A 57,671-nucleotide genomic window follows, 5' to 3' on the forward strand; every position below is an offset into this window, starting at 1 on the left:
CATCCATACACACAAGCACTACTCTCATCCATGCCAGAACCAGATCCAACAAACACTGGTAAAGAACGGATTATCCTAGAGGGAGAAGTACCAAGCCCACTAAACTCACCATCCGGCTGCAAATTCAGAACGCGCTGCAAATTCGCCACTGAAAAATGCGCACAGGAAGTACCGAAGATGGTTGAGATTGCGAAAGGGCATGAAGTGGCTTGTCATTTGTTTTAGGGGGAGAGCACTAGGGGGACCTGGTGCTTTTTTCTTTTGTGTTGGGGTGTGGGATTGGTTGTAGACTAATGGTCAGTGATTGTTTATAGTTGCATTTCCTGTTATATAATTTTCCTTATTTTTCAACTATAATTGTAATGATATGTTAGATTGTATATTTTAACCTTAATATATTTAAAGGAAGGGGACTCTCTATGAAATTGCTTCGTTCATTTCTCATTTTCACTCTTGTTGTATTGTTAAGCGCATGTAATACAGCAACAAAAGTCACAAAGGTTCAAAAAAATGGCGAAACGACTTTAACAATTGGTTCTTTGCAGGGGTATTACGATGTACAAACGCTTAAAGCTGAAAAAGGAAATGTGGAAATTCCTTATGAGGCAACAGTTGAAGAAGGTACGATTTTATTGCAAGTCACAAAAGATGATAAGGTCATTTATGAAGAAGAAGTCACTTCTCAAAAAGAAGGTTTGCTTTCTTTTGAAGCGCCAAAACCCGGGGCATATGATTTAATTGTACGCGTGAAGGGTGATGAAGAGAAAGCGAAAGGGATTCAAATACATACGAAGCTATGAAAAAACGGCAAGCGGAGTATAATCGCTTGCCGTTTCCATTTCCAGTTGGTTCTGGCATAACAAATGCTCATCAATTTTAAGAAGTACATATAAAGTAATTCCAAAATATACAATACTTCACTTTCGGCGATGTAATCTCTAATAAAAGATCCAATAAATTTCATAATGTAAATATTTAATTCTAATCATTAAAAATCCTACTTTTTCTTACTTTAATTGTTTCTAAAATATAAAGAAGAATACCTAAACCAAATATTTTTTCAGTATTAGAAATATTATTACCTAATTTAATAATAGGTACATTTAAGCCAAATCTTTCACTCCATTCTAAAGGCATATATCCCCTCTTGCAGTTTATTAATATACGATCATCCATTGTATGAAAAGACGTTTCGAAAAAATCAAATTCCACTTCTATCTCAGAAATTTTTATTTCTTTTTCATTCATCAAAGAACCACGTACCATTCCAAATCCTTGTATCATATTTTCTTTAAACATACCTACACAATTATAATTCGAATCATAAATAGCCCAATCATAATTTTCAACTTCACTATGAAAGTATGCAAGAATTTCTCCATCACTTGCTTCCAATCCAACAACGTGATTATTTTTTAAAGAAGATACTGTCATCATATCAGTTGAAATTAGCTTTGTTCCTGCTACATAAGCTCCATCAGGAGTATATAATCCAAAATGTTTATTACCTTCTGGTAATTCTAATAATACAAAAGTATTAGTATCCCAAAGTGTTATACTATTTTTAACAATATTTTTTTCTAATAACTTCCCTTTTCTTAATTGCAAAAAACCAATTCCTAAAAAAACAAACGAAACTATAACAATAAAAATAACCTGTCCCCAATTAATATGTCCCCACTTTTCATATACAGCACATAGTGCCAAAATAAAAACACCAATTCCAATAAAAAATTTAAACTTCCCTTTCTTTTTATAATACTCAAATAATTCCACATAAACACCTCTATCAGTTGGTCTTAATATTTCAATTACCTTTCAAATAGGGGACACATTACCGAAAGTGAAAAATTGTATGCTAAGGGTGTAAAAACCTATTATAGCAGGTTTTATAGACGTTATATTTACCTTTATAATAAAAGAGGACGTGGAGTAACTTGATTATTCTTAATCATTCGACAAGATGCAACAATTTAAGGTGGTATTTTTTGTTATGATAAGTAAGAAATTTACATATCGTGTTATTGGGGGATAAAAAGAGATGTTGAAAAAATTTACTACATGTATTTTAGGTGGCGCTTTAGTATTCAATTTATCTGGTTGCGGCAATACATCCGACAAAACTTCTTCAGAATCTAAAGAAACCAATTCTAAACAAGAAGAAAAGAAAGTGCAAACAACTGATGAGGCGAAAACGAAAGAGAATACAAAGCAGAAAAATACAGAACAAACAAAAGAGAAATCAAAAATAAAAGAAAAAGAGTATGCTGTAAACAAGGATTTTCATACACCTAAATTTGATGTAACTGTAAAAAGAGTTGTAGAAAGAGATAAGGTTGGTAAAGAGAGTATAGGATTCCAAAAACCTGAAGATGGACATGTCTTTATTGTTGTAGAAGCAGAAGGGAAAAATATCACAAACGAACCGATGAAATTAGCCGTTTTACCATCAGTGGATTTAGTGGATGAAAATGATAATGCTTATCAAAGTGATGTGTTAGCAGCTAGTAGTTATGCGGTTGAAAAAGGTGAGACCTCTACTATTACTAAGGAATTAAAACCAGGGGAGGTAAAGAGACAAAATAAAGTTTACGTGATTAATAAAGAAAAATTTGATACAGGAAAGTGGTATGTAGTTGTTAACCATGAGTATAAGGAACAAATTAAATAGTGTTTATTTATGAAGAGGAGATGGCTCCTCTTTTTTTTTACAAGTTAACACAGAATTTCGTTATAATGTAGAAATTTAATGTTTTCGAAAAAAAGAATTGACTTCTATATTAGTTGTAACTAAAATAGTTACATAAAGATGTAATCAATTTAGTTACAACTAATATCTGCTAAAAATATGATTTATATATTTAATTAAGGATGGTGGTCCATACGTTGCCACCCGGTGTAGAAAGTTACTAACACATTCAAATCGATGCATATTCTAAGCTTTAGTATTTTCTGTTACGGGGCAATAAGGTGAAACGTTATCTTTTGTTAAAAACCTTGGTGGATCTTTCTTTGGAAATATTAGTTTTGGGGAAATATAGTAAGGTATCTAAAAAAGAATAAGGTATAAAAAGATGTACCTATATAAACCAAAAATTTAGTTGAGCTGGATAATAAAAAAAGGTAGGAGATTTAAATGGAGACGAAACAAGATAATCTTATTTACGTATGGGATGCATATTGTGGATGGTGCTATGGTTTTTCAGAAAGTATTAAAGGATTTTACAAAAACCACACTGAAGTACCATTAACGGTTTTATGTGGAGGGTTATTTTTGGATAATTTACCAATGAAACACTTCTCATATATAGAAGAAGGAAATAAAAGAATTAATCAACTTACAGGTGCTGAATTTGGTCCTTCCTATCAAAAATTGGTGGAGGAAGGGACTTTTAAAATGAATTCGAAAGATGCTGCAATTGGTTTTTCAGCTTTACGCTCATTAGCGCCAGACCGTTTATTAGAATTCACTTCGGCTATGCAAAAAGCGTTTTATTATGAGGGCCAAAGTCTGAGTGATCCAGAAACATATCGCAAAATTGCAATCGAGCATGGTTTGGACCCTGAACAAGTATTAGAACGTTTAAACGCTCAAGAAACAATAATAGATGTCCAAAATGATTTCAATAAAGTTCGACAGCTTGGTGTTAATAGCTATCCTTCATTACTTTTACAAAAGGATAATCAAATTATTCCCATTGGTGGTGGCGTAATGACGCCGGATAAAATTGAAGCGCGTTTTAAAAATTTATATTAAGAAAATTTAGGATATAGTAGCAAACATGTTATCTTAAGCCACCTGACATTTATCTCCGGAATATTCGCCAGTACTATTACACTTTCAGATAAATGGGAGTGGGAGATTTTATCCCGCTTTAACGGGCAGTAAGACCCCCACCTCAAAATTCAGTGGAAGCAAAGAAGTTAGGTGGGGGATCAACTGTCCGTAAAAGTCCGATTGGTGTGGGCTAATAATCAGTGGGGGATGAACAAAACCCCCACTGATTAAAGTTTCACTTTATCGGAACAAGATAAAAATATGATAATTAGTTTATAACTTTAACAAAAGGAGAATAACATACTATGTTTAAAACAATCGATACAAATCAAAAAGATGTGAAATTAACGGTGTTTAGTTCGGACGAAAAAAGCTTTATGGTCACAGCAACATTAGTTGAGAAAGCAGGACATGCATTTTTAATAAACTCAAAATTTACTCAATCTGATTCGAAAGAAATTGTGGAGTATCTGAAAAAAAATAACTTATCTTTAGATAAAATCTTTATTATTCATGGGGATCCAGACTACTACTTTGGATTAGAGAGCATTAAAGCCGTTTACCCAGAAGCTATAGCGTATGCAACAGAGTCTACTGTTGAACATATCGTTCATTCTGTCTTAGGGAAATTAAAAGTTTGGAAAGACGCCCTTGGAGAAAATGCACCAAGTAACGTGGTATTACCTCAAGTGTTTAAAGAAAAAGTGATTGATTTTCAGGGGTTAACATTGGAACTAGTAGGCTTAGATCATTACAGAACTAGCCTATTTAATAAAGAACTAAAAGTATTAATTGGTGGTATTGATGTCTTTAACGAAATACATGTATTCTTAGCGGATACTAGCTCAAAAGCGACTATGGAGGCGTGGATTGAGAACTTGAAAGTATTACAAGCGTTACATGCTGACATAATTGTACCTAGCCATGGATCAATTGAAAAATCCCTAAATAATCAAGCACTTACTGCGACAATGGATTATCTAAGAACTGCGGTTCAAGCTTCTGAGGAAAGTGGAACTTCAAAAGATTTTGTGGCAAAACTTGAAGCAGCATATCCAGGCTATGCAAATAAAGGTGTATTAGAATTAAGTGCAAAAGTTGTAACAAAAGAAATGCCTTGGGGTTAATGATATGAATAAATATCAAAAGCTATTACATGAAACGTATGTGTTAACTGGCGAAGGGAAATTGGATGCGTTCAAAACGTATTTAAGTGAAAATGTATCTTGGACAGAAGCTGCTGGGTTTCCATATGCAGGTACTTATATAGGTCCAGATGAAGTAGTGAAAAACGTACATGAACGTCTTGGCACAGAATGGGATGACTATAGCGCTAAAGATGAAATCTATGCTTTTAATAACAATACTGTTATCGTGTATGGAAAATATAGTGGGACATATAAAGCTACAGGGAAATCGTTCATAGCAGATTTTTGTCACCTTTATAAGTTTGATGAGAACGATAAGGTTAAGAAGTTTATTCAAATTGTGGACAGTGCAACTGTTAATGAGGTATTAAGTTAGAATGAATCGTTTCTAATATGCCTTGTATAGGGGGAGGTTAGGATAAATGAAATTCCTAACATTACCTCTGACATTACATTTTGGGGAAGGTTTCTCCTTCTTCAAGCTTTTTATAGAAGAAAACTTATTTAAGTAGAAGAGGTAGGTATATATGAAATTAGAGAAAAGTTTAATCATAACAATTATTTCTGTATTTATTTTAGGAGTAGTTTCGACTTTGGTATATCAAGCTTCCACTGGTAATAACAAAGGTAACTCAATTAAGAGCGAGAATGTCGCTTCTGTATCAAAAGAAGTAAAAGAAAATGAAAAGAATAAAAAGATGGTAGTTGATTTCTATAATGAAGTTTTTAACAAACATAATATCGATATTATCCCTAAATATGTTAGCGAAGATTATAAGCAACATAATCCTTTTGTTGCTGATGGACGAAAAGCCTTCATGGATTTCTTTAAGGAGGATTTTGTTAAAAATCCTAATTCCTCTGCAGAGATTAAACGTGTAGTAGCTGAAGGGGATACAGTTGCTCTTCATGTACATTCTCGTACTAATTCTCAAGATAAGGGAGTTGCTATAGTGGATATATTTCGTATCAAGGATGGAAAGATTGTCGAACACTGGGATGTAATTCAAGAGATTCCAAGTGAAGCAGCTAATGATAATACGATGTTTTAGATAGAAGATATATTTAATAATTGTTTAAATGATAGTGCTGTATAGAATTTAGAAATTTAGATAATAAGTTATCAAATTTGGAAAACATTTAAAAATAGCATATTAAATGATGGCATAAATTAATACGAAATAGCTCTTTAATAAAAAATCCTACCCATTAAAAAATGAGTAGGATTTTTTATTAAAGAATAGTGCTAATTTTGTGGTTCGGCACCATCTAAATTTGGAAACCATGAAAGTATAGGTACTCTATATCCACGTAAAGTAAAATTGTAATTTTTTCCTTCTTTTATGTTTGCTTGCAGATCCACTGAATGAAACTTCATCATAAGAAGGCTATCTTCATTAGAAATAATTTTTTCGGTTCCATTTTTTTGCTCAACCTAGTACAATCTCACCAGTTTAAAAAAGACCACCATTACTGGCAGTCCTTTTTTGGTAGTTTTAGAAATTAAATTATAACATATTAATATACAAATTATAAATATACTTTTACAAAAGATACTATAAGTTTTTTATAATTCTTGATTTCTCAATTTTCATTGCATAATGAATTTTTCTATGGGTATTAACAACTAACATTAAAATTATCAATTCACTAGATTATTAGAAAAAACTGGTTATCTATATAATTATTTGGTAAAATATAGATATAATTTAAGAGGGTAAAGTTAATATAGATCAACTAAGTAATGCTAAGAAAATGTTTTATTGCATAAAAAAAGGCTCCATTGCTGGAGCACTCAAAATAAACAAACGAATTAAAACAAGAAACAGACAATTTAACTATATAGATAAAACATAAATAAATCTATATATATGTAAAAATGCATATAAAAACTCTATTTATTGATGCTATAATAGTTTTACTCGATGATTGTTATATTTTTTTATGGTTTTTAAGCAATAAATACCTTCTTAACACCAATTGTACAAGTAAAAGAAGACATCTTAAGCGATGTCTTCTTTTCTTATATAATAACAACACAATAAAATTAAGATGGTTCAAGTGGGAGGAAGGCACCTTTGGGTGTTTTTTCTTTGTCGAATTTGCCTAATAGGGGCAGCACCACATTGCTATCAAGTTAAAAAATTTTTTCACCCAAAACAAAAAAACGAGCTGAATTCACATAAATAACTATGGAAGAAAACAAAAACTTGGGATTAAAGAACTTGTGATGTATGACTATATTGGCTGTTTTTATCCAGAAGAATACATTAATCCTGATTATACATTTGTAGGATTGCTTAATTGAATAGGATCTAGAAACAGATGATCTTCAAATTCCGATAAAACTAGCAGTCTCCACGCCGAACTTGGACAAATCCTAAGCAGGGAAAAAACGGACGCGAAAATGATGAAGAGATTACTATTTTCAAATCAGTTAGTTTGGCTGTAGTAGATATTATCGTTGCGAATTATTTGTATGAGAAAGTAGTGGAGCGCGGGATGGAATTGAGCTTTGAGGGACTGCCTTTTGGTGGTCTTTTTTGCATAAAATCTTGTAAATCTAGAAAAAGTAGGATATTTAATGATTAGAATTGAATATTCATATTCTAATATTCAATAGAAAGATAAAACGTTTAAAAGTTCAGAATAATAGATTATAATATGTTTAGTAAAATTAACCAATATATATTTTGCTCATTATGTATTAAAGGGGAAATGAAAATGGCTGGACAAATTCGTATGTCACCAGAGGAGCTTAAATCGAAAGCGGCTCGATATGGACAAGGTGCAAATCAAATTGAGGACATTTTAAGTCAACTACAAAACTTACAAAATGAATTAAGAGGAGAATGGGAAGGTCGTGCTTTCGAAGGTTTTGATCAACAGTTCAATCAATTAAAGCCAAAAGTACAAAACTTCGCACAGCTATTACAAGAAATTAATATGCAGCTTAATAAAACTGCAGAAGCTGTTGCTTCTCATGATGAAGAATTATCACGTAATTTCGGTTTGAAATAAAAATTGTCATACTCTATATAACAGGCATTTCAAATGAGCCATACAGCTTATAGTGTATGGCTCATTTGATTGCATGCCCAGAGCGAGTGATATTGATAGGGATATATATTTAATGAGATTTCTTTGATGCATTTGGAAAACTTATAGAAAGGGTTTGAAAGAATGGGACAATTTCAAAGTAATTTACAAACAGCAACGCAAATTGCTACGAAAATGGGATCAGCCTCTGATAGGATTCAAAGTGCAACAAGTCGTTCTATAACAAAGGCGACGCGTACAACATTATCTGTTAACTTCAAAGCACAAGAAGCGAATCAGCAAGTTTTAGACTTGACGAAACAATTTTCCGCTGCCTTTCAACAAGCGGTTGATAATATTCATTCGGTATCTAATGAATTTGAGAGAATGGATAATGAACTTCACAACACTTTTCGCTAATGTGACAACCTACGTAAAGTAAAATAGTAGGAGGAAAAAGATGAGTCAACATATTGAAAAACAAATTAATCAAGTAAATCAAAAGTTACGAAGTGTATTTGAAGAACAAGACCGAAATCAATCCGCGATTCACATTCAGGAGCAAGCGGAAGCAGATTTTTATGAATGGAGAGGTCGAAACCATCGTTTGTTTGATCGAATTTTAGGAACTTGGCATGGTGATAGAGAAATGTCTCAATTTTTTATGAATACATATCAAGAGGCACAACATATTGAACGAAAAGTCACATTTGAATTAGAAAACCAAAAAGAAACGTTGCTTAAAGAAAGACGAAACCTTAGTGATTTAGAAAACGACCTTTCCTATCAACAACAACAATTAGCGAGGGAGGTCAATGCATGAGCTTAAATATGTATTTAGGAGAAGTACAAGGCCAAACTCAAAGTATGAATGCTGTATGTAACGCTACTATTCAAGGTATGGAACAAGTGATTCAGTCAATTGATGCCTTTGCAATTGATACTGTTCTACAAGGACAAACTTATAGCAGTGCAAAATCATTTTTTGTACAAACCTTTCGTCCTTTAGCGCAAGGAATCATTTATCTGTGTGAAGAGTTAATTCGCCAGAACGATGCTTTTCCAAGTCAATTTCAATCACAAGTCGCTTCCGCAGATGTAATTGAACAAGAGATATTAGAACAAATTCGGGAAATTGACCGAATGAAAACAAGTATGGAAGCTGTCAATCAAGCTATGCCAATGCCGGGTATGGATGCCATGGTAAATCTTTTTATTGTTATGAGGCAAAAACTGCAAGAAAAGCTGGATCATTTGTATCAATTCAATCAGACCTCTAGTAATAACTATAGTACAGCACTTCAATTAGCAACTAGTATTGCTGCAGGTCTTGCGGAAGTTCAAAGTGGAAAAGGCTTTAGTCCTGCAAGTGGTACATTTAGTACGCAAGGGTTGAATATGGATTGGACGGGGCCTATTCAAAAAATTACAGCAGATAAAGCTCGTGAAGTTGATAATTTGATTAAAGAAAGAACAAAGCATGAAAGGTTGAATAAGGATTCTGAAAAAGTAGATAATAATAATAAATTTGCTACTAAATTAAATAGTATTGTCAATAAAACTAGTAGTTCGGATAATCATATTGTGTTTAAAAATTCTGGTGGATTAGGTGTAGAACCAGATAAAAAAAGTGGTGCTTTTGCTCAAGCTTTTAAATATGAAACGGATATACAGCTTCCTAAAGATATGGATACTTTTTCTAATGATTTAACATCTTTTAATAAAATTGGTGGAGAGGTTAAAGGAGCTGTTGTAGATGCTGGATTTAAAGTTGAAGATTTTACTATACATGAGCAATTGCTTAGAGCTGAAGTTAAAGCTCAGTTTGGTGGGGGAATTGGTGGAGAAGCCAAGGCTGGGGTAACTTTTAATGATCTTGGTGTAGATCATGATTTTGGAAAGGCTCATATAAAAGTAGGAAATGCTGAAGCTGGTTTTGAGGCTAAAGATGGTCATATTGGTATTGGTGCGAAAGCAGATTTAGTTAAAGGTGAAGCAGAACTTAAAGTTCCTATTCCTTTTATTGATTGGAAAGTAGTTGTTGGTGGAGAGGCAGCTTATGGTAGTATTGGTGGAGAGGCTAAATTTGGATTAATGAATGAAATTGATGTTGGTCTTGGAATAGGTCTAGGGGTAAAGTTTGGAGTAGAAAAGGATTAAATAGTTTTATTTAATTAATGTTAGGAGGATAAAGTTTGTTTTCTTTAGATGTATTTAAGAAGATTTTATTGATTTTTTGTGCTATTGCTGTTCCATCTAGTTTGTTAGCTATATGGTTTGGAGCAGATGCTACGTTTAATGAAAAAATTGTTTTATCTGTTGTATTTTGTTTAGTAATGCCATTATCTATTTTTATATTTTATAAGATTGTTTCATTTTTTTTTAAGAAATCTCATTCTTCAAAGAAATATTAATTTTTTATAATTTAGTTAGGAGGAACTTTTAATTATGGAAGATAGATATATGCCAAATTTATTTATTGGAGAAGATTTATTACCAATTGGTTCTGTGGTTCTTGTTGAAGGAATTAATCAACCTCTTATGATTTACGGTAGAAAACAGGGACAAGTGAATGAAAATAAAATGTGGGATTACGTGTCTTGTCCATATCCTCATGGGAATTTGTCTAAAGAATACAATGTATTTTTTAATCATAATCAAATTGCTAGTTTATTTTTTAAAGGTTTTGAAACAGTCGAAGAGTTAGAGTTAAGAAATAAATTAGCAAAATTTTAGTGAAAAGGTAGATTAATTATATGTTTTCAGGATTTCAATGGTTTCCTAAAAGATGGGGAAAAAGAAAAGTTTCAGAACAGTTTCATCAATCAAAGTTTGCTGATGAAGGTAAAGGTATTTTGATTACTATTTATGCTATAGATTTGTATTTTATATCTATTCCTTTAAAGGTAAAAAAATATAATTAGTTTTAATCATAAATATATTTTTTATTTGAAGGTTAGAGGATTACCCCTAAAATGTGAATTTACAATATTAATTTGTTGCTAGTCTTAAAAATGAATAACTTTAACATCAATAAAGATTTTGAGATAAGTCATACGAGATACTTGTAAACCTTAGCTGAAGTGTAAAATTAATTAAATATCTATCAATAGAATAAATCATATTGATAGATATTTAATATTGTAAATCTGCAAGTTCTTGATGTTATTTCAGTTTTTTATTAATTTCAATATATTTTAGGTTCATGAATACTTACTGGGGATATTATTAGAAATGTGTATTGAATTAAATACAAAGTGTATCTAGTATATTGTCTTTTTCTTCCTTGTTGATACCAATATATTTCAGTGTAATTTATAGGGTGCTATAATTGAGTATTTCGTGTAACATAGTGACACCTTTTATTTATAGAACCAATAGCCGAAGGTTTTGCGCATGGTGTGAGTCCCAATAGATTCGATACCAGCAAAATCTTTGGCTTTTTGAAATTTTTGATAAGCCTAGATTTTATTAATGGGTTGATCTTTTTTTCGAGAAGGGAAAAATATTTCACAGAAGGTGTAAAATGGGATGTTGATTTAGATGGTGATGATGAAGATAATAGTATTAAGGATAGGGTGAAAACGGGTTCGAAAAAAGCTTGGTCAACAGTTGCGGGGTGGTTTAATTAACATGAAAAAAAATACAGATTTTAATAAAAAAGCTTTTGAATATTATGTGGCTCTTTATGCTGTAAATGATATAAGATCGACTATAATTACTCTTGTGATTGGGATAGCAGATATATTTGTGCTTTTACCTGCTTTTGCGAATCCTGTTCAACCGATATATATGTACATAATAGTTCCACCAGTTGCTTTTTTAAATGTATGGGCAATATGGATTGTTATAAATCCTAGGAAGCGACAATTACAATACACTCTATTTCGTGGGGTATTTGGCATCGTATGTTCAGTAGGATTATTAGTTATAACCCAAAAGTTTGCATATGGAATGTTAGGATTACAAACTCCTATCTATTTTATTTTTTCGGTTGGTTTGTATATTTTTGCTTTGTATTATTATTATAAAAATCATATTAAAAAACTTCAGGAATCAATCAAAAAATCAAAATCATCGAAAAAAAACTCTAGTTTCGGAGTAGTGGCTTTTGTAGGATTGGGTCAACTCATTGCTAATATCAGTCTTGGTTTTGCAACACAAAAGATGGTAGCAATTGTATTAATGTGTGTATACTCCATGCTTTCGTTTATTTTGTTTCATTTCATTATGGAATTCCATAGGTACTATTATTTAAGGAAGCATATAGAAGATGGGGGTAGAACACATGAAACCTTTTAAAGAGGTTTGTTGAATTTAAGTATTGTGATTTATGGAAGGAAACAAAAACCTATGGTTAAAGAACCTGTGATGTATGAATATATTGGCTGTTTTTATCCAGAAGGAGGAATGCTGATATGCAAGCATTTAAAGTTGGAAAATTAGTCACATTCGTTGCAATTATAATACTTCTTGTAGTTGCTATTTTATCTCCTTACAACTTATTTAAAAAGATTTATTTTATTATTGGTGTTCTTATTATTGGCGCAATTTCACTTGGTGCAAATAAATTCTTTGAACTGATACACAGTAAATTTAATAAGAAATGATATTACTTATGTGATAGGGAAATTCCCATCTAAATCCTTAATGATTTAGATGGGAATTTCTACAATATGATTTTACTGGATTACGTGGAACTAAATTAGTCCATCACCATATTGGTGGTGGTCAAGCTGTTGGTGTTCCGCTGCCACTACATCCTGGTTTTGGAGGGATTCATAACGCAGAAAAAGCGATTGAAGCATGGGGGAAAAGATGCAGGGATTGAACCACCCCCATATTCTAATGCAGCACATCACCTAACACCTTGGAATGATAAAAGAGCTATTGAAGCACAAGAATTATTAAAAGAATTTGGAATACACCATGATTCTGCTGCTAATGGAGTATTTTTACCGTATAAAGTAAATGAATATGTGACTACTGAAGTGTTACATATAGGTAACCATGGTACGGATTATATGAAAGAGGTAACTAAGGTACTAAAAGAAGTTAAAGAATATGGTGGTACTCAAGCAGACGCTGTTGCAGCTTTACATGACATAAGAATACGTTTATTAGATGGCAGCTTAAAATTAAATAGCCCGAAATAATTTATGAATAGATTAAATATAAGGGAGAAGGAAAATGAAAATTTGGGAATTGAAGAGCTCATCTAATAACTATGAGTCTTTCCAACTATTAAATTATAAAAAGGATAAGAAATATTTTGAAGGAAAATTCAACTCCACTACAATTTTACTAGATTCATGGGGAGAAATATTTATAAAATGTATAGTTAGTTAAAAGTCTTTGACCAAGAGAAATAGTATGTTTTATTTTTATGATTTTCTCCCAAAAATATATGTTCATAAAACAAGTATAAGAGTATTTTAAAAAGTGTATATCATATAGATGTAAAGTGCAAAATAGTAACTTAAATTAAATACGGCAAGCATAACGCGTTGGTAAGTTTTACTGGCTCCAGCTGAAAATAAAACGCCTATAAGTGGTGCAAATAAACCAATTTTCCAAAAGATATTCGCTGATCCACCTATTTCTAATGTATGTTCATTTACTATAGTTAAAAGAGCATAAGGTACACATATTAAAGATAATATAGCCCATTTGTTCAAAGTGCCACCTCTTTTCGATGTTTTAATAGAAATAATATGAAAAGATTTTTATGATTTTGGAGGTGTATCCTACATATTTGGAATTAGGCTATAGTAAGTTATTATTTGTACTATTAATATATCCACCTATTGTTCCAGTTTCGAAATCATATTCCAATGTTTTCGTTTCATATTCAAATTTCATTACTATTACAACTTTAGTATTATCTTTCCATGAAATTTCATAGAGGTCTGAACTATTAATTATATTAAAATTAGCTACCCTTACTTTTGTTTTCTCTACAAGTTTGTTTTTTTCTTTAAAGTACATTTTTATGTATTTATCATCGGAGAGATGTCCATAAGAAATTCCCGTAATTTCTATTTGATTTGCTTGGTTGGATGACGTATTTTTTACAAGAGGTTTTTCGTTTTCTTGAAAAAACAGCCAATAAATAGGGTATAGAATAAGTATAAAAATGATACTCATACCTAGTAAAAATTTTAATATGCAACCACTAAAATCATGGTCTGCTATTTTATCATTACTTAGCCATTGGCTCATATTAGTTTCACCACTCAACTTTAGTATAATTAGATAGAAAACTTCTAAATGATTTAAATTATCACCTTGTTTAACTTTTTACTAAGAATAGAATGTTAACTACATTTATAAATTATTATCTTTATTTTGGAAATGATTTTTATATTTCAATTGGTTTAATTTACCACGAAGTGAAACGAACCGCTAGTATTTTCGAATGATAGCTTTACTTACTATATGTAGAAATATGTGTAAATGGTAGACAGGCTTCAAGTTTTAGTGTAAAAAAATGGCTCAAGTATTATACCGCATTTCAAGGCTTGAAATGAGAGAATACTTGAACTTGGTGTATCTTATAAAGTAGGTATATATTTTTCTTAAGTTGATAGACATGAGATGTTACCCCTATAATCTTCTTTTTTCGTTTCATAATGATTTATTACAAATAATACATGTCATAATCAAAAAAGAAGAGAAGTAGATTTGGATATCTTTTTTGTTATAAAGTTTAAAAACCTCTACATATAAGTAGAGGTTTTTAAATTGCATATTAGTGAATTATGCTTTTTCAAATAAACGAAGATACTAGAATACATAATTTTAACTAGACTTATTATTAACTAATTTATCCCCACCACCAAGCTCCGCCTCAATCTGCGAAGTTTTCGATGACTCATCCATACGCCAATACGTAATAAAGCTGATCGCGATACATCCAGCTACGTAGAAGTAGAAGAGTGATTCCATTCCGATACTCTTTAGCCATAATGCGATGAACTCAGCTGTTCCGCCGAATATCGCAACTGTCAGAGCATATGGTAAACCTACGCCGAGTGCGCGAATTTCAGTTGGGAAGAGTTCTGCTTTTACAATTGCGTTAATTGATGTGTAACCAGTAACGATAATGAGACCGACCATCATGAGTAAAAATGCTACGATTGGTTCTGTCGTTTTTTCCATGAAGAAGAAGATCGGTGCTGTTAGTAATGTTCCGAGAATACCGAATGCCATTAATAGTGGGCGGCGTCCAATTTTATCGGATAATAGCCCTGCAATTGGCTGAAGTACGACGAATATAAGTAGTGCGACAAAGTTAATCCAGCTTACAACTTCTTTCGGAAGGCCGACTGTGTTTACCATGAACTTTTGTAAATATGTTGTGTACGTATAAAATGCAACAGTGCCTCCTAATGTTAGGCCGACTACTGTTAATACTGCTTTCGGATGTTTCATAAGAGCGCGAATGGTTCCTGCGCTTTCACGTTTTTGTGATTTTATGTTTGCGAATTGCTCCGATTCATCCATCGTGCGGCGAAGCCATAATACAGCTACTGCACCCATCGCTCCAATAATGAATGGAATACGCCATCCCCAAGCTTTCATATCTGGTTCGCTTAGTAATTGCTGAAGAACAATTTGAACGCCTAACGCAACCATCTGTCCAGCAACGAGCGTTACATATTGGAAGCTTGAATAAAAACCGCGGCGTCCACTACTAGCCATTTCAGATAAATACGTTGCGGAAGTTCCGTACTCTCCGCCAAGTGATAATCCTTGAAGTAAACGAGCAAGAACTAAAATAATTGGTGCCATAATACCGATGCTTTCGTAACTAGGTGTACAGGCAATAATTAAAGAACCACCGGCCATAACCGTAATGGAAAGCGTTAATGCCGCCCGGCGTCCATGCCGATCCGCATAACGTCCCATTAATAAACTCCCAATAGGGCGCATTAAAAACCCAACTGCGAAAATAGCTGCTGTGTTCAGTAATTGACTCGTTGGATCTCCTTTAGGAAAGAACTCTGCTGAAAAATAAACAGCGAAAGCAGAGTAAACGTACCAGTCGTACCATTCAATTAAATTGCCGACAGAACCTTTGAAAATATTGCCGGCGACTCGATTAGATTTTGCTTGAGCCATAATAATTCCTCCTCGTACTTATAAATAAAAAAATAATATGAAAGCGTGTTCATTGTAGTTGAATTGTACTGTCCTTTGTCTAAAATCTCAATATTATGACAATTTTATTCTTTTTGTACTTTATGTACATGGATATTTTTAATAGTTGCTTCATTTTCAGTTTTGTCATAATAATAGAAAAAGGAGATTGATAGTTTTGAATATTTTATCAAAGGATATGAAATATGAAGAAATCACGCAAAGTGTCATTGCAAACGAAAATAGTAAGCTTAATTATCGCGTTAATTTTATTTGTCGTTCTCCTATTAGCGGGAATATTTGTTTACATTCAGTCCGTTGATACGAAGCACCAAGTGGAGCAACTAGCACTGCAAACAGCGAAGTCGCTTTCTTTTATGCCTGCTATAAAAGATGCTTTTCAAAATAACGAGCATAAAAGTACGATTCAATCTATTGCGGAACAAGTTCGTGAGCAAGCTGGTGCAGATTACGTCATTATAGAAGATCGCTTTGGGGTTATGTATTCCCATTCTAATTCGGATTTAATTGGCACAAAGAGTAACAATCCATATAACTATGAAGCACTCACTTTTGGTGGCTATTATACGCTCGAAGGAAATGGTGTAAGTGGTCCAGCCTTAATGGCAAAGGCACCTATTATTGTTCATAACGGAGATTACGATCAAGTAGTAGGCGTTGTGACAGTAGAGTTTTCAATAAAAGGAATTGAATCTAACATATTGAGTAGAACGAAAGAAATTATCCTCTTTTCATTAGCAGTATTATTAGCCGGCATTGTTGGTGGCATTCTTTTAGCGCGTAGCATTAGGAAAGATACACTCGGTTTAGAGCCGAATGAAATCGCAGCGCTATACCGGGAACGAAGCGCGATACTACTATCTATAAAAGAAGGGATCATCGCCATTGATCAAAATGGTTTTATTACGATGATGAACACGTCGGCAGAAGAGATGCTGCATGTACATGATGATTATATGCAGCAGCACATTTCAAAGGTTTTACCGGAATTTAATATGGAAAGAGTGCTAGAAAACGATCAAGAAATCGCGTTTCAAGATAAAGTGTTTATTTTAAACATGACACCGATACTCGAAAATAATAGTACAGTAGGCGTTGTATGTAGTTTTAGAGATAAAACAGAACTGCAAAACTTAGTGAATACGATATCTGAGGTAAGAAAGTATTCTGAGGACTTACGTGCTCAAACACATGAATTTACAAATAAGCTCTTCGTCTTATCAGGATTACTTCAGTTAGGGCATTATAAAGAAGCAATTGAATTCATTCAGCAAGAATCTAACATTCATCAAAGCCAAAACCATATCTTATTCCATCAAATTCATGATGCAAAAGTACAAGCTATTTTATTAGGAAAACTCGGAACAGCGTCTGAGAAGAAAATTTATTTTCATATTGAAGGAGATAGTGCACTTCATCCGTTACCAGGCCATATAAAAGTTTCGCACCTTATTACGATTCTTGGAAACATAATCGACAATGCATTTGATGCGGTGAGTGAACGAGAGGAAAAGAGTGTTTCCTTCTTCGTTACGGATATTGGGCACGATATTGTATTTGAAGTAATAGATAGTGGGATAGGAGTGCCGGCAGAAAAAATAAGTACCATTTTTCAAAAAGGATTTTCGACGAAAGGGAATAATCGTGGTTACGGACTAGCGAATGTGAAAGAAATGGTAGATGTACTAGAAGGAACCATTGAAATTCAAAACGAGAAAAATGGAGGAGCTATTTTTACAATTTACCTTCCGAAAACATTGAAAGAAAGTACATGACAAACAGGGGGATGGGCATATGTTGAAGGTTGCAATTGCAGAAGATGATTTCCGCGTCGCGCAAATTCAGGAAGAGTTTTTATCAAAAATAAAGGACGTAAAAGTGATTGGAAAAGCATTGAACGCCAAAGAAACGATAGAACTACTACAAAAGGAAGAAATCGATTTACTTCTATTAGATAATTACTTACCAGATGGAATTGGAACTGACTTATTACCACAAATTCATGCTGACTTTCCAAACGTTGACGTCATTATGGTAACGGCGGCGAATGAAAACCACATGTTAGAAAAAGCAATTCGAAACGGCGTAAGTAACTACCTTATAAAACCAGTCACGTTAGAAAAATTTGTTCGCACAATTGAAGATTATAAAAGAAAGAAGCAACTATTACATAGTAACAATGAAATAAATCAAGCACTCATCGATAACTTCTTCGGGACTTCGCAAACACAAGACATAAAAAACTTACCGACAGGTGTTGATCCGTTAACACTGCAAAAAGTGAAAGGAATTATAAAAGGATTCGAAGAGGGCATTACAATAGAAGAAATGGGAGAACAAATGGGGGCCTCCAGAACAACCGCAAGAAGATATTTAGAATACTTAGTAGCGACAAACGAATGCACAGTAGAGTACACATACGGCATTATCGGACGACCAGAACGAAAGTACCGAATAGGACGAGGAATATGAAAAAACGATTATTACTATGTATATGGATCATGACAGGAGTAATAGCAGGTTGTTCCTCGGAAAAATCCCATATGAATAAAGTGAACATCGACAAAGTAGAAATCGTTGCGCCGAACGTTCAAGGAGCCGGATGGGACTTAACAGCACGGGCGATGCAAAAAACACTAACGGAAGAAAAAATCTTCACAAAACCAATCACTGTCACAAACAAAGTAGGTGGCAGCGGTGATGTCGGATGGAAATATACGAAACAAAAAGGTGGTCACGTACTGGCGATTAACTCAAGCTTACTCATAACGAACAATCTACTAGGCCACAGTAAATTAACATATAAAGACTTCACGCCACTTGCAACACTTGCGTCAGACTGGGAGGTCGTTGTCGTCTCAAAAGACTCAAACATAGAAAACGCAAACGAACTAATGGAACAACTAAAACAAAACAAGAAAAACTTCAAAATTGGCGTTGCCCCCGGCCTAGGGAACGACGATCACCTATCCTTCGTACAAGTAAGCAAGGCCTTCGGCATAAACCCTGCCGAACTACAATTCTTCGTCTACGAAAACAAAGAAAAAATTATAAACGCCCTAACGAACAAACAAATCAGCGCCGCAACCATGACCCTATCCGAAGCCGAAAAACAATACAAAGCCGGCAAAATAAAAATACTAGCCGTATCCGCACCAAAACGACTAGACCGACTACCAGAAATCCCAACCTGGAAAGAACAAGGAATCAACGTCATATTCCAGCACTGGAAAGGAATTATGGGCCCAAAAGATATGACGGAGGAAGAGGTTGCTTATTGGGATGATGTGATTAAGAGGATGGTGGAGAGTGATAGTTGGAAGGGGATTTTGAGGGAGCGGGGTTGGGAGGGATTTTATAAGGGGAGTGGGGAGAGTAGGGTGTTTTTGGAGGAGAGTAGTGGTTGGTATGGGGGGATGGTGAAGTTTAGTGATTAATGCATGATTATTTGTAAGAAATAGGATATGTGACATAAATAATGCCACATTATAAGTTATAATTTACTTATAAAAATTTATAAAAATGATTATTCAGGAGAATTGATTTACAAATTTATAAACGGCGGTGTGTGGAGTGGATTATAATTTTGAGATTTTATCATTGTTAGATAATTCAATTGAGTTTGAGAAGCTACATAGTAAGTTTAATCGTTTTAATCCTTTTAAAATATTGAAGGTAGATAAGTTTGAGATTAGACATTCTAATATGATTGCTTGGCTACTTGATCCTATGGAAAATCATCACTTAGGTTCTATGTTTGTAAATAAGATCCTTTCTAGGACTTTTGTAAAAGCGGAGAATGAGGAGTTAATTGGACAATATAATTTTATTAAATTACATAAGCAGTCTCTTCAAGATTTGGAAGTGTTCCGCGAAGTACAAACGAAAAATAATAAACGAATTGATATTTTGGCAATATCAGAGGCGCAAAAGGTTGCTATTTTAATTGAAAATAAATATAAGTCATCTGAGTCAGATGGACAATTACAAAATTACATAAACTTTGTTAGTGAGAAATATGAAGGGTATACAATCATTCCAATTTTTTTAAGTTTAGATGGTAGCGCTCCAAGTCATAAATCGTATCTTACTTTAGATTATGGGGATATATTAAATATCCTAAAAAGCCAATTGGAGATTTATAGTGAGTATACGTCTAGTACAATAAAAGATTTTCTTTCCTATTATATTGATATATTAGAAGGAGAACTTGTTCGTGATGAGGAAGACATTGAACTAGCGTTAACAGTGTATAAGAGCCATAAGGCCGCTGTTGATTTTCTATGCTTAAATGGTAACGGAAAAATAGTTGGAAAGTTTGTTAATAAAGAGTTGTTACGCGCTGTAAAGAAATTGAATGCTGAAGAAAAAGAAGATCTTTGTAAAATTTATAAGAAGTATGCTGAAACGCTTCACTTTATACATGGAGCTGGAAATAGCGTCATGAGAGAGGCATTTTTACAGTTTGTAGAGAAAAATCAAATACAAGAAGATTGCTACCATGAACACATTCGTATTCCATCTTTCATCTTCGAAGAATGGAAACAACTTGATGAGATTGTTGGAGTTCCAAATCATGAGTGGTGGCTAAATAATGCTCTTATAACTTGGTTCGAAAGAAAAATAGATGGGCGTATGAAACTTATCGTTGAAGTCGGGCCGTTGGAATACAAGCAGAGATTAAAGTTATTATGCAAGTTAGAGGAAAATGGAATTACTATTAAAGAAAAATCAAAAGAAGCTGGATCCATGTACACAAGAATTTATGCTGGATATGAAAATATAAGTGATTGGGCAGATCAAGATGAAATTCTTCGTGTGATGAATGATATGTATAACAATGCTGATTTTAATCAAGTGGTTGCAGCTATAGGCGATACTATAAAGGGGCTTGTATACGGAGAAGAAGATTCTTCTTCTGAAATTGTTGCTGTGGAGAGTAGCCAAACAGACGTGGATACTTTAGCTAATGCATTTCAAATATTCGTCCATAAACAAAAGTTTCAAGAAGGCTTTTACAATATTCATCACCGACTACCATCATTCATTATACCGGAGTTCCGTAAACTAGAAGAACAATTTGGAACACCGAAATGGAATTGGTGGTTAAATAACTGTGTAATCATGTGGTTTGAACGTTTGAAGGATAATAGATTGAAATTGACACTAGAAATTGGACCACTAGAATCACAAAAGAGATTAGCACTATTAACAAGGCTTGAAAGTAAAGGGAGAAAAATAAGCGCAGCAGCGAAAAGACCAGAAGCGTCGTATACAAGGATTTATACAAATACAAGTAATATAAGCAACTGGTCAGATGAACACATTGTTATACAGGCTATGAACGAGCTATTTAATGATACGGATTGTCAAAATGTTATTCAAATGTTAACAGATATCGCTAAAGAGGAAGTTCATATTTAAAAAGAATTGCCAAGTGCAGAGAGATGTACTTGGCGATTGTTTTAACTATTTTAGATATAGTATGAAAAGGTGATTCTAATTTTTTATACTTAGATGAGGATGGATGAATAGAAACGAGGAATTATATGAGTAAATTAAGCAATTGTCTGTATATGATTGAACTCCTGCATGCAAGAGAGAAAATGAAGATTAGTGAGTTAGCAGAGTTGTTAGAAGTAAAAGAACGGATGGTCCGCATTTATCGTGATGATATTGAAATGGCAGGTATTAAAATTGAGACAACGAAAGGAAGGGATGGCGGTTACTCTCTTTCGAATACATCGTTATTTCCTATTAAAAATATGTCTCAACAAGAGCTAGATGCGTTAACATTCTCAATTCAAAAACTAGTTTCAAAAGGTAATGATATTTATGCAAAGGACGCACAAGTAGCATTAGATAAATTGAATGCCGTTCGGAAAGTTGAAACGAATAAAGACCGTCATATATATTTTGTTCAAAGATCGAAGCCAAATAATGCTTTTTCTAATGAAAATCAAAAATATGTACAACTACAAGAAGCTTTATTTACAAGACGCAAGGTGAGAATTCAATATGAGAAACGATTTGGTGAAAGGTCAGAACGAATTATTGATCCGTACGGTTTTGTACACTACAATGAATTCTTTTATTGCCTAGCTCTGTGTAATGATAAAAAAGAAAAACGTATGTTTAAATTATCACGAATAAAGGATATTAGAGTTTTGTATGATACATATGAAATACCCGCTGATTTCGATATTCGAGAAGAATTTCCGAAATTAGGTATCGTGAAAGAATCACTTGAAGTTGAGTTACTCATCTATCCACCATTCGCGGCATCTGTACCGGAATCCATTTGGGGAGAGAATCAAAAGATAGACCATAATGAGGATGGAAGCATTCTTTTCCGGGCGACGATGAGCGGGAAAGAGTCGATTAAGAAGTGGGTTTTGGGGATGGGTGCTTCGGTTAGGGTGGTTGAACCCGGGGGATTAAGAGAGGAGATTGTTGAGGAAGGGCGGAAGTTGTTGGAGTTATATAACTCTATTGATTTGTAAAATTTTATGGCTGTTAGTCACCAAGTCTTAATAGTTATTCATTGTTTAGGTGACTAACTGAGTATCAGATTATTAGTCTGAATTAGGTTAAATGATAAATTATGGACTAGTAGAACTATGTTAAATATGAAGGATATACATATAGGAAAGTAATTTATAAAGAATTTTCTGTAATTAATAGAAAAATAGCACATATATAGAAGAATTATGTAATATAAAAATATGTTCCTATTTTTTCCTTATGTCAAAATGGAAATTTAAAAATGTAAGAAGGAGAAATGTGCTGAAATGAAAAAGTTAAACTCTCATCTTGAACGTAGAACAGAATTAATTGCTGATCTTGAAAAATTTTTAATCGGACCTATAGAAGATTATGAAGTATTAAGTAGTAAAAAAACACCTATGGCACTGTATTTAACAGGCAAGTTAGTTCCTTTCGGATCAACAGTTGAAGTTGTAAATGAAGAAGAATATGATGTTCAAACAAATGAGTTGTTAGATACAGAGAATGTGGATGAGTTAATTGCAAACCGAAATCCGTTTCGAGCTTCATCTATGGGATTTAGTTTTCGAATGAGTCAATTAGTTCCTATTAATATTAAGATTTCATGGGGAATGTATGGTGAAAATCATGTGCGAAAACCTATTATGGTTACGCTTGATAAGCTTATTCCAGAAAATAAAGAGTGGCAATTAGAGGAACCGGGAGTTCTCCGATGTAAGGTAAAAGAAAGAGATGGAATATATCATGTTAGTTTTTATTTGTTAAATGGGTATAAACGTGATTCTTATCCACTTCAAAATGAGATTATGTTTCAAACAAAGCTTGCCGTAGAAGTTAAAGAGGAATCGATAGCGAAGTTTAGTTCACGAGCAGATCAATGGAATTTGGAAGATGAATTATTGTACCGTCATGTAAATGAATATGCTATCGGCCATGGTGTTGGTATAGGTTGTAGTTTCAGTGAAGGAAAATGTTTATTAGAAACTACATGGCTACCAACTACAGAGGTGCCAATTGTCGAGCATAAGGAAATAAAGGAGTTAAAAACTTCTATGGTTGAACTGGCTGAGATGTCGGCAGAAGAATTGCAAACTAATTTATATAAATTAGTTTGTTTGTATAGGGTGTGGGTAAAAGAGCAATCAGATAAATTCGAAGGAATTCCTAGTCATTTACATAGTGTAGTGAATAATAATTTGTCTAAAGTTAGCCGAATCATTGAAAGAATTGAGAATGGTATTTTATCGGTAGTATCAAATGAAAAAAAATTAAAGGCATTTAGATTTATGAATAGAGTAATAGCGATTCAACAAGCTCAATCTACAGTGGCACTAAAATATCGATCCAACAGTGAAAGAGTTGAGCCGGTTTATAATGGTAGGTGGAGACTTTTTCAGTTGGCGTTTATTTTAATGAATATTGATGGGGTTAGTAATCCCGAACATAAAGACCGTGATTTGGTTGACTTGCTATGGTTTCCAACAGGTGGAGGGAAAACTGAAGCCTATTTAGGAGTAGCAGCTTTCTTAATGGGGCTGAGACGATTAAATGGTGTAGCGCATCAACGTGAAACATATGCAGGAGTAACTGTTTTGATGAGATATACACTAAGATTACTAACTACCCAACAATTTCAACGTGCTACTGCAATGGTTTGCGCAGCGGAGTTTTTACGTCAAAAGGATCCTGTATTATGGGGGTTAGAGCCTTTTTCAATTGGGTTATGGATTGGCCAAGCTTCAACACCAAATAAAATTGAAGAAGCAAAGGAAAAGTTACAACAAATTATTGATGGGAATGAAGTGACTGAGGCAAATCCAGTGCAGTTAGAAAATTGTCCTTGGTGTGGTTCTAGTTTATCTGCACACGATTATCACTTTGAAGATCATAGACAGAGAATTACTTGTAGCCACTCAGAATGTTATTACGCTAGTAATGGAGGTATTCCAGCCTATACTGTAGATGAAGTTATATATAATCATGTGCCTACAATCTTAATTGGTACAGTAGACAAAATTGCGCAGATTGCTTGGAATAAACGTTTTTGTGAGTTGTTTGGCTGGAAAACACACTATAGTCCTATTGAAGGGTTTGTAAATGATATAGATTATAAGAGTTATCATTTAATTAATAAGCAACGGATTTATACAGAAGAAATAGACGGTTTAATACCACCTGAATTAATAATTCAAGATGAACTGCATTTAATTAGTGGACCATTAGGCTCCCTAACAGGACTGTATGAATTAGCAATTGATTATTTATGTCAATACAATGGAAAAGGTCCTAAAATTATTGCTTCAACAGCAACGATTCGTGGAGCACAAGAACAAGTTAAACGCCTGTATGGTAGAGAAGTGTCTCAATTTCCTTTATCGGTAACGGATGCGCGTGATAATTATTTCTCTTATCAAGTTCCGATAGAAGAAAAACCTGGTCGTTTTTATTTAGGTGTTTGTGCACCAGGTGTGAGTGGGGCAATTCATACGGTACACGTTTACGCTGCATTGCTCTCTATCGTTCGCAACTTGGAGGAAAAGGATGATTCTATTGACCCATATTGGACTGTTCTTGGTTACTTTAATACAGTAAAAGAATTATCTGGTACATCAACGAAGTTAAAAGACGAAATCCCGATTCGTTTAAAATTACTAAGTGACCGAAGTAAAATGGTCAACCCATTAATTACGGAAGAATTAACTTCGAGAAAAAAAGCGGCGGAAATCCCACAAGTGTTAGGTGCGATTGAACGTAAATATGATGAGAATGGATTAGATGTAGTATTAGCAACTAATATGATTTCTGTTGGAGTAGATGTGAATCGATTGGGGCTAATGGTCATGCACAATCAGCCAAAAACGGCCTCTGAATATATTCAGGCTACGAGCCGTGTTGGTCGTAGCTATCCAGGTTTGGTTGTTACTTTATTTAATTCGATGAGATCAAGAGATCTATCACATTTTGAACGTTTCAATGCATTTCATCAGGCGATGTATCGTTATGTTGAACCAACAAGTGTAACTTCCTTTGCAAGTGGTAGCCTTGAAAGAGGATTAACTGGTCTTGTAGTCGGAATGATTCGACAAACCGATTATACATTGCGTAAAGAAAATGGTGCGGTGGAGTTTAGGCAAAACAACATAACTGATGAAATTCTAGAATTTATTATAAAACGAGCGGTATCTACAAGTGAAGTAGAACTAAATGATATAAAAAAAGAGATAGAGAAAATCTATTCGTGGTGGGAAGGTAGGGCAATTTCTGAAGAGAAATTAAGTTACCGACAAAACATCAAACAAGGAAGAACAAGGCATATTTTAAAAAATTTCAAAGAAAGAACAAATTATCAATATGCAAAACCTACATTAAATTCATTAAGAAATGTTGAAGGTGAAATTAAAATTGTGGAGATGAGAAATTATGAGTAAGCAGGAAATAGGTAAATTGCGTCCTTCTCAGTTATTACACTATCATGGACCGGGTGCTATTGTTGATTTAATAGAGGATAGTGTAGTTATCTCTGCAGCGGATGAGTGGTCAATTCCAAGAGAAAATCGTTATCAAGAGCCCAGAATAGAAAAAATGTTAAATATTGATTATATTAAGTTGATTAGTGAGGAAGAAGATCGTATAAAAGTTGGAGCGAGATCGTTTCCGCGATGGAGAATATGTCCGTCTTGTGGGATGATGGATTCGTTTGCAAGTAAAGAATGTTTTTATTGTAAAAAAAATGAAGACAAAAGTGTTAAATTATATCCGTCCCGTTTTATTCTCGTTTGTGAACAAGGACATTTAAGTGATTTTCCTTGGATTGATTGGGTGCATAATGGTGAAAAATGTTCTAGTAATAAACCAGTCTTAAAATACAAATCGAAAGGTTCTGCCGGTTCATTATCAGATATTGTTGTTTCATGTGTAAAGTGTGGTGAACAGAATAGTCTTGCTCAAATTATGAAAACGGAAGAAATTGAAAAATATGTTCCTCAATGTACTGGTGAACGCCCTTGGTTAAATGATAAAGAAGAATGCTCGGAAAGTATGAAAACAAGTTTGCGTGGAGCTTCCAATATTTATACACCAATTATTACAAGTGTTCTTTCAATTCCTTTAACAGCTTCGTCTGGTGATGAAATCATGTTTATTGTTGATAGCAAAAGGGATGTAATTACAAACTTACTAGAAATGCAGAACTATGATGAAAATGCAAAAAAGACGTTAATTTGTTCAGTTTTAGGTAGACCAGAAAGTGATTATGAAAGGGTCATGAATTATTATCTAAATGAGGAGACAGTAAATTACGATTCAATACGTAAACAAGAATGGTTAACACTAATTTCTGGTAATATTAATGACCAAGAAGAAACCGGTTTTGTTAGTAAACAAGTTGCAATACATGAGGAAATGTCTACATATTTTAATTCGATTGTTCGTGTAGACCGATTACGTGAAGTAAGAGTGCTAAATGGATTTACACGTTTGAACTATCCAGATCCATTTTTTGAAGAAGCTCTAGATGTACTTCCTATTATGAAAGAAAGACAAAATTGGTTACCTGGTGTTTTAGTACATGGTGAAGGAGTATTTTTTGAATTTAATCCTAAAGCGATTTACAAATGGCAAGCAAATCAAAATGTACAGCAGCAACTTAACAAAATCATTAATAAATATAACGTAATGCGAGAAGAGCTTGGTTATAGTAGTCGAGATTTAGCACCAAAGGATATTCTGATTCACACATTTTCACACATGTTAATCAAGGAGTTTGCAGCACATTCGGGATATTCCTCAACATCTTTAAGAGAAAGATTATATTGTGGTCCTGATATGATGGGCGTATTAATTTATACAGCATCTTCTGATTCAGAAGGCAGTTTGGGTGGTTTGATTGAACTATCTAAGCCAGAAAAATTGTACCCGATTTTTATACGAGCATTAGAACGTTTTGAGTATTGTTCATCAGATCCTCATTGTTCTGATGGTGATTTTGAATTACAAACATCTATTAACGGTGCTGCATGTCATGCATGTTCTTATGTTTCTGAAACATCATGTGAATGGAATAATCATCTATTAGATCGTCGTACGACAGTTCCACTGTTAGGATTTGAAAATATGACACTTTTCAAATGATAATCCCATTTTTAGGAAGGGTTTCATTGCCGTTTTTCATTGTGAATATATTTAAGTTATATTACTATATTTTATATAAGTGAATTTTAAATACACGAAAAATAGGGGTTTTGAAAAAGAAAATTTAATTTTATGTATTGTAATTTTAGTTGAAGAGGATGTATGCCAGATGGATTTTCATCTTTTAAAAAATGAGATAGAAAACATGAGTTCTTGGTGGCATAAGTTGATTTTTGTATGTAATGTTGAATCTATAGTGGACGAAATAGTTAGTTTAAATTCAGATATTGAAGTATTGAATGTAAATCTAATATTAAGTGAATCACTAGTGGCTGTTTCAAAAAATAAATATCCACTTTATGTTGAAGAAGCTATGCAAAACAAGATTAATAATCCATCTAAAATATATTTACTTCAATATATTGATATTTTATTTGATCCGGTTTTACAAATTAATTCAATTCGTTTGTTAGAAAACATAAGCAAACGAAATAAAATCATTGTAATATGGCCTGGAATATATATAAATGGGCAATTGATTTATGCTGAGAATGGACATCCAGAATATTATTCAAATGGTAATTTTGAAGGGAAAGCAATTACGAATTAAATAAAGGAAGTGTTGTAAGGATGTTAAAATATGGAGATTTAATAAAGTTTGAAGCAGTTGAATCGGTTGTTCAACTAAAAGAAGCAAATGATACAGATTATGCAATTTCACTATTAAATACATATGTTATTTCAGATAACATGGCAGAAAAACTAACAAATGAGATTATTGAAAATGTTCAATTCGATCGTTGGGTTGATAATAAAGGAATGCTTATTGTTGGTAACTATGGAACGGGTAAATCTCATTTAATGAGTGTTATTTCTACAATTGCAGAATTACCAGGAGCAAGTGAGCACTTACGACATAAAGAAGTAGCTGAAAAGGCAAAAGAAATTGAAGGGAAATTTCAAGTTGTTCGTGCCGAATTTGGTGCAGTTACAATGCCGCTACGAGATATCATTTGTCTTGAATTAGAAAGTGGATTAGAAAAAATGGGGATTGATTATACTTTCCCAGCAGCGGATCAAGTTACTAATAACAAAGAAATGTTTTATGAAATGATGGAATTGTTCCATGAGCAATATCCAGATAAAGGACTACTTTTAGTAATTGATGAGTTACTTGACTATTTACGTGGTCGTAAAGAACAAGATTTGACTTTAGATTTAGGTTTTTTACGTGAAGTAGGAGAAGTATGTGGTAAATCTCGTTTCCGTTTTATTTCTGGTGTACAGGAAATGCTATTTGATAATCCTAAATTTAGTTTTGTTGCTGATTCACTTCGTCGTGTGAAAGAGCGTTTTAAAGAAGCACGCATCGTTCGTGAAGATATAGCGTTCGTTGTATCTGAGCGTTTGTTAAAGAAAAACGATGAACAAAAAGCATTGGTTCGTGAACATCTGAGTAAATTCACAAAATTGTACAATGGATTAGCGGAAGATATGGAAACGTTCGTAAATATGTATCCAATTCACCCTTCCTATCTTGAGACATTTGAAAAGGTAAATATTGCTGAAAAGCGTGTTGTACTTCAAACAATCAGTAAAGAAATTAAAAAATTATTAATGCTTGAAGTCCCTGAAGAAGCTACAGGATTAATCTCTTTTGATCGTTATTGGCAATACATTGAGGAAGACTCGTCTCTTCGAACAAATGATAATGTGAAGTTGGTTATGAATAAAGTTGAAATGTTAAAAGGATGTGTTCAGACAGGTGTGAAGCGTCAATACAAAAATATAGCTAATCAGTTAGTTAACGCATTAGCTGTATATCGTTTAACGACAGACGACCTAAAGACACCAATTGGTCTTACATCAGAATCATTACGTGATAAATTATTTATAAGCAACCCGATGCTGTTAGAATTAGATGAAGACGTATCTGAATTTTTAACAACGATGATTGAAGCGGCTATGAAAGATTTAATGACTGCAGCGAGTTTCCAATTTGTATCGTTAAATAAAGATAATGGTCAATATTACATTGATATTGCAAAAGTAACGGCAGTCGACGAATTAATTCAACAACGCGGAGAAGGTTTAACAGATAATCAGTTAGACAGTTATTACTTCCAAGTTTTAAAACAAGCGACAGAAGTAGCTGACACTTCTTATGTGAGTGGATATAAAATTTGGTTGCACGAAATTCCATGGATCGATCGCCGTGTTAAACGTGAAGGCTATATATTCTTCGGAGCACCGAATGAGCGCTCTACAGCGCAACCTGAACGTGACTTTTATATTTATATGCTCCAACCGTTTGAAGAACCGAAATTTAAAGATGAACAGAAAGAAGATGAAGTATTTTTCCGTTTGATTAAGAAAAATGATGATTTTGTTAATTTGTTACGTCTATATAGTGGTTCATGTGAAATGTACAAAGATACAACAACAAATCGCCATCTATATAAGCCGAAAATGGATGATTATTTGAAGAAGTTAGTAAAGTGGTTAAAAGAAAATTTTGTTGAAGCTTTTGAAATTGTTTATAGAGGAAAGCACGCTGATGTTTTAGAGCATGGATTCTTCCTTCCAAGTAATCCAGATACACTAATTCAAATTATTGATTCGGTTTCACAAGATTTACTTTCCCAATGGTTCGAGGTGAAATATAGTGAGTACCCGACTTTCCGTAAATTAGATAAATCGTTTGTTACGAAATCAAATATGCAAACATACGTAAAAGATGCGTTAGATTACTTAAATGGAAAGAAAACAAATCAAGGGGAAGCAATTTTAAATGGTTTAGTCCTTCTTGATAATAATGGGAATGTCACTGCAAGAAACTCTGGTTATGCGAAATGGGTATTAGAATTACTAAATCAAAAAGAACCAGGACAAGTGTTGAATCAAAATGAATTAATAGAAGTCATTAATACAGTACAGGGGACACCGGATCAAAGATTAACAAAGCAATTCGCAATGGAACCTGAATTATTAGCGGTAGTATTAGCATCTTTAATTCAAAGTGGTGAAATTGTTGTTACTGTAAATGGTACGACATATGAAGCTATGAATTTTGCTGAATTTGTTCGTTTGCCCGTAAATGATTTAACATATTTTAGCCATATTAAAAAGCCAAGTGGTTTACCAGTTTCAGCAGTGAAGGCTTTAATTGCTATGTTTGGTGGAGAACAAATTGATTTTACTGATTTAGATGCTGTAGACTTTGCTATTAAAAGAATTATTTCTAGAGCGAAAGAAGAAACAAACAGGACTGTGGAGATGGTTGCTAATATCCGAAATCGATTTGTAATTTGGGATGGACAGTTATTCTCATTAGAAGAGAAAGAAGAAAAAATTATAAAGTTAAGTAGTTTAAATGAATTTTTACAAGGACTACAAGTTTACAATACTCGTGCTAAAATGGTGAACTTGAAATATGATATAAATCGTATTGAAGAAGAAAAAGAGAACTTAGCAATTGTTCATGAGCTTGAGAAGCTACAACAGAAGATTAATGAATATACAAAAGTAGCGGATTATTTAACGAAAGCAAGATATATCGTGTCTCCTAGTCAAGAATGGATAGATGATGTCGATGTGTCACTTGATAATTTAAGCATCACTTTAAAAAATGGTGAAGATTGTTCTAGAGAAGTTGCAGAGCTTGAGCGACTAAGAAAAGAATATATTGAACATTATATGGTGCTTCATCAAAAAGCGCGGTTGAATGCAACTGAAAACAAGAAAAAATCAGAACTTTTAAAGGATCCGCGTTATGATGCTTTAAATACATTGGCTTCTAAAATATCATTCTTACCTCATCAAGCTTTTGATGATTGGCAAATGAGTTTAAAAGCGTTGAAAGATTGTTATAATCTGACAGTGGAAAAACTACAACATATGCCGGAGTGTCCAAATTGCAGATTCAATCCAAGAGAAGAACAAAATAAAGCGAAGCCTTCACTGACACAGCTAGAAGATCAATTAGGAGAACTTCTAAACTCATGGACAGAAACACTATTAACGAATTTTAATGATTCAATTGTAAAAGAAAGTATTGATTTACTCGAATCTGAACAAAAGCGTTTAATGAATGAATTAATTCAAAATAAAGCATTTACACTTCCAATTTCATTAAATTTAATTAATGCTATTAATGTTGTCCTTAAAGGGATTCATAAAGAGCAAATTGAGATGGAACAACTTATGAAAGTATTTGGGGCTGGAAATCCTATCACAGTGGATGAAGCACGTAAAAACTTCGATATGCTACTAAAAGGATTAATTGGTACAAATGAAATAAATCGAGTTCGTTTAACGGTAAAGAAATAAGTAGGAGGAAACAAATTTGGATAAAGATACGAAACAATTATCACTATTAGATGAAAATACTCAAGCAGACAACGTTCCTATTGTCTGCTTAGGTATGACATTTGAAAACGATGAAATCCGTCGGAGATATTTTCAAAATGAATTACGTAAAATACTTCCGGACCTTAAGGGGATAGAAGGATTTCCTATTGGAGAAGATGAGGATATTATTGCGTTGTCTGATCCGCCATATTATACGGTATGTCCTAATCCTTGGATAAATGATTTTATTGAGGAGTGGGAAAGAGAAAAAGTAGAGAAATATGGTAGAGATATAAGTGAAGAGTACCACCGTGAACCTTTTGCAGCCGATGTAAGTGAAGGGAAAAATAACACTATTTATAATGCACATAGCTACCATACTAAGGTTCCGTACAAAGCAATAATGAGATATATTTTACATTATACTAAACCGGGAGATATTATTTTAGATAGTTTTTCAGGTTCCGGAATGACTGGGCTAGCAAGTGAAATGTGTTCAGATGTTAAAGAAGTTCAAGAACTTAATCTTTTGATTGACGATTACGGAAATATTACTGATCCTAGTGACAACCCATTAAAAATCAATTCAGAAATAGGTTATAGAAGAGCTATATTAACAGATATTTCTCCAGCTGCTACATTTATATCTTATAATTACAATAAAAAAGCGGATAAACAAAAGAGTGAGGAATTGTTAAAAAGTATCCTTAATGAAGTTGACGAAGAATGCGGATGGTCTTACTTAACTTTTCATGAAATCCCAAATAATAACGATATTATTGAAGAAATCCAAAAAATTTCAAACGTTAATGAAGCAAAATCTTTTTGTGAGAAATACAAAGATGACCTTTATCCGGTGAATTACACTATCTGGAGTGAGGTATATACTTGTAATTCTTGTCAATCAGAGGTTGATTATTGGCAGGCTATAGTTAATCGGGATGAAAAATCTGTTAAAAAGGATATGTGCTGTCCAAATTGTGATGCCATCATGGAAAAAAAGGTTACTGAAAAATTATTTGAAAATTATTTTGATCAAATTTCTAAAGAAATTGTAAATAGACCTAAAATTACTCCTAAAAAAATTAGCTATACTATCGGAAAGAAAAGATTTGACAAGGATGTGGATATTTTTGATTTAAAGATAATAGAGATTGTAAAAGAAATATCTAATCTTAATAATATTCTAGATGTAGAGTTATTTGAAGGTGACGAAACACTACGTCCAATTCGTTTAGGTTATAATAAAGTACACAGTTTTTATAATATACGAACGCTTTATATGATTAATAGTTATTTGGAGAAAATCCAGAAGTATGAAGCAATAGACGATGCACAATTCCTGCTAGGGAGTGTTTTGCCTAAACTAACAAAAATGAATCGCTATATGCCTCAGTACGCTAGTAAAGAAAAAGGATTTAGGGCTCTTGTAGGTCCTATGGCAAATACATTATATTTCCCATCATTATTTGTTGAAAATAATTTTATTCCACAGGCAAAATTTCAATTAAAAAAAATAATAAATGCTTGGAATGACTTAAATGGTAATGTTATTTCTACACAAAGTAGCACTTCTTTAAATATTAAAGATAATTCAATTGACTATATATTTATTGACCCTCCTTTTGGTGCCAATATTATGTATTCTGAACTAAGCTTTACAAGAGAAGCTTGGTTAAGAATTATGACTAATACTAAAAATGAAGCTATTGAAAATAAGAGTCAAAATAAAACAATTCAAGAATACACTAAATTAATAACAGATTGTTTCAAAGAAGCATATAGAGTCTTAAAGCCTAATAAATGGATAACAGTTGAATTTTCAAATACTAAAGCTAGTGTGTGGAATTCTATCCAACATGCACTACAAGAATCGGGTTTTATTATTGCGAGTGTTGATGCTTTGAATAAACAAAGAGGTGGATTCCATGCAATGATAACTACAACTGCTGTTAAACAAGATTTGGTTATATCCGCATACAAACCATCTGATGAAAATATCAATAAAATGCGTGAACAAACGAATACCAAGGAATCGGCTTGGACATTTGTTACACAGCATTTAGAAAAATTACCTGTTTTCCTTGGTTCAAAGGGGGAAGCATCAATCATTACAGAACGTACACCACGTATCTTATTTGACCGTATGGTGGCTTATCATGTCCAAAATGGCTTACCAGTTCCCATCTCATCAGCTGAGTTCCAATCTGGTGTCGTACAGCGTTTCCCAATGCGTGACGGTATGGCGTTTTTAGAAAACCAAGTAGCAGAATATGACAAGAAACGTACGTTAGTTAAAGAATTTGCTCAAATGAGTTTATTTGTATCTGATGAAAACAGCGCAATTGAATGGATTCGTCAGCAGTTATTAAAGAAACCACAAACCCGTCAAGATTTACATCCAAATTATATGAAGGAAATTCAACATATTGCTAAACATGAATTACTTCCAGAATTAGATGATTTATTACATCAAAACTTCTTATCTTATGAGGGTGATGAAGGTGTACCAGATCAGGTTTCTTCTTATTTAAGAAGAAATTATAAAGATTTACGTGGTTTTGATTTAAATGATCCTGCATTTATTGAAAAAGCAATGAATCGTTGGTATGTACCAGACTCGAATAAGCAGGCAGATTTAGAGAAGCTTCGTGAGAAAGCATTACTTCGCGAATTTAACGGTTACGTAGAAGAATTAGAAAGCAGTAAGAAAAAGTTAAAACAATTCCGTACAGAAGCAATTCGTGCTGGATTTAAGAAAGCCTATAGTGAGAAGGAATTTGAGCAGATTGTGAAAGTCGGAGATTGTCTTCCTGAAAAAATAATTCAAGAAGATGATAAGTTGTTAATGTACTATGATAATGCGTGTATTCGTTTAGGACTATAGTAGGTGATGATGATGGAGAATTGGCGTGATGGAATACTGAAGAAATTTCAATATCAAAACAGCAACATGATATTAGTCCATGATCAAGATTTTCTTTTAAATGATGAATTACTTTTAAATCATTTAAAAGAGGAGGGTTATGAGGTTATTCGTTTTGAAGATAGTGTTTCTTTTCGGTATTTGTACGAGCAGCAATATCGTGAGTCATTAAAGTCTGATAAATTATTGGTATACACAAATGATGATATTACGTTTCCGTACGAGTATATAAAGGGTAACTTTAGTACAAAGATTGATATCAGTACAATCTTTCCAAAGTTTTCTGCGCCAATACTTCGAAGTATGAACCGTGAAGATTTAGATGCCTTGTTTACTGTGCATGCACAGTATCAAGGCTCTTCTTCTAATAAAGATACTTTGGAGTATATCGTAAAACATTTGTATAAAATATCCTATGAAATTATTGATAGTGAAGTGGAATTGTACAAGCTCCTTCTTTCTCTTCATTATAGAAAGAAAGAAATACCTCAGGTTGTACAGGAGTTTCTTATAGAAAAATTCAATCAGTTTAAAGTGTTTCATAAGTTACCGATAGAAAAATTGATTTCTTCAACGGGATTTTTTTATGGGTTTTTAGAGGAACAATGGTCTTGTTTTGTATCTGAATATACAAAGTGTGAGAGTGAAAAAGTCTCGGAACCTGCGCCGTTATATAAAATACATCCATTTACAAATGATGATGTATGGAGACTAATGGCTAACTTATTTATGGAAGGGGCCGTTTCAAAAGTAAAGAAAGGTTCACTTTTACAAACCCCTAATTGGATGAAGATAGGAATTGAGGAAGAATCTAAATTAGAGACGCTTCACGAAAAGCTAAACCACATTAGTAAAATGGTTAACGAGAAACTTGCAAGGATTAAGTTGTATAAAGACTGGATTGAGTTAATTGATTTGGTTGCTGAATATAAGTACACTGCATTGGAAAATAATGATACAGTACGTGTGGAAGAGGCAAACACATTAATGATGAAAGTAAATCAGAACTTCCAAGATTGGATGTTAAAACAGTATCATACTTTAATAAGTTTGCCTCCAATTCCAAAACCGAAGATGGTTCATCATGTTCCACATGTATTGCATGCACAAAGAAAAGAAAACGAAAAGGTAGCTCTGCTAGTACTGGATGGTATGAGTTTTATTCAATGGAAACAGGTAAAAAAACACTTGAAAGAAAATGGTTTTTCTTTTGAGGAAAATGGTATATTTGCATGGGTACCGACACTTACTTCTGTATCTCGACAAGCTATTTTTTCAGGTAGCATTCCATTTACATTTAGTAATACAATAAAAACAACGGTGGCAGAAGATAAGTATTGGAAAGCTTTCTGGGAAAAGCAAGGAGTGTTGAAGCAATATATAGCATATCAAAAAGGATTAGGTAAAGAGGATTACAGTAGGGGGAATATCCTTGCTTTAAAAAGAAATTCTGTAAAAATATATGGAGCAGTGATTGATGTAATTGATAAATTCACACATCACGCAGTTTTAGGCGAAAAAAGTTTAGTTTCTAATTTAGAAATATGGTTACAGACCAATTATCTCGTAAACTTATTAGCTGATTTGATAAAAGAGAAGTATACTATCTATCTCACTGCTGACCACGGTAACACGATAGCTAAAGGAATTGGACGGATTTCAGAAGGTGTTTTAGTGGATCAAAAAGGAGAAAGAGTACGAATATATAGTGACACAATACTTTATGAAGATTCGGCATCTAAAATTGATGCAGTGAGTTGGAATAATGCTGGTCTTCCTGAAAATTACAATGTTCTTTTATCTCAGTATGGTCAAGCATTTGTTCAAAAAGGTGAAGAAATTGTGACACATGGCGGAATCAGTCTAGAAGAAGTAGTTGTACCTTTTATAAAAGTACAACAAAATTAAGGAGAGGATATTCTATGACCAAACCTGTTGGATTTGATCAAAAGGTATTATTGCATCATTTAGATTTTACAGCGAATCATACCAAAAAATATTCTCGCAAAGATATGTATGAAGTGCTAGATGGTTATTTACGAAACGATATTACAGGAGCGAAGTCTAGAAAAAACGCTGTTACGATGTTAATGAAAATATGGTATTTAGTTGATAAGGATTTAATCGAGATTCGCGATAGAGTTTTGGAAGTATTACCTGTGTTAACAAGAGATGAGCGTGTTTTTGTACACTGGGGAATGACATTAGCAGCTTATCCATTTTTTAAAGATGCTGTACATGAGCTAGGAAAGTTGTTTCAATTACAAGCTACGGTTCCTAGTACAGTGATTGGGAAAAGAATGAAAGAAGAGTATGGTGACAGGCGAAGAGTGGAAGTAGCTACCAGCGCAGTATTAATGAGTATAAAAGCGTGGGGAATTATACTTCCAACTAAAAACCGTTCGTATCAATTACCGGATAAGGTGTTTATTAGCAATCCGGTTCTACAGGTATTTATTGTACAAATAATGCTACATGTTTTAGACAATACAGCATTACAGCTCGATATAATGCAAAATCATCCTATGTTATTTCCATTTGGCCACGAATTTGATTTATTTGAATTGCGTCAAAGTGAAGGGATAAAGTTACACCATCAAGGAGTAGATACGTTAATAGTAGAGTGTAAGAGAAGTTAAACCTTATTCATTGGTGAATAAGGTTTTCTTATGAATAGAGGAGGTATTGTTCATGATGAAAGTAGGTGAAATTGTCTCAAGTTCACAGTTTCCTGAAAGTGTAGAAATAAAAAAATGTGAAGCTTTTGGAGAATACGTCATTATTGAGGCAATTGGTCAAGAAACAAATAAGTATTATGAAATTATGTTAGAACAAGAAAAGATTCATGATTTTAAACATTTAAAACAAGAAAAGGAAGTTGCAAACTTAAAAGCGTTAGATGTTCAAAGATACATACAATATGTATTGTTAAAAAATGAAGTGAAATTTTCTAAAACAAGAGCATTAGGGAACAAGAATTTATTGCCGTTACCGCACCAAATTGAAGCTGTATATGGGAAAATGCTTCAAGTGCCACACGTTCGTTTTTTATTAGCTGATGATCCAGGTGCTGGAAAAACAATCATGTCTGGAATGCTCATTAAGGAATTAAAAGCAAGGTTAAGTGTTGAGCGAATTTTAGTTTTAGTTCCTCCACTTGTATTGAAGCAATGGCAAGAAGAGTTGGAACAGAAATTTGATGAGCATTTTCATATTATTAATCGGGCGGTACTAAAAGAGTATGGTGGTAAGAATCCATTTATATCAAATAGATTGTGTTTAACTTCTATGTATTGGGCTATGAGAGATGATGTAAAGGCATTGATTCAAGAAGCGCAGTTTGATTTGGTAATTGTAGATGAAGCACATAAGATGGCGGCGTATACACATGGGACGGTTAAAAAGAAAACATTTCGAACAAAATTATATCAGTTAGGGGAATCACTTTTAAGAAAAACAAATCACTGTTTATTGCTAACTGCAACACCGCATAAAGGTGATTCTGAAAACTTTAGACACTTAATGAAGTTAATCGATGAAGATATTTTCTCCAGTAGTAAGACAACTGAAAGTTTAAAAGAAAAAACGAATCCGTTTATTATTCGTCGTTTAAAAGAAAACTTAAAGAATTTTGATGGAACGCCATTATTTCCAAAAAGAACTACGAAAACAATTCAATTTAATTTAACAGATGAAGAATTAGCGTTGTATGATGCGGTAACTGAATACGTACGAGAGTATTTTAATCGCGCAATGAATAATGGAAGTAATAGTACGGCGTTTGCGATGATGTTATTGCAGCGTCGATTAAGTTCTTCTATTGATGCGATTTATTTATCTTTAAAAAGAAGATATAATCGACTAATTAAGCTATACAAACAAACAGAAGCTGAACGCAATAAGTATATAAAGAAAATGAAAAACCTAGAAACAGAAAATTATTTAGAAGAAGGTAGCGATATTCAAGAGAAAATAGAACTTCAGCTTGAGAAATCAATTGATGTTATTGATACAAAAGAATTGAAAAAAGAATTGATTGTATTGAAAAAGCTTATTCAGCAAGCTGAAAATATTAAGTTGTATGTTGTGGAGAAAAAATATCAAGAGTTAGAAGAGACATTATTTGGAGTGAGTGGGCTTTTAAATCATAATGAAAAGATTTTAATTTTTACGGAATCTGTAGATACTTTGAATTATTTAGAAGAAAAACTTTTGAAACGATTACCGAAAATAGCAAAAATTATTGGAAGCTTGTCTATGGAGCAACGCCGGAAACAAGTTGAAATGTTCCGTAATGAATGTCAAATTATGATAGCTACAGATGCTGGTGGGGAGTCTATTAACCTTCAGTTTTGTAATCAGATGATAAATTATGATATTCCATGGAATCCGAACAAGCTAGAGCAGCGTATGGGGCGTATTCATCGTATTGGGCAAAAAAATGAAGTGTTTGTTTTTAATTTAGTAGCGCAAAATACGCGTGAAGGTAGTGTAATGACTAAGTTACTAGATAAAATGGAGTTGATGAAATCAGATTTAGGATCTGATCTTGTATATGATTTTATGGGTGATATTTTGGAAGATCATTATGATAGTTTAGCAGATTTAATGCAACAAGCTATTATAAAACGTGAACACCTTGATGAAGTCATTGCTGGTATGGAAAAAACTTTATCTGAAGAACATCAGAAGCTGTTAGCTTTAATGACAGAAGAGCGAATGACTGAAGATAACGTTGATCTTTCAAATTTAAAACGTGAGAAAAATGATTTAACTGTTCAAATGATACCAAAGCGTACATTTACAGATTTAGCAACATATGTTTTAGAAAAAAAGCGTGTTCGTATTTTCAAATCTCAAGATGGAAAAGTTATGCGTATTGAGCGTTTGCCAAAGTTTATAAGAGATTACATTCCAGAGTTACAAGATTATCAAGGAGACAGCTATCGCTTTACAAATTCAATAGAATTTGAAGAAGATGAGTTACCAATGATAACTGAAAGTCATCCGTTATTTAATGCGACATTGGAATTGATGAAAAAGGAAGTAGAAGGCCGGACGTGGCATTGCTATACTGTGACAGCTAATGTTCCCGAAAATCTATATGTGGAAATATATCATGTAAGTATTGTGGATGGTACAGGGGAAGAATTAGAAAATCATTATATTCATCTTGCAAGACGAGAAAACGGAGAATTTATTACGTTGGATCAAGGTTGGATTTTTACTAATGATTTTATCAATAATGGATTTTATACAGAAATAGATGCCACTAGTCAGTGTATGAGTGAGGTAATGAAGCAATCTATCATAGTCAGAGATAATATTTTAACAAAGAGAGAGAAAGAATTAAATAAACTAGTAACATTTTTGGAGAAGACATTTAATCAACAATATCGTGAAACGTTAGAAAGACTAGAGGTATACCAACAGGAAAACCTTGATAATCGGAATAGCGCTCTAATAAATCAAATGAATGCGCAACTCATTGATTTGGATATCAAAAAAGAAGAACGATTAAATGTAATTTATCGTCAAAAAAATATTTCTATGAAGCCGCCAAAGAAAATCATATCAATGAAATTAGTACCGAATGGCCTATGTGATAGAGTAATAGCAAAAGATTATTATGAAGCTGTAATGAGTTATGAAAGAGAAAATGGTCGTTTAAATATAAAAATGTTTAATAATTTAGGTTTGGTAGATTATTACAGCGAAAGATTTAATGGGGAAGAACGCTATATTATTCTTACAAGAAATGAGCAGTATAATCCTAGTGATTTTTATGCTGAGGATCTGAATGACATATTAGAAAAGGTATATGTTTATGTAGTGAAAGATGGGGCTGTTGTGGAAGAGAGAGCGATGAATGTGATTGTTACTAGAGGGAATTCTAGTAATATTTAAAAGTGTATATTTTTGTTAAATTAAGGAGTTTAAAGTTAGTTGGTAGTTACAGTATTTTTAAATAAATGAGGTTTCGAATAAAGCTAATGCCTTTCGAAGATTAAATATACTTCGATATGGTATTAGCTATTTTTGTTTTGGAAATGTTTTGAGTTAGTTGCAATTAGTTAGAACGAAAAAATGATAAGCAAACGTGAACGCTTTACAATTTACTTTTAAATTCTAGATTCAGGAGAATTCCTATGATGAAAATAGTCTGGTTAAATAAAAATAAGTTCTCAATTAAAAAATATGAAAATTCTTTCTTAATTGATTGTTTTTTGCTAAATCTTTGGAGTAGACAAAGTGAAATCTATAATTGTATCAAGAGTAACTGAAAGTTTAAAAATTTGTTGGAAGAGAATGATTTGTAGAATTAAACAGGAGATTGAAAGAATATGACGAAATGTTTTAAAATATTAATGAGGGTTTTTGAACAAATATCTAAAGTGTTAGGGAGAAATATTTTAGATATTAGATAAATTAGTTGTAAAGTAGGGATGAGTATGGATATTCTGAATAGATCTGCAAATGCAGGGGTGCATGGATCATCAGGATTTGAGTTTCAGAAGCATTGTGCATTGTATATTTTGTTTGATAAATATGAAGATATAAAAAATAGGAAGTACTTTATTTGTTTGGAACACCATGATGACTTCTTATTCTGTTATCAAACAAATGAGGAGGTAATTTTATCTATTGACGCTTATCAAGCAAAAAAATCTTCCGGGGAGTGGAAGCAGGGAAAGGATATGTATGAAATATTAAAAAAGATGACGGAGGTAGGAATAAGCTTAAAGAATGATAGTATGCAGAAGTTAGAAAGTTATATGCATAATTTAGAGTTTGTTACAAATAATTCAATCAACTTAAATAATAATAAAAGAGCAAAAGGGAAGCGAAAAAGTATTACTATTAATGAAGCGAACAATCGATTAAAATTGATTGATTTAAATGAAGAAATAGCCAGTGTAATTAAATCTGAAATAGAAAAACTGTTAGGTCAGAATTTAGAAGGTTTAGAGGAACTGAATAATTTGTCGATGGCATATCTTGATTTACCAAAACAGCATAAGCAGCAAAAAGATTCTTTAGTAGGATATTTTAGTAGAATATTTGGTGATACGGTTAGCGATCATAGGGCAGCTGTAGATGCGTTGTTGCTTCTTTTTAGGGATGTCGAGAATACTTTGAATAACGGTAATATTGTGAAGTTAATGGATGAATCAAAACGTGTAAGTAGTGAAAGAATTAATATGGCAATTAATGTTATTACTACAAAGAATATGGCATTTGAATTGTGGCGTGAAGAAAAAAAAGATGCATGTAAAAAATTAAGAATTGTTATATCTGAGCAGAAGGAATTTGAATCATATTTTATTAATTCCATTGATAGATTCAAAGACAAAAAACAAGTAGAACATCAAAAAATATTTGACTTTGTTAATAATAACAAAAATCTCTTAGATAATTATATAGATGAAGTTGATTGTATTCAAGATCTATATGAGAATTTTATTAAAACGGAAAATTCTAAACTGACAGAATTGAAGGTTAAGGCTGCTATTTTTGCAGCTTACATAGAAGTGAAGGAGAATGTTGGAAGTGAAACTAATAATAAATAGACTCGCAGCATATACAGAAAGTAAAAATAAGTATTTTTATTCAAAATTTGATGACGGTGTTAATATTATTTATGGTAAAAATACTGCTGGTAAAAGTACAGTTTTTCAGTTGTTACTTTATACTTTTGGAATTAATGATAATAACGATTATTTACGAGAGATAATTGATGAAGAAGTTATAGTAAGAGTAGACTGTCAAATAGTAAAAAATAATAAAACAGAGTATGTGATTTTTATTAGGGAGGATGAAACTTTATATATAAAAAGAGAGGATTCCCCATCAATTAGATTTAATGGTATAAATGCGAATAACTCTGGAGAACATAAAAAATTAAAAGAATATATGCATGAATTGTTCGGTTTTTCTTTGAAATTAGAGAATAAGGAGGGATATAATTTAGCACCAATTGAAGCGATGTTTTTACCATATTATATATCACAGTCAGTTGGATGGGTATATCTTCACAAAGCTTTTAGTAGTTTTGAGTTTTATAGAAATTTCAAAAATGACTATCTGGATTATTATCTAGGAATAGAGTCTTTTGTTGATAGAGAAAAAAAAAGGAAACTTGAACAACAACTGAAAAATAAAGAAGATGAAATAAAATTCTTTATTAATTTCGAAAAAAACAATGAAGAATTTCAAGTTACTAAACTAGTTGACGAGCAGTTTGTGGAGTTGTCTGAAAAATATCTCGATTCCCATAGTGATAACCAAAAGCTTTTAATTGAGAAAGAGGAGAAGTTTATTTCTAAATGTAATGAACTTAGCTTTTATCAAGAGAGGCAATCATTACTTCGAAAAATTTCAAAGGATCACAAAACGCAAAATCCAATAGGGGGAGTCTGTCCTACTTGTGATCAAGAGCTTAGTTTCAGTATTGCTGCTTCTTATAAGTATCTTCAGGAACAGAATGATACAATAAAAGAAATAAAATCTTGTAAAATTAAGATAAAAGAGTTGTCTTCCGAAATAAATTCGTTAAAAAAGGATATTGATACGCGTAAAAAACGAAAGATGAAGGAATATGAAATATTAAAGAAATACAAAACGTATAATATGTCTTTTGATAATTGGATGAAAAGTAAAGCGAACATTCAGTTAATAAGTAATCTACAACATAAGGTAGGGGAGCTTACATATGAAAAGGAGAGTATTGTAAATGATCTTAAAGGGTATAAGACAGAGGAAGAGGTAAAAAGTATAAGGGAAAGTAAGACTAGTGAGTTCAAAAAAACTTTTCTGAATTATCTTGACGATTTAGGAGTAAAACCATTAATAGAAGATCGATATAAATCACTATATAAAATTTCAGCTTTTCCTTCTCAGGGTGTGGAACTTCATAAAACAGTATTGGCATATAACTTTGCATTTAACAAAATAATAGAAAAAACGAAACAGATTCACCGTTTTCCATTTATGCTTGATGCAATTTTTAAAGAAGATATCGAAAAATCAAATAAAGATACTATTATAGAATTTATTAGTAAAAATAGACCGAAAGACACACAAATAATACTTTCAATTGCAGAAGTAAAAGAATTTGAAAATAAGATAAGTGAATATAATACAGATTATTTTAATGGTGATGCAAATTTAATCTGTATAGGGGAAGGAACTAGAGAACGCGCTTTTCTAAGTGAATACGATGGTAGTATAGATAATTATTTAGAAGAAACATTCAATATTATTGGTTGAAAAATATAGTTAATCTAAAACATAATATTGTAAGGTATATTTTAGATTGAGTACTTCATATAAACTTATAGTGTGAAAACACTCTAATGAAATTAGTAAAAGAGCATTGGTCATAGTAATTAATGTTTTTTTTTTCACTAAAATAGCCGTATTGGTTCGTATTACAAGGTAGGATAAACAGAAAGCCATTAACGACATGCTGAAAAAGATAGAGTATAGAAAGGGAAGGAATTTCCGAAGCCATACATCCAAGTATTTTATAGTAATAAAGAATTAAAAGAAAAGTTTGAGCAACGCCTTATGGATGTGATAGGGAAGTTGAAAAGGTATAAGAAAGAGGAGAAAAATCCAGATCATCTTGATGTTCAAGTTACCTTGAAAAAATTCTTCAATTTAATAGAAGAAATAACAAATCATTTTGATAAATCTCAAAGTGAGGTAGAAAGTATAATCAACCCACTATCCGAATTCCCAACTCTCTTCACAACCGAAGAAGAAAACTATATAAAAGAAGCAATGAAGCAGTTTAACACCTAGTTAAACTGCTTTTCCATTATAATAGAAGAAAAACCAAACGGAGGAAACCCACATGCCAACCTACAACAAACTAATCCGAAACAAAATCCCACAAATAATAAAAAACAACGGAAAAACCCCCACAACAAGAATCCTAAATGAAGATGAATACATAGAGGAACTCTGCAAAAAAACACAAGAAGAATTAACCGAATATCTAGAAGCAGACAAAAAAGAACATAAACTCGAAGAACTATCCGACCTACTAGAACTAATAAACGCCCTAGCCGAACACGAAGGCACAACACTAGAAGAAATCAACAACATCCGAAAAAAGAAAGCAGAAGAAAGAGGCGGCTTCTCAGATCGAGTATTTTTAATCGAAGTAACCGATAACTAGCCCCTCATAAGCCCCTTACAAGCCCCTACCAAGTAATAAATCACTAAGAAAAAACATAACAAAAACAACAACAACAAACACCGTAGTAGGAGTCGAAAAAATTTTGAAATAACACGCCAAAAACCCGACCAACCTCCCATATATATTATGAAGAGGTTTTTTATTTTGAACGGAGACGGGAGGAATTAGGATGGCGGTGTATCGTAATGTGCAGGTGAATTTTTGGCAGGATGATTTTGTTTTGGATTTGACGCCGGAGGAGCGGTATTTTTATGTTTACTTATTAACTTGTTCGAAGACGACGCAGTGCGGGATTTTTCCTTTTCCGAAGCGTTTAGCTGAGATGGAGACGGGTTATAATCGGGAGACTGTTGATAAGCTTGTGCAGCGCTTTGTTGATTATGGAAAGATTCTGTATGATGCGGACACGCGGGAGTTATTCGTTTTAAATTGGCTTCGTTATAATCCGGTAACAAATACGAATGTGGAGAAGTGTGTGCTTCGTGAGCTGAAGGGTGTGAAGAATAAGGAGTTCGTACATATGTTTCTTCAGAAGTGCGCGGAGGAGGAGCTGAATGTTCCGATGCTTTTAGCACATTTCGGTATGCCTGGTGATTTGGCTGTGGATGATGTTGAGCCGGTTTGCGAGGAGGCAGAGGAAGAAGAGGTTGTAGAGGAAGAAACGGGAAGTCGCGTGTTTTCTTTTTATGAGCAACATTTCGGTAGTTTGTCTCCTTTTGCGGTGGAGGAACTGAGTGCGTGGATGGAAGATTTGTCAGAGGAGCTTGTGCTGAAGGCTCTTCAAATTGCGTTTGAGAATAATAAGCGGACGATTGCTTATGTGAAGGGGATTTTGAGAGGGTGGCACGGGAAAGGATTTACGAAAGTGTGTGAGGTTGAGGCAGATACGGCGAAGTTTCGGAAGAAGGAGTCGTCTGTTAGTACGGGGGAGACGGAGGAGTTTTTGGCGAGGTGTGAGGAGTGGGAGAAGAATGCGCCATCTGAGGAAGAGTTGCAGCGCTTTTTAGCGGAGCGCGGGTGGCGGCCATGAGTATTCAAAATGTGGAGGCGGAGAAGACGGTGTTAGGTTCTCTATTAATTGATGGAGAGCTTATTAAGGAGTGCCGTTTGACGGAGCAGTATTTTTCTATGCCAGTACATAAGTCTATATTTCAGTTAATGCGAAAGATGGAAGGCGAGGGGCAACCGATTGATCTTGTGACATTCATTTCTCGGGTAGATCCGAAGTTTTTAGAGGGGATCGGGGGAATGGAGTATTTTATAGGGTTAATGGATGGTGTGCCTACTACTAGCAACTTCTCTTATTATGAGGGGCTTGTTCGAGGTGCCTGGAAAATGTATCAGGCTGGTGTTCTCGGGCACAAGATGGGAGAGCGTCTTATTGCGGAGAAGAGTGAGAAAGTTATCGGTGAGACGATTACGGCACTTTGTGAGTTAGAGGAGAAAGACTCTGTATGTGAGTTTGATTTGAAGGATGCGTTAGTTGATTTGTATGAGGGGCTTCATCAAGATGTGAAAGAGATTACTGGTATTGAGACTGGTTATACATCGTTAAATAAGATGACGTGCGGATTGCAGGAAGGTGATTTTATAGTTCTTGGTGCGCGTCCTTCTATGGGGAAGACTGCGTTTGCGCTTAATGTTGGACTGCATGCGGCGAAGTCTGGAGCGGCGGTTGGATTGTTTTCGTTAGAGATGAGTAGTAAGCAATTGTTAAAAAGGATGGCTTCTTGCATAGGTGAAGTGTCAGGAGGTAGGCTAAAAAATCCGAAGCATCGTTTTGCGATGGAAGATTGGGAGAAGGTAAGTAAGGCGTTTGCGGAGATTGGTGAGTTGCCATTTGAGATTTACGACAATGCAGGTGTTACGGTGCAAGATATTTGGATGCAAACTCGTAAGTTAAAGAGGAAGCATGGGGATAAAAAGATTTTAATTATTGTAGATTACTTGCAGCTTATTATGGGCGATCCGAAGCATAAGAGCAATCGATTTCAGGAGATTAGTGAAATTTCGCGGAGGCTTAAGTTATTGTCGCGTGAATTAAATGTTTGTGTAGTAGCGTTGTCGCAATTGTCTCGTTCTGTAGAGTCGCGTCAAGATAAGCGCCCTCTTTTATCTGACCTAAGAGAGACAGGACAAATTGAGCAAGATGCGGATGTCATTATGCTTATGTATCGCGAAGATTATTACGATAAGGAAACGGTGCAGAAAGAGATGACGGAGATTCATGTGGCGAAGCATCGGAATGGACCTGTGGGGAGTTTTAAGCTGAGGTTTATGAAGGAGTTTGGTCGGTTTGTGGAGATTGGATGATAAAATAGAAGAAGGCATATAAAAAGGTAAAGGAGTGGTTACGGATGACAAAAGTAGGTCGTTTATATGAACAAGAGAAGCAAGAAGAAATTGATAAAGCACTTTCGGCAGCTGGAATGCTCTTTAAAGGAATGAGTGTAGAAGAAATAGCTAAAAAATTAGATGTAACAATTGAAAAGGTGAAAGAGTGGGAGAAGCGTTTATCTCATTAATCGCCGGGGTAATGGCAGCGTCTGTATAAATTTATACAAAAATAGCCGAATATTTACTATATAATAGTCGGCTATTTTTGTACGGAGAAGTTGTTAGGTTTAATACGCAAATCTTTTGGTTTGCTCTTGAATATGCTACTTATTTCCCCATAAAGAAAGACTTTCTCTCTGCAGTAATCCACTGCTGCAAATCATCTTGGTTACGTCGGACAAGTCGATTTACTAACACATCATGCCATACATAATCCTCTAATAAGTATATATGGACGGGGTCATCTGTATAAAAAGCAATATTACGCTCTTCAAGTGATGGTCCATAAATCATTTCTTTAGAATCTATCGATACAATAAACCAATGTTCTGTAGACAAGGTTTCTGTATAAGGTGTTATGCGATGGGCTTCTAGATTTTTAATGGGATTTTCAACATGTAGGGTAATACCTTGTATTGTAACTTTATCAGCTACTTCAGATAGATCTTCTTTTAATGCTTCATACATCTCATCCCACATTGAAATGACAATACGTCGTTCTGCTTTTTTTATTAATGTCTGACAGTAGCTAATGATTGTTTGATTGTCTTTTAAAGTAATGACTCGATTATCCGTTTTTTCCTCGGAAGTTTCTAGTTTTTTTAATGAATCACTTATTCCTTCGTAAGTAGACTGCCATTCTGATTGCGCCTTTTGTAAAAAGATTTCAACAGGTAGAGGTGAATAGCGAGTGGTGTCATTTATTTCTTCCTTCATGACAATTCCTTTTTCTACAAGGTTACCTAAAATCTCATAAATTCGCGCTCTTGGGACACCCGAATCCTTACTCACTTGATAGGCTGTGACAGGCCCCTGTTTAACAAGAGATACATAAGATTTAGCTTCATATTCATTGAAACCAATTTTTTTAAGCTGTTGCACTATGTAGTCCACTTTTTTCGTCCTCCGATGTTTGCTTTTATCCCGCTTTAACGGGCAGTAAGACCCCCACCTCAAAATTCAGCGGAAGCAAAGAAGTTAGGTGGGGTCGGGCTGCCCGTAAAAGCCCGATTGGTGAAGGCTAATAATCAGTGGAGGTGAACAAACCCCCACTGATTAAAGTTTCACTTTATATTTCAACGTTACAATAACTATTTACATTTAGCAAATTATTAGTTACTATTCGAATAGTGACTAAAGGGGAGGTTAATAGTATGGATTTTTATTTAGACCCATCTGTATTAATGATTTTGATCGCTTTTGGATTTTTAGCTGCATTTATTGATTCAGTTGTAGGTGGTGGTGGACTCATTGCTTTACCCGCTTTATTATTTACAGGACTGAATCCAGCAAGTGCAGTAGCTACGAATAAACTAGCATCGACAATGGGAAGTGCAACTAGTAATATTGTGTTTTATCGTTCTGGTAATCTTGATTTGAAATCGGCGTTTAAATTAGTTCCGCTCACTTTCATAGGTTCCATAATAGGGGCATGGACCGTTCATTTAATGAATCCAGAAGTACTGAAGCCATTGATGTTGATTATGCTTGGTGCGGTCGCTATTTATACGATATTCAAAAAGGATTGGGGTAGTATTTCCACTCATAAGAAATTGTCTGGTCGACACGTCATTATTTTTACTTTTTTTGTTTTTGCTATTGGTTTTTATGATGGATTTCTAGGTCCTGGAACAGGTTCATTTTTAATGTTTTCTCTTTTATTTATTGGGTATGATTTTTTAAAAGCAGCAGGTAATGCGAAGCTTCTTAATTTAGGAAGTAATGTTGGTGCATTGTTGATGTTTATGTATGTAGGGCAAGTAAACTATGCATATGGTTTTATAATGGGGATTGCTCAAATTGCTGGAGGGATTGTTGGCTCCAAATTCGCTATAAAAAAAGGCAGTGGGTATGTTCGTGCTCTTTTCATTACAGTAACTTGTTTATTGTTAGCGAAAAATCTGTATGACTATATTCAGTAAGTAATTAAAGAACGTAGAAAAGGTCAAAGATGCCTACATAGAATATAAGAAGATACCAGGAGAAAATTCCTTTTAACATTTTTTAGATGCTATCTTATTCGAAGATAGCATCTAAAAAAGTCTCATTTAAAAGAGAATGAAAATAATAGTAACAAATATTTTCTCGGGGTATGTTTATCTATTCCATATTCTTTTTATAATTAACTCGTAATAAACTCTTAAAATCCACTTCAGCAATCAACACACTGACTAATATAAGTGTCGCTCCTAAATATCCTTTCCCGGTAAGTGTTTCACCTGTGAAGACGAAAGCAAAGCCTGCGGAAAAGACAGGTTCTAATGAAAAAATAAGACCTGTATGGGTAGGTGTAGTGTATTGCTGGGCAATTACTTGCACGATGAATGCGACTGCGGTGCAAAATATGCTTAAAGCTAATATGATGAGCCATGAGTTGATTGTGCTAGGAAGCTTTGGCGTTTCTATAATGAATGAAAAAATAAGACTAAATAGACCGACGAAACCTAGTTGCACTACTCCAAGTGCAATGGAATTCACATGTTTCGTTACGCTTCCAGTAATGATGACGTGGATCGCATAAAATAGGGCAGACAGTATGCAAAATATATCGCCGTTACCGATTTTGAATTCGCTCGTTAATGTTAATAAGCCGATTCCTATTATCGTTAAAATGATTCCTACTATAACTTTCTTTTCCGGAATGTGTTTTAAAAATATAGCTGATAATATTGGAATGAAAATGACTGTGAGACATAGTAAGAAACCAGCATTAGAAACACTCGTATACTTTGTACCGAAAGTCGCGAAAATATAAACGATAAATAAGACAGAAGCAAGTATAAATGCATATTTTACAGTTTTAAAATCAACTTTGAATAAATGTTTGTAAAATATTAAACCTGATAAAAGAAAAGCGATAATAAATCGTAATGCAATTAAATTATATTCTTCTATGCCATCAAGTCCAAGCTTTGTAAGTAGGATGGATGCACCCCAAAAAAATGTAACTAGTAGTAACATTAAATCCGCTTTTAATTGTAGTTTCATTTCTATTCCCTCGTTATGTATAAATTTTATAAGCCCATACCCCTATCCCCATTTTTAATTTTAATATTAATTCTGAATACTTGTAACTTAAATTTATCGACGGTTTTTTCAGAACAATTGGGAAGTAATAGTATGTATAAAAAAAAGCCCAGTTTGGAGGGGCTTTTTTTCTATGTAAAATTTCATTTGTTTTGTTTACATAATATCTTTACAATCATTTGATAAAATAAAGTCAACTGCATATTGTGAGGGTGGGTGGTTATCCCTTCTTTCTATTCGGAAGGAAAGGAGGTGATAATATGGAGTTTTTGTTTGACCTTGTAAAAGAGTTTGTCAAAGCGACTGTGCACGAAGTTTCAGCGTATTTTTTGCGGAAGCAACTTCTGGATAAGGACAACAAAAAACCCACTCCGCGCCGTCACAAGCAAAAGGGTGGGTTCCGCAAAAAGAAATAGCTTATAATAACCACCACCCTAAGCGGTAGCAGTTAGGGAAGAGATGTTAGCGCATCTCTTCTTTTTATTATATGCCATTTTATTTGATGTCATACTTATATAGTATTCTACGGAAAATATATCATATTCCTATTTTGTGGTCAATTTGATTGAATGATTGAAAAGGTGTAGTCTTATTCCTTTTCAAACTGAAAAACATCCCGATTAATGAGTTGGTGGAGGTACCTATCCATTTCAGCAGCAGAAACGCTTTTTTTATTTTTAAACCACCATGTGCTTAATGAGGTGATTGCCCCTGAATAAAACTCAATGATTAAATCATTTGGTATCGTATGGTTTTTGCAAAGTTGATTTAATGCTTCTATTTCTTGTTTTCTCGTTTCGTGACTTAAATAATGTGTACGGGTAATAAATTGTTCATCAGACATTTGCGTTTCTAATATTTTACCGAGTTCTTCATGATGTAGGAATTGTTCCATTACTTGAAATGGTTTACTTAATCGATCTGAAACCGGTATTTCAGCAATCATCTTGCCGTATCGTTTAAATCCAAATGTTAATAAAGCATCTTTATCTTCAAAGTGTTTATAAAAGGTTGTTCGGTGTACCATAGCGCGGTCACATATTTGGTTAATCGTAATCGTACTATATTTCTGTTTTGATTGCGTCATTAATTCAAATAAGGAATCCCACAGTAATTTATGTGTACGTCTAATACGTAAATCAAGTTGTTTTTCGTTATCATTCATCTACAATTCTCCTTTTTTGTAGATTAAATATACAGTGGTTGAAAATTGATTCTCCCTTTTTAATCTACATATGTATATTATATTACATGTGTTTAGGTATATTTAAAGTTTTTTAAGTAAGAAATAGGAGGAGAATCTGTAAATGAATATGACAACTAAGAGCCCTGCAAGTGGCAAAGTTGATACTTCTAATTTGAAACATACCCCCATTTTAATTGCGTTACTTTTAGGAGCAATGGTTGCATTATTAAATGAAACATTACTTGGTAATGCGTTAACAGTATTAATGAAAGAATTTGACGTAACAGCTTCAACGATTCAATGGCTTTCTACAGCTTACATGTTGGTGGTTGGGGTTTTAGTCCCAATTACAGCGTTACTTCAGCAATGGCTCACAACGAGACAAATGTTTTTGATCGCTATGGTAACGTTTTTAGCTGGTACATTAATTGCGGGATTTGCACCAACATTTTCTGTTTTATTAATCGGCCGTATCGTCCAAGCTATAGCGACAGGGTTAATTTCACCGTTATTAATGAATACGATTTTAATTATTTGTCCGCCTGAAAAACGTGGTGCGACAATGGGATTAATCGCACTTGTGATGATGGCAGCTCCGGCAATTGGTCCTACATTATCTGGAGTAATTGTGGATTCATTAAATTGGCGCTGGTTATTCTATATTGTTATTCCTATCGTGATCATTTCCATTATGATTGGGATGAAGTACATTCAAAATGTTTCAGAGTTAACAAGGCCAAAAGTAGATTACCCATCTATCCTTTTATCGACATTAGGATTTGGCGGATTTGTGTATAGCTTTAGTGCATCAGGTGATTTAGGATGGTCCGATGCGAAAGTATATGGCGCTTTAATTGTTGGGCTTATCTCATTATGTATTTTTGTCGTTCGACAATTAAAAATTGAGAATCCAATTTTAGAATTACGCGCATTTAAAGTTCCGATGTTTACATTATCAGTTGGATTAATTGTCATTGTGATGATGTCGTTATTTTCAACGATGACTTTATTACCGATGTTCCTGCAAACAGTTTTACTCGTTACAGCTTTTAAGTCAGGAATCATCATGCTTCCAGGAAGTATTATTAGCGCTATAATGGGACCAATTGCAGGTAAACTATTTGATAAATTTAGTCCGAAAGTTATTATCGTTCCCGGCATTGTGTTAGTAGGGATTGCAATGTTCTTATTTAAAGGCATTACTCCTGATACATCAATGTTACAAATTATTATTATGCATAGCGTATTAATGGTTGGACTTATGTTTGTCATGACAGCACAAACATACGGTTTAAATCAATTAACACCAGATTTATATCCGCATGGAACAGCACTGTTTAATACGTTGCAACAAGTAGCTGGTGCAATTGGTACAGCTATCTTTATTTCGAAAATGTCTTCAGGAACAACTAAGTATATGGAAAGCTCCGCAAATCCACTGGATCCAGTAGAGAAGTTAAACGGTTTAACTTCAGGGTTCCAAGGTGCATTTGCACTTGGGTTAATCTTTATTATTGTTGCATTTATCGTATCGTTATTCTTAAAAGAGGAGAAAGAAGGAGTAAAGGAAGCGAGAGTTTTACAGAACGAACATTAAGGTTTATATAAAAAAGACATCTTTCCCTAGCAAAGATGTCTTTTTCATATTTTTTTCGTAACACTTGTTTTGGTTGTCTTCATACATAAGAATTGGTATGTACAATATTTATCCTTTTTGAGAATAACGATGCAAAGCTGTGCTAATAACTAAAAGTCCAATAATGAGAGAGTGTGTTCTTATAATAAGTTCTGCCGCTAATAGTTCACCAGATGATTTAGTGACATCGTATATAGATTCTGTTATGAGAATAGGCATAGTCATGATTATGAAGTTATTATATTTACATTAAACGATTTGTGCGTTTTTTATAGTAAAAATTAGAGACTCTTCAATAAAAAGGAATTAAATATGGTATTCTTTAGTTAAGATATTTAAACGAAGACAGGGGAAATGAAGATGGACAAGAAGCTAACGTATTGGCTAGCATCTATTATAGGGGGAGTAGTACTTGCAAAAGGTGGCAAGATAGGTGAAGCTACAGTAATGGATACGGTAGACGAGCAAGTATTCTGTCTCAATACTTTCGGTGATGATGTAACGGCTGCATTAGTTAAATCAGGAGATCTTCAAGCGTTGTAAGGTGTTTTTTCTTTAATATAAAGAAAGCCTCAAGTATTCATATACTTGAGGCTTTTCTAATGGAAAGATAGGAATGATCCGAATTCCTTACATTAAGAACAAAGTGGAATTACTCCTAAACCAATTAATAAAGCTGCAGCAACTGCTGGAATTGGTACAGGAATTTGAATACCTTCTACAAATAAGAAATACTGACCACTTACTATTTTAAAACAAACTACTTGCATGGCTATTCCTCCCTTCTTTTAGAATTAATACATTATATTAATTAATCTATTTATTGGTATAGTTAAATTATTCATTTTTAAAAATATAGTTAATATGTGAATAGTTTTCGAAAGGACCTGCTCAATCAATGCGGAAAAACATAAGATGAAACGAATCCATTAAAATGCATGAGTGAACCTTAGTTTTCCCCTCTTATCTAAAGGAGGAACTATTATGGGTTATGGTGGTAGTTGTGGCGGTTGTGGCTTCTCGGGAGGCTTTGCTTTATTAGTCGTGTTATTCATTTTATTAATCATCGTTGGAGCTTCTTGCTTCTGCTAAAAACTATTGGAAAAGACACTCATATGGAGTGTCTTTTCTTTCGTGCAAAATGATTCCTGATAATATCCAACTGTATATAGTGTACGGTATATTTTTTCCTCATTAGATATATAAAAATGTTGGAGGGATGTTATGAAACTAGTAGGGAAGCACATTTATATTCGGCTTTATAAAACTGCTGATGCTAACGAGTTAGCTAACTTACATATTAGAAATCGCGAATTTTTTCAACGAGTTTGCCCGTTGCTCCCAGAAGTTTTTTATACAGAAGAACATCAAAAAATACGTCTTGAACAAGCTCTAAAAAAGACAGCTGAAGGGCAAGTATACCCTTTCGGAATCTTTTTAAGAGAAACTGATTGGAGACATTTCACTAACCCAAATTGTTAGGGGAGACCTCCAAAGCTGTTATACGGGATTTACTTTAGATAAGGAGCATAATGCAAAGGGCTATACAACAGAGGCTCTTCAACTTGTTGTAGATTTTGCTTTTAAGGAATTAAAGCTACATAGAATTGAAGCAGGAGCGATGCTTGATAATATAGCATCTATTCGCGTATTAGAAAAAGTCCTACATAAGAGGACTTTTTTGTATATATATAGATTAAAATAATAATAGAAATTTTTATTTTTTTCCACAACTATTAATTAAATCATATTGTTTAGAAATCATTTCATTCCGAATTTGATCGAGATGTTTATGTAATGTTTCTTTTATTGCACTACCTGTTTTGCTTTCAAAACTTTTGTTTAATTCAATTCCTTGTTCAGATAAACTTTTGCATACATCATGAAATGCTTCTTTGTTTTTTTGAATGGCATGTTTTTGGCTTGCTACTATGCTATTTGTTTTGAATGCTACATCAGTTTTTAAAAGTGATTGTTGCATTTCTTTTTCTAATTGCTTTTTAACAGCTTGCAACTCATCTATAATAGTTCCAACTGCACCAACTGTAGCTTTCTCTATTTCTTTCTCTATTTTTTGAATTTCCCCTATAAAATCCATCATATTATCTCGCCGCCAGTCCTTCAAAATTTGTTCCTAATTGATTATCTTTATCTCGTAATGAATTAGCTGCATAAGCAATATCATCTCCAAAATGAATCAATTCTTTTTGTTTTTTCCGTAAAAGATGAATTAGTTCTTCTGCTAGTTGTACATCATGAAAATAGTCTCTTCCGTTTTGGGATATTTTTGCAACCTCTCTAATTGCTTCATCTACTTCATGTTCTTCTAACAGATGATATTTTCCTCCAGGGCCTGTCTCATGCTTCAATTGACTCTTTAATTTCGCAACTTCCTCTTCTTCTTGTTGTTGAAATCTTTCTATATTTCTAATAATATCAGATAATATATCGCTTATTTTTTGTATCTCTTTTGCATGACGAATGATATCATCTGGTTCTAATTCTAGTCGAACACTCCCATTATTGTGGAACATTTCTAGAAATGTTGACATTGGATGTTGTCCCATAAATACAGCCGCGAGAATACTATCTGTTCCATTACTTTTCGTTGTAAATTGTTTACCAATCATAGGTGCTCCAAATTGATTGAAATTTCCTACAGCATCTTCTTTATGAGTATAATCTACTACTTTATTTTCCATTACGCCTTCATCTACTCGTTTTTTTGCTTTATCACTTAGTAATCTATAAATATTTGGTGCAGCATATGTTGTTGCATAACAATTCATTTCTGCTGCTACATATTGAGCCTCCGCAGCACCTTTACTATGTCCGGTAGTGTGAATAGATGTAGGATTATATTTTTTCTTAATTTTTTCTGTAAATTCTAATGCACTATCAAATGATGTCGGAGCTTTTCCGCCTGCTACACCAAGGTTCTTTTTCTGTCCAAGTGTAATTTGAACTATATCTGTGGTTTTATCTCCATCGAATCTATCAAATTCAGTACCACGGAATGCAATGATTACATCGTCATACTGTTTTTTACCAGGCTTATACTTATTTGCAGGTACTACAGCGATTGCTTGTAATCCGTTTTTTACTTTTGTTTTATCTGCATCAAATGTCTCTATAACTACCCATTTTTTATTATTTGAACCTTTTATTTCTTTTTCAATTTCTAAAACTCCGGGTTCATAAACTTGATCTGATAGTTCGAAATAATCTTCATCTGTGGCAATTGGATTTTTTTTCAATTCACTCATATGTTTCAACTCATTTCATGGTATATTTTAACTATATTCAAATACAAGGGGATTTTAAATGAAAAAGAAATTGGTAATTATTTTATCCATTATTTGTATTATAGCAGGAGGGTATTTTACAATGGAATACTTAAAACAAAAAGAAAAAGAAGAACAATTTTGGAAACGACAAGAAGCACGAGTGGAAAAGTATATTCGTTATAATATTAAAGATGTACAATCTATTACATTTACAGAAAATAAGGTAAGTCCAATGGGAGTTCCTCATATAAAAGGTTATATAAATAATAATAAAGAATTAGATTTTATAGCTAGTATAAGTACAACTGAAAACTTTGAAGACAAATTTACGCGTTCTGGGAAATTAGGAAAACTTATAAAAGATCCTGAAAAATCAGTATCTGAAATTGAAAAAGAGGAGAAAGAAAAGAAACAAGAGTAGTTTTTGCACTATTCTTGTCTTCTCTATCCCATTTTAAGAAGAATACATTGGTAGGCTTTTTATAAGGAGATTTCCAATGAAGAAAGCAATGATTTTGGTTATATCTGCTGTGATACTCATAGCAGGAGGATATTTTACTATGGAATATTTAAAACAAAAAGAAATTGAAGAAAAGTTTTGGAACGAGCAAAAAGAACGAGTAGAAAAGTATATTCACTATAATATTAAAGATGTAAAATCGATTACATTTAGAGAACATAAGGTAAGTCCAATGGGCGTTCCTCATATAAGAGGTTATATAAATGGTGAT

The 57,671-nt window shown here is 33.4% G+C and carries 57 protein-coding genes and 7 pseudogenes (2 of these 64 running past the window's edge); 51 read left to right on the forward strand and 13 right to left on the reverse strand.

Annotation, left to right across the window (positions count from 1 at the left end; genetic code table 11):
- Both ACTFP3_RS00965 and ACTFP3_RS00970 read left to right on the forward strand, forming a co-directional pair.
- Nucleotides 1–225, forward strand: the final stretch of a protein-coding gene (locus ACTFP3_RS00965) for an ABC transporter ATP-binding protein (RefSeq protein ID WP_440009085.1). 747 nt of this gene lie to the left of the window's left edge; the window shows 225 of its 972 coding nt (coding positions 748–972); its start codon lies off the left edge, out of view; its stop codon occupies nucleotides 223–225.
- A 194-nt stretch (nucleotides 226–419) separates the two neighbouring features.
- A complete protein-coding gene (locus ACTFP3_RS00970; protein ID WP_440009087.1) occupies nucleotides 420–800 on the forward strand; it encodes a BA_1872 family lipoprotein in 381 nt (126 codons plus the stop codon).
- A gap of 181 nt (nucleotides 801–981) precedes the next feature.
- Here ACTFP3_RS00970 and ACTFP3_RS00975 read toward each other — a convergent pair whose 3' ends face one another.
- Complete coding sequence (locus tag ACTFP3_RS00975; protein ID WP_086692805.1) at nucleotides 982–1,776, reverse strand: ABC transporter ATP-binding protein; 795 nt, start codon at nucleotides 1,774–1,776, stop codon at nucleotides 982–984.
- 265 nt (nucleotides 1,777–2,041) lie between these two features.
- On the opposite strand from ACTFP3_RS00975, the gene ACTFP3_RS00980 reads away from it, so the two are divergent.
- The 5 genes from ACTFP3_RS00980 to ACTFP3_RS01000 all read left to right on the forward strand — a co-directional run bounded on the left by ACTFP3_RS00980 (nucleotide 2,042) and on the right by ACTFP3_RS01000 (nucleotide 5,978).
- Nucleotides 2,042–2,671, forward strand: coding sequence for a hypothetical protein (locus tag ACTFP3_RS00980; RefSeq protein WP_000913402.1), 630 nt, complete (start codon nucleotides 2,042–2,044; stop codon nucleotides 2,669–2,671).
- 465 nt (nucleotides 2,672–3,136) lie between these two features.
- A complete protein-coding gene (locus ACTFP3_RS00985; RefSeq protein WP_000448615.1) occupies nucleotides 3,137–3,757 on the forward strand; it encodes a DsbA family protein in 621 nt (206 codons plus the stop codon).
- A gap of 326 nt (nucleotides 3,758–4,083) precedes the next feature.
- A complete protein-coding gene (locus ACTFP3_RS00990; RefSeq protein WP_440009090.1) occupies nucleotides 4,084–4,905 on the forward strand; it encodes a cytoplasmic protein in 822 nt (273 codons plus the stop codon).
- 4 nt (nucleotides 4,906–4,909) lie between these two features.
- Nucleotides 4,910–5,302 carry a nuclear transport factor 2 family protein gene (locus ACTFP3_RS00995; RefSeq protein WP_001046359.1) on the forward strand — a complete coding sequence of 131 codons (393 nt, stop codon included), beginning with the start codon at nucleotides 4,910–4,912 and terminating at the stop codon, nucleotides 5,300–5,302.
- 151 nt (nucleotides 5,303–5,453) lie between these two features.
- Complete coding sequence (locus tag ACTFP3_RS01000; RefSeq protein WP_000764214.1) at nucleotides 5,454–5,978, forward strand: nuclear transport factor 2 family protein; 525 nt, start codon at nucleotides 5,454–5,456, stop codon at nucleotides 5,976–5,978.
- Between the two features lie 194 nt (nucleotides 5,979–6,172).
- Here the strand turns inward: ACTFP3_RS01000 and ACTFP3_RS01005 are convergent, their stop codons facing one another.
- Nucleotides 6,173–6,307: a hypothetical protein gene (locus ACTFP3_RS01005; RefSeq protein ID WP_017674476.1), complete on the reverse strand. Its 135-nt coding sequence runs from the start codon at nucleotides 6,305–6,307 to the stop codon at nucleotides 6,173–6,175.
- 795 nt (nucleotides 6,308–7,102) lie between these two features.
- Here ACTFP3_RS01005 and ACTFP3_RS01010 point away from each other — a divergent pair.
- The 9 genes and pseudogenes from ACTFP3_RS01010 to ACTFP3_RS01050 all read left to right on the forward strand — a co-directional run.
- Nucleotides 7,103–7,219 (forward strand): annotated as a pseudogene (locus ACTFP3_RS01010) (DUF4176 domain-containing protein); the annotation flags it as partial.
- Nucleotides 7,220–7,350: 131 nt separating this feature from the next.
- The gene (locus tag ACTFP3_RS01015; protein WP_306426805.1) at nucleotides 7,351–7,518 is read left to right on the forward strand and encodes an ornithine cyclodeaminase; all 168 of its coding nucleotides are present in this window, start codon (nucleotides 7,351–7,353) and stop codon (nucleotides 7,516–7,518) included.
- A 132-nt stretch (nucleotides 7,519–7,650) separates the two neighbouring features.
- Nucleotides 7,651–7,947, forward strand: a complete 297-nt coding sequence (locus ACTFP3_RS01020) for a WXG100 family type VII secretion target (protein ID WP_000918591.1) — start codon at nucleotides 7,651–7,653, stop codon at nucleotides 7,945–7,947.
- Nucleotides 7,948–8,109: 162 nt separating this feature from the next.
- Nucleotides 8,110–8,385: a TIGR04197 family type VII secretion effector gene (locus tag ACTFP3_RS01025; RefSeq protein WP_000529667.1), complete on the forward strand. Its 276-nt coding sequence runs from the start codon at nucleotides 8,110–8,112 to the stop codon at nucleotides 8,383–8,385.
- A gap of 40 nt (nucleotides 8,386–8,425) precedes the next feature.
- The gene (locus tag ACTFP3_RS01030; RefSeq protein ID WP_440009094.1) at nucleotides 8,426–8,788 is read left to right on the forward strand and encodes a DUF3958 family protein; all 363 of its coding nucleotides are present in this window, start codon (nucleotides 8,426–8,428) and stop codon (nucleotides 8,786–8,788) included.
- Nucleotides 8,785–10,125, forward strand: coding sequence for a T7SS effector LXG polymorphic toxin (locus ACTFP3_RS01035; RefSeq protein ID WP_440009096.1), 1,341 nt, complete (start codon nucleotides 8,785–8,787; stop codon nucleotides 10,123–10,125). The genes ACTFP3_RS01030 and ACTFP3_RS01035 overlap by 4 nt, the downstream gene beginning before the upstream one ends.
- 35 nt (nucleotides 10,126–10,160) lie before the next feature.
- On the forward strand, nucleotides 10,161–10,379 hold the full coding sequence (locus ACTFP3_RS01040; RefSeq protein WP_076876522.1) for a hypothetical protein: 219 nt from the start codon (nucleotides 10,161–10,163) through the stop codon (nucleotides 10,377–10,379).
- Between the two features lie 34 nt (nucleotides 10,380–10,413).
- Nucleotides 10,414–10,701 carry a DUF4176 domain-containing protein gene (locus tag ACTFP3_RS01045; protein ID WP_076876523.1) on the forward strand — a complete coding sequence of 96 codons (288 nt, stop codon included), beginning with the start codon at nucleotides 10,414–10,416 and terminating at the stop codon, nucleotides 10,699–10,701.
- A 20-nt stretch (nucleotides 10,702–10,721) separates the two neighbouring features.
- On the forward strand, nucleotides 10,722–10,889 hold the full coding sequence (locus ACTFP3_RS01050; protein ID WP_000490954.1) for a hypothetical protein: 168 nt from the start codon (nucleotides 10,722–10,724) through the stop codon (nucleotides 10,887–10,889).
- Nucleotides 10,890–11,211: 322 nt separating this feature from the next.
- On the opposite strand, the pseudogene ACTFP3_RS01055 reads toward ACTFP3_RS01050, so the two are convergent.
- Nucleotides 11,212–11,468: pseudogene (locus ACTFP3_RS01055) on the reverse strand (tyrosine-type recombinase/integrase); the annotation flags it as partial.
- On the opposite strand from ACTFP3_RS01055, the gene ACTFP3_RS01060 reads away from it, so the two are divergent.
- The 7 genes and pseudogenes from ACTFP3_RS01060 to ACTFP3_RS01090 form a co-directional block, all read left to right on the forward strand.
- Nucleotides 11,445–11,597, forward strand: a complete 153-nt coding sequence (locus ACTFP3_RS01060) for a hypothetical protein (protein WP_440010014.1) — start codon at nucleotides 11,445–11,447, stop codon at nucleotides 11,595–11,597. The pseudogene ACTFP3_RS01055 and the gene ACTFP3_RS01060 sit on opposite strands and share 24 nt — an antisense overlap.
- 1 nt (nucleotide 11,598) lies before the next feature.
- Nucleotides 11,599–12,267: a hypothetical protein gene (locus tag ACTFP3_RS01065; RefSeq protein ID WP_440009099.1), complete on the forward strand. Its 669-nt coding sequence runs from the start codon at nucleotides 11,599–11,601 to the stop codon at nucleotides 12,265–12,267.
- 21 nt (nucleotides 12,268–12,288) lie between these two features.
- Nucleotides 12,289–12,372: pseudogene (locus ACTFP3_RS01070) on the forward strand (DUF4176 domain-containing protein); the annotation flags it as partial.
- 11 nt (nucleotides 12,373–12,383) lie between these two features.
- On the forward strand, nucleotides 12,384–12,575 hold the full coding sequence (locus tag ACTFP3_RS01075) for a hypothetical protein (RefSeq protein ID WP_001147552.1): 192 nt from the start codon (nucleotides 12,384–12,386) through the stop codon (nucleotides 12,573–12,575).
- 107 nt (nucleotides 12,576–12,682) lie between these two features.
- Nucleotides 12,683–12,796: pseudogene (locus ACTFP3_RS01080) on the forward strand (hypothetical protein); the annotation flags it as partial.
- On the forward strand, nucleotides 12,765–13,121 hold the full coding sequence (locus ACTFP3_RS01085) for an AHH domain-containing protein (RefSeq protein WP_000680285.1): 357 nt from the start codon (nucleotides 12,765–12,767) through the stop codon (nucleotides 13,119–13,121). The pseudogene ACTFP3_RS01080 and the gene ACTFP3_RS01085, both read left to right, overlap by 32 nt.
- A gap of 34 nt (nucleotides 13,122–13,155) precedes the next feature.
- Nucleotides 13,156–13,305, forward strand: a pseudogene (locus ACTFP3_RS01090) (imm11 family protein); the annotation flags it as partial.
- A 95-nt stretch (nucleotides 13,306–13,400) separates the two neighbouring features.
- On the opposite strand, the gene ACTFP3_RS01095 reads toward ACTFP3_RS01090, so the two are convergent.
- From ACTFP3_RS01095 to ACTFP3_RS01105, 3 genes are all read right to left on the reverse strand, one after another.
- Nucleotides 13,401–13,643, reverse strand: coding sequence for a hypothetical protein (locus tag ACTFP3_RS01095; protein ID WP_001045662.1), 243 nt, complete (start codon nucleotides 13,641–13,643; stop codon nucleotides 13,401–13,403).
- 88 nt (nucleotides 13,644–13,731) lie between these two features.
- Entirely contained in the window at nucleotides 13,732–14,187 is a 456-nt protein-coding gene (locus ACTFP3_RS01100; RefSeq protein WP_440009102.1) for a hypothetical protein, read from the reverse strand.
- Between the two features lie 579 nt (nucleotides 14,188–14,766).
- Complete coding sequence (locus ACTFP3_RS01105) at nucleotides 14,767–16,089, reverse strand: MFS transporter (protein ID WP_076876258.1); 1,323 nt, start codon at nucleotides 16,087–16,089, stop codon at nucleotides 14,767–14,769.
- Nucleotides 16,090–16,313: 224 nt separating this feature from the next.
- Here ACTFP3_RS01105 and ACTFP3_RS01110 point away from each other — a divergent pair, with 224 nt between their 5' ends.
- The 20 genes and pseudogenes from ACTFP3_RS01110 to ACTFP3_RS01205 all read left to right on the forward strand — a co-directional run bounded on the left by ACTFP3_RS01110 (nucleotide 16,314) and on the right by ACTFP3_RS01205 (nucleotide 47,773).
- Complete coding sequence (locus ACTFP3_RS01110) at nucleotides 16,314–17,903, forward strand: ATP-binding protein (RefSeq protein ID WP_290102189.1); 1,590 nt, start codon at nucleotides 16,314–16,316, stop codon at nucleotides 17,901–17,903.
- 19 nt (nucleotides 17,904–17,922) lie between these two features.
- Complete coding sequence (locus ACTFP3_RS01115) at nucleotides 17,923–18,600, forward strand: response regulator (protein ID WP_440009105.1); 678 nt, start codon at nucleotides 17,923–17,925, stop codon at nucleotides 18,598–18,600.
- On the forward strand, nucleotides 18,597–19,565 hold the full coding sequence (locus ACTFP3_RS01120; protein ID WP_440009107.1) for a tripartite tricarboxylate transporter substrate binding protein: 969 nt from the start codon (nucleotides 18,597–18,599) through the stop codon (nucleotides 19,563–19,565). The genes ACTFP3_RS01115 and ACTFP3_RS01120 overlap by 4 nt, the downstream gene beginning before the upstream one ends.
- Nucleotides 19,566–19,701: 136 nt before the next feature.
- Nucleotides 19,702–21,552 carry a PD-(D/E)XK nuclease family protein gene (locus ACTFP3_RS01125; protein WP_440009109.1) on the forward strand — a complete coding sequence of 617 codons (1,851 nt, stop codon included), beginning with the start codon at nucleotides 19,702–19,704 and terminating at the stop codon, nucleotides 21,550–21,552.
- A gap of 125 nt (nucleotides 21,553–21,677) precedes the next feature.
- Nucleotides 21,678–22,631: a helix-turn-helix transcriptional regulator gene (locus ACTFP3_RS01130; RefSeq protein WP_440009111.1), complete on the forward strand. Its 954-nt coding sequence runs from the start codon at nucleotides 21,678–21,680 to the stop codon at nucleotides 22,629–22,631.
- A 288-nt stretch (nucleotides 22,632–22,919) separates the two neighbouring features.
- Nucleotides 22,920–26,063 carry a DISARM system helicase DrmA gene (drmA, locus tag ACTFP3_RS01135; RefSeq protein WP_440009113.1) on the forward strand — a complete coding sequence of 1,048 codons (3,144 nt, stop codon included), beginning with the start codon at nucleotides 22,920–22,922 and terminating at the stop codon, nucleotides 26,061–26,063.
- The gene (gene drmB, locus ACTFP3_RS01140) at nucleotides 26,056–27,765 is read left to right on the forward strand and encodes a DrmB family protein (RefSeq protein WP_440009115.1); all 1,710 of its coding nucleotides are present in this window, start codon (nucleotides 26,056–26,058) and stop codon (nucleotides 27,763–27,765) included. Before drmA ends, drmB begins: the two co-directional genes overlap by 8 nt.
- 169 nt (nucleotides 27,766–27,934) lie before the next feature.
- The gene (brxF, locus tag ACTFP3_RS01145) at nucleotides 27,935–28,375 is read left to right on the forward strand and encodes a BREX-3 system P-loop-containing protein BrxF (protein ID WP_440009117.1); all 441 of its coding nucleotides are present in this window, start codon (nucleotides 27,935–27,937) and stop codon (nucleotides 28,373–28,375) included.
- Between the two features lie 20 nt (nucleotides 28,376–28,395).
- Nucleotides 28,396–32,094, forward strand: a complete 3,699-nt coding sequence (locus ACTFP3_RS01150) for a DUF6079 family protein (RefSeq protein WP_440009119.1) — start codon at nucleotides 28,396–28,398, stop codon at nucleotides 32,092–32,094.
- 16 nt (nucleotides 32,095–32,110) lie between these two features.
- A complete protein-coding gene (locus ACTFP3_RS01155; RefSeq protein WP_440009121.1) occupies nucleotides 32,111–35,002 on the forward strand; it encodes a DNA methyltransferase in 2,892 nt (963 codons plus the stop codon).
- Between the two features lie 12 nt (nucleotides 35,003–35,014).
- Entirely contained in the window at nucleotides 35,015–36,949 is a 1,935-nt protein-coding gene (gene pglZ / locus ACTFP3_RS01160) for a BREX-3 system phosphatase PglZ (RefSeq protein WP_440009123.1), read from the forward strand.
- A 14-nt stretch (nucleotides 36,950–36,963) separates the two neighbouring features.
- Nucleotides 36,964–37,680, forward strand: a complete 717-nt coding sequence (locus tag ACTFP3_RS01165; RefSeq protein WP_440009125.1) for a hypothetical protein — start codon at nucleotides 36,964–36,966, stop codon at nucleotides 37,678–37,680.
- Nucleotides 37,681–37,732: 52 nt separating this feature from the next.
- Entirely contained in the window at nucleotides 37,733–40,948 is a 3,216-nt protein-coding gene (locus tag ACTFP3_RS01170) for a DEAD/DEAH box helicase (RefSeq protein ID WP_440009127.1), read from the forward strand.
- Between the two features lie 545 nt (nucleotides 40,949–41,493).
- Entirely contained in the window at nucleotides 41,494–42,612 is a 1,119-nt protein-coding gene (locus tag ACTFP3_RS01175; RefSeq protein WP_321198245.1) for a dsDNA nuclease domain-containing protein, read from the forward strand.
- A complete protein-coding gene (locus ACTFP3_RS01180; protein WP_440009129.1) occupies nucleotides 42,593–44,311 on the forward strand; it encodes a hypothetical protein in 1,719 nt (572 codons plus the stop codon). Before ACTFP3_RS01175 ends, ACTFP3_RS01180 begins: the two co-directional genes overlap by 20 nt.
- Before the next feature lie 255 nt (nucleotides 44,312–44,566).
- A pseudogene (locus ACTFP3_RS01185) lies at nucleotides 44,567–44,848 on the forward strand (MerR family transcriptional regulator); the annotation flags it as partial.
- Between the two features lie 52 nt (nucleotides 44,849–44,900).
- Nucleotides 44,901–45,227, forward strand: a complete 327-nt coding sequence (locus ACTFP3_RS01190) for a nucleoside triphosphate pyrophosphohydrolase (protein WP_440009131.1) — start codon at nucleotides 44,901–44,903, stop codon at nucleotides 45,225–45,227.
- Between the two features lie 190 nt (nucleotides 45,228–45,417).
- On the forward strand, nucleotides 45,418–46,278 hold the full coding sequence (locus ACTFP3_RS01195) for a DnaD domain-containing protein (RefSeq protein WP_440009133.1): 861 nt from the start codon (nucleotides 45,418–45,420) through the stop codon (nucleotides 46,276–46,278).
- Entirely contained in the window at nucleotides 46,275–47,561 is a 1,287-nt protein-coding gene (dnaB, locus tag ACTFP3_RS01200; protein WP_440009135.1) for a replicative DNA helicase, read from the forward strand. The genes ACTFP3_RS01195 and dnaB overlap by 4 nt, the downstream gene beginning before the upstream one ends.
- Nucleotides 47,562–47,605: 44 nt before the next feature.
- Entirely contained in the window at nucleotides 47,606–47,773 is a 168-nt protein-coding gene (locus ACTFP3_RS01205) for a hypothetical protein (protein ID WP_000169783.1), read from the forward strand.
- Between the two features lie 139 nt (nucleotides 47,774–47,912).
- On the opposite strand, the gene ACTFP3_RS01210 is transcribed toward ACTFP3_RS01205, so the two are convergent.
- Nucleotides 47,913–48,698 (reverse strand): TrmB family transcriptional regulator, encoded by a 786-nt coding sequence (locus ACTFP3_RS01210; protein ID WP_098272335.1) that lies wholly within the window; start codon nucleotides 48,696–48,698, stop codon nucleotides 47,913–47,915.
- Between the two features lie 260 nt (nucleotides 48,699–48,958).
- Between ACTFP3_RS01210 and ACTFP3_RS01215 the strand changes: the two genes are divergently transcribed.
- Complete coding sequence (locus ACTFP3_RS01215; RefSeq protein WP_000348425.1) at nucleotides 48,959–49,726, forward strand: TSUP family transporter; 768 nt, start codon at nucleotides 48,959–48,961, stop codon at nucleotides 49,724–49,726.
- A gap of 178 nt (nucleotides 49,727–49,904) precedes the next feature.
- Here ACTFP3_RS01215 and ACTFP3_RS01220 read toward each other — a convergent pair whose 3' ends face one another.
- A complete protein-coding gene (locus tag ACTFP3_RS01220) occupies nucleotides 49,905–50,792 on the reverse strand; it encodes a DMT family transporter (RefSeq protein ID WP_242554816.1) in 888 nt (295 codons plus the stop codon).
- Between the two features lie 299 nt (nucleotides 50,793–51,091).
- On the opposite strand from ACTFP3_RS01220, the gene ACTFP3_RS01225 reads away from it, so the two are divergent.
- Entirely contained in the window at nucleotides 51,092–51,247 is a 156-nt protein-coding gene (locus tag ACTFP3_RS01225; RefSeq protein ID WP_326035697.1) for a hypothetical protein, read from the forward strand.
- 173 nt (nucleotides 51,248–51,420) lie between these two features.
- Here ACTFP3_RS01225 and ACTFP3_RS01230 read toward each other — a convergent pair whose 3' ends face one another.
- Nucleotides 51,421–51,996 carry a TetR/AcrR family transcriptional regulator gene (locus tag ACTFP3_RS01230; protein ID WP_326035696.1) on the reverse strand — a complete coding sequence of 192 codons (576 nt, stop codon included), beginning with the start codon at nucleotides 51,994–51,996 and terminating at the stop codon, nucleotides 51,421–51,423.
- A 142-nt stretch (nucleotides 51,997–52,138) separates the two neighbouring features.
- Here ACTFP3_RS01230 and ACTFP3_RS01235 point away from each other — a divergent pair, with 142 nt between their 5' ends.
- Entirely contained in the window at nucleotides 52,139–53,614 is a 1,476-nt protein-coding gene (locus ACTFP3_RS01235) for an MDR family MFS transporter (RefSeq protein WP_001057517.1), read from the forward strand.
- 108 nt (nucleotides 53,615–53,722) lie between these two features.
- Here the strand turns inward: ACTFP3_RS01235 and ACTFP3_RS01240 are convergent, their stop codons facing one another.
- A complete protein-coding gene (locus tag ACTFP3_RS01240) occupies nucleotides 53,723–53,878 on the reverse strand; it encodes a hypothetical protein (protein WP_180985045.1) in 156 nt (51 codons plus the stop codon).
- Between the two features lie 135 nt (nucleotides 53,879–54,013).
- Here ACTFP3_RS01240 and ACTFP3_RS01245 point away from each other — a divergent pair, with 135 nt between their 5' ends.
- Nucleotides 54,014–54,196, forward strand: a complete 183-nt coding sequence (locus ACTFP3_RS01245; RefSeq protein ID WP_049108295.1) for a hypothetical protein — start codon at nucleotides 54,014–54,016, stop codon at nucleotides 54,194–54,196.
- A gap of 92 nt (nucleotides 54,197–54,288) precedes the next feature.
- On the opposite strand, the gene ACTFP3_RS01250 is transcribed toward ACTFP3_RS01245, so the two are convergent.
- The gene (locus ACTFP3_RS01250; protein WP_001198456.1) at nucleotides 54,289–54,423 is read right to left on the reverse strand and encodes a hypothetical protein; all 135 of its coding nucleotides are present in this window, start codon (nucleotides 54,421–54,423) and stop codon (nucleotides 54,289–54,291) included.
- Between the two features lie 214 nt (nucleotides 54,424–54,637).
- On the opposite strand from ACTFP3_RS01250, the gene ACTFP3_RS01255 reads away from it, so the two are divergent.
- Together ACTFP3_RS01255 and ACTFP3_RS01260 are read left to right on the forward strand one after the other, a co-directional pair.
- On the forward strand, nucleotides 54,638–54,745 hold the full coding sequence (locus ACTFP3_RS01255) for a YjcZ family sporulation protein (protein ID WP_000540375.1): 108 nt from the start codon (nucleotides 54,638–54,640) through the stop codon (nucleotides 54,743–54,745).
- A 132-nt stretch (nucleotides 54,746–54,877) separates the two neighbouring features.
- Nucleotides 54,878–55,358: pseudogene (locus tag ACTFP3_RS01260) on the forward strand (GNAT family N-acetyltransferase).
- A gap of 12 nt (nucleotides 55,359–55,370) precedes the next feature.
- Here ACTFP3_RS01260 and ACTFP3_RS01265 read toward each other — a convergent pair.
- Nucleotides 55,371–55,754 carry a hypothetical protein gene (locus ACTFP3_RS01265; RefSeq protein ID WP_000968628.1) on the reverse strand — a complete coding sequence of 128 codons (384 nt, stop codon included), beginning with the start codon at nucleotides 55,752–55,754 and terminating at the stop codon, nucleotides 55,371–55,373.
- A 1-nt stretch (nucleotide 55,755) separates the two neighbouring features.
- Nucleotides 55,756–56,919, reverse strand: a complete 1,164-nt coding sequence (locus ACTFP3_RS01270; protein ID WP_071740858.1) for a hypothetical protein — start codon at nucleotides 56,917–56,919, stop codon at nucleotides 55,756–55,758.
- 58 nt (nucleotides 56,920–56,977) lie between these two features.
- Between ACTFP3_RS01270 and ACTFP3_RS01275 the strand changes: the two genes are divergently transcribed.
- The gene (locus ACTFP3_RS01275; protein ID WP_199630481.1) at nucleotides 56,978–57,361 is read left to right on the forward strand and encodes a DUF1433 domain-containing protein; all 384 of its coding nucleotides are present in this window, start codon (nucleotides 56,978–56,980) and stop codon (nucleotides 57,359–57,361) included.
- 76 nt (nucleotides 57,362–57,437) lie between these two features.
- Nucleotides 57,438–57,671, forward strand: the 5' portion of a protein-coding gene (locus tag ACTFP3_RS01280; RefSeq protein ID WP_326035695.1) for a DUF1433 domain-containing protein. Its footprint extends 150 nt past the window's final position; 234 of the gene's 384 nt are visible here — the first part of the coding sequence; its start codon is at nucleotides 57,438–57,440; the stop codon falls past the right edge of the window.

It is taken from the genome of Bacillus cereus group sp. MYBK5-2, assembly GCF_051915685.1.
GTDB lineage: Bacteria > Bacillota > Bacilli > Bacillales > Bacillaceae_G > Bacillus_A > Bacillus_A cereus.

Bases quoted from the DNA above. Each gene is read 5' to 3' on its own strand.
- ACTFP3_RS00970 (WP_440009087.1), top strand. From the start codon at position 420: ATGAAATTGCTTCGTTCATTTCTCATTTTCACTCTTGTTGTATTGTTA.
- ACTFP3_RS00980 (WP_000913402.1), top strand. From the start codon at position 2,042: ATGTTGAAAAAATTTACTACATGTATTTTAGGTGGCGCTTTAGTATTC.
- ACTFP3_RS00985 (WP_000448615.1), top strand. From the start codon at position 3,137: ATGGAGACGAAACAAGATAATCTTATTTACGTATGGGATGCATATTGT.
- ACTFP3_RS00990 (WP_440009090.1), top strand. From the start codon at position 4,084: ATGTTTAAAACAATCGATACAAATCAAAAAGATGTGAAATTAACGGTG.
- ACTFP3_RS00995 (WP_001046359.1), top strand. From the start codon at position 4,910: ATGAATAAATATCAAAAGCTATTACATGAAACGTATGTGTTAACTGGC.
- ACTFP3_RS01000 (WP_000764214.1), top strand. From the start codon at position 5,454: ATGAAATTAGAGAAAAGTTTAATCATAACAATTATTTCTGTATTTATT.
- ACTFP3_RS01005 (WP_017674476.1), bottom strand. From the start codon at position 6,307: ATGATGAAGTTTCATTCAGTGGATCTGCAAGCAAACATAAAAGAAGGA.
- ACTFP3_RS01020 (WP_000918591.1), top strand. From the start codon at position 7,651: ATGGCTGGACAAATTCGTATGTCACCAGAGGAGCTTAAATCGAAAGCG.
- ACTFP3_RS01025 (WP_000529667.1), top strand. From the start codon at position 8,110: ATGGGACAATTTCAAAGTAATTTACAAACAGCAACGCAAATTGCTACG.
- ACTFP3_RS01030 (WP_440009094.1), top strand. From the start codon at position 8,426: ATGAGTCAACATATTGAAAAACAAATTAATCAAGTAAATCAAAAGTTA.
- ACTFP3_RS01035 (WP_440009096.1), top strand. From the start codon at position 8,785: ATGAGCTTAAATATGTATTTAGGAGAAGTACAAGGCCAAACTCAAAGT.
- ACTFP3_RS01045 (WP_076876523.1), top strand. From the start codon at position 10,414: ATGGAAGATAGATATATGCCAAATTTATTTATTGGAGAAGATTTATTA.
- ACTFP3_RS01050 (WP_000490954.1), top strand. From the start codon at position 10,722: ATGTTTTCAGGATTTCAATGGTTTCCTAAAAGATGGGGAAAAAGAAAA.
- ACTFP3_RS01065 (WP_440009099.1), top strand. From the start codon at position 11,599: ATGAAAAAAAATACAGATTTTAATAAAAAAGCTTTTGAATATTATGTG.
- ACTFP3_RS01075 (WP_001147552.1), top strand. From the start codon at position 12,384: ATGCAAGCATTTAAAGTTGGAAAATTAGTCACATTCGTTGCAATTATA.
- ACTFP3_RS01100 (WP_440009102.1), bottom strand. From the start codon at position 14,187: ATGAGCCAATGGCTAAGTAATGATAAAATAGCAGACCATGATTTTAGT.
- ACTFP3_RS01105 (WP_076876258.1), bottom strand. From the start codon at position 16,089: ATGGCTCAAGCAAAATCTAATCGAGTCGCCGGCAATATTTTCAAAGGT.
- ACTFP3_RS01110 (WP_290102189.1), top strand. From the start codon at position 16,314: ATGAAGAAATCACGCAAAGTGTCATTGCAAACGAAAATAGTAAGCTTA.
- ACTFP3_RS01115 (WP_440009105.1), top strand. From the start codon at position 17,923: ATGTTGAAGGTTGCAATTGCAGAAGATGATTTCCGCGTCGCGCAAATT.
- ACTFP3_RS01120 (WP_440009107.1), top strand. From the start codon at position 18,597: ATGAAAAAACGATTATTACTATGTATATGGATCATGACAGGAGTAATA.
- ACTFP3_RS01130 (WP_440009111.1), top strand. From the start codon at position 21,678: ATGAGTAAATTAAGCAATTGTCTGTATATGATTGAACTCCTGCATGCA.
- drmA (WP_440009113.1), top strand. From the start codon at position 22,920: ATGAAAAAGTTAAACTCTCATCTTGAACGTAGAACAGAATTAATTGCT.
- drmB (WP_440009115.1), top strand. From the start codon at position 26,056: ATGAGTAAGCAGGAAATAGGTAAATTGCGTCCTTCTCAGTTATTACAC.
- brxF (WP_440009117.1), top strand. From the start codon at position 27,935: ATGGATTTTCATCTTTTAAAAAATGAGATAGAAAACATGAGTTCTTGG.
- ACTFP3_RS01150 (WP_440009119.1), top strand. From the start codon at position 28,396: ATGTTAAAATATGGAGATTTAATAAAGTTTGAAGCAGTTGAATCGGTT.
- pglZ (WP_440009123.1), top strand. From the start codon at position 35,015: ATGGAGAATTGGCGTGATGGAATACTGAAGAAATTTCAATATCAAAAC.
- ACTFP3_RS01165 (WP_440009125.1), top strand. From the start codon at position 36,964: ATGACCAAACCTGTTGGATTTGATCAAAAGGTATTATTGCATCATTTA.
- ACTFP3_RS01170 (WP_440009127.1), top strand. From the start codon at position 37,733: ATGATGAAAGTAGGTGAAATTGTCTCAAGTTCACAGTTTCCTGAAAGT.
- ACTFP3_RS01175 (WP_321198245.1), top strand. From the start codon at position 41,494: ATGGATATTCTGAATAGATCTGCAAATGCAGGGGTGCATGGATCATCA.
- ACTFP3_RS01190 (WP_440009131.1), top strand. From the start codon at position 44,901: ATGCCAACCTACAACAAACTAATCCGAAACAAAATCCCACAAATAATA.
- ACTFP3_RS01195 (WP_440009133.1), top strand. From the start codon at position 45,418: ATGGCGGTGTATCGTAATGTGCAGGTGAATTTTTGGCAGGATGATTTT.
- dnaB (WP_440009135.1), top strand. From the start codon at position 46,275: ATGAGTATTCAAAATGTGGAGGCGGAGAAGACGGTGTTAGGTTCTCTA.
- ACTFP3_RS01205 (WP_000169783.1), top strand. From the start codon at position 47,606: ATGACAAAAGTAGGTCGTTTATATGAACAAGAGAAGCAAGAAGAAATT.
- ACTFP3_RS01215 (WP_000348425.1), top strand. From the start codon at position 48,959: ATGGATTTTTATTTAGACCCATCTGTATTAATGATTTTGATCGCTTTT.
- ACTFP3_RS01220 (WP_242554816.1), bottom strand. From the start codon at position 50,792: ATGAAACTACAATTAAAAGCGGATTTAATGTTACTACTAGTTACATTT.
- ACTFP3_RS01225 (WP_326035697.1), top strand. From the start codon at position 51,092: ATGGAGTTTTTGTTTGACCTTGTAAAAGAGTTTGTCAAAGCGACTGTG.
- ACTFP3_RS01230 (WP_326035696.1), bottom strand. From the start codon at position 51,996: ATGAATGATAACGAAAAACAACTTGATTTACGTATTAGACGTACACAT.
- ACTFP3_RS01235 (WP_001057517.1), top strand. From the start codon at position 52,139: ATGAATATGACAACTAAGAGCCCTGCAAGTGGCAAAGTTGATACTTCT.
- ACTFP3_RS01240 (WP_180985045.1), bottom strand. From the start codon at position 53,878: ATGACTATGCCTATTCTCATAACAGAATCTATATACGATGTCACTAAA.
- ACTFP3_RS01245 (WP_049108295.1), top strand. From the start codon at position 54,014: ATGGACAAGAAGCTAACGTATTGGCTAGCATCTATTATAGGGGGAGTA.
- ACTFP3_RS01250 (WP_001198456.1), bottom strand. From the start codon at position 54,423: ATGCAAGTAGTTTGTTTTAAAATAGTAAGTGGTCAGTATTTCTTATTT.
- ACTFP3_RS01255 (WP_000540375.1), top strand. From the start codon at position 54,638: ATGGGTTATGGTGGTAGTTGTGGCGGTTGTGGCTTCTCGGGAGGCTTT.
- ACTFP3_RS01265 (WP_000968628.1), bottom strand. From the start codon at position 55,754: ATGATGGATTTTATAGGGGAAATTCAAAAAATAGAGAAAGAAATAGAG.
- ACTFP3_RS01270 (WP_071740858.1), bottom strand. From the start codon at position 56,919: ATGAGTGAATTGAAAAAAAATCCAATTGCCACAGATGAAGATTATTTC.
- ACTFP3_RS01275 (WP_199630481.1), top strand. From the start codon at position 56,978: ATGAAAAAGAAATTGGTAATTATTTTATCCATTATTTGTATTATAGCA.